Genomic DNA, 44243 nt, shown 5'->3' with positions numbered 1-44243 from the left:
CAGGTTTGGAATTTTGTCGGGTTGCCATGCAGGTTATAGTTTGGAAGGAAGTCTAATATTGTCTTCCATCAGGGGCATTTGACCGCCCATATGCCGACGCAAGGCACGGCGGAATATGTCGGCGATGTGGTGCACGTCAATCATGCCAATCATGAATACACGAATGGCATCCTCTTTGCGCACGCCAATTTTGCCGACAAGAAACTGAAGCTGGATTTCAGCAAGCCGAATGACGACAGCCCATTCGTGCCGCGCTCGCTCGATGCCACCATTGACGGCAACAAATTCACGGGCAAGACGAATGACACCACCGTCAATGGCGCATTCTATGGCGACAATGCCAAAGACATCGCCGGTCATTACGCCAACCCGACGGAAAACTTCCAGGGCGCGTTTGGCGGCTCACAGCGCTGACGCAGACCGGTATTCCGCTACAAAATGGCCTCTTGCGAGGCCATTTTTATTGCGGGCGGAAATCTGGCGCAACGCCGTATGAGGCTTTCGGTGGACAGCTATACATACAGGATAGCGGGGATGATGTATGTAAACGCCGCCACCGGGCGTTTCCGTCTGCCGGGCGGGCGCGGACGCGGTAAAATTGCCGTCATCTTTTCATGGAGTCCGAATATGACAAGCGAAACGCCGCCGCTGGCGGTGCATCTGGACGAAGCGGCGCAGCATGAGGTGACGCGGCTCTGCGTACTCTCGGCGCTGCTCCTCCTGCAATACGGCGCGGAGAGCAATCTGGTGGTCGGGGTTTCGACCCGGCTCGGTTATGCCCTCGGTGCCTCGCGGGTGGAATGTACGCTGACGGCCAATTCCATCGTGCTGACCACGGTGTTTGACGGCTATTGCATCACCACCGCGCGGCGCAATGTTGATCGCGGTGTCAATATGACGGTGGTGAGCGGGGTGCAGCGCATCATGCTCGCCGCCGAGGAAGGCAGGCTCGACCGCGTCGGCGTGCATGAGGCGCTGGAGCGGGTGCAACAGCAGACGCGGGTTTATCATCCGTGGCTGGTATTGCTGCTGGTCGCCGTTTCCTGCGCCTGTTTTGCCCGCCTTTCCGGCGGCAGTTGGGCGGTGTGCACGCTCACTTTTGCCGCCAGTGTCTGCGGGATGCGGGTGCGGCAATGGCTCGGCGGGCTGCATTTCAATGCGATGCTGGTGTTTATGGCGACCGCGTTCGTCACCAGCCTGGTCGCCGGGCTGGGCTTGCGCGTCCAGATGGGCAATGACGCCCATATTGCGATGGCGTCGGCCGTGTTGATGCTCGTCCCCGGTTTTCCGCTGATCAATTCGCTCTCCGATGTGCTCAAGGGCTTCATGAACATGGGCATTGGCCGCTGGGCGCTGGCGACGGTGCTGACGCTCGGCTCGTCGCTCGGCATTGTCATGGCGCTCGCCGTGCTGGGGATTGATTCGTGGACGAATGCGGCGGCAGCACCGTCCGCACCACCGCCGGACGCTTTGGCGCTGGTGTGGCTGCTCCTCAATGACGGGTTTTTCGCCGCCATTCCGGCGGTTGGCTTCGCGCTCTTGTTCAATGTGCCGCCGCGCGCGCTCAAGTTCTGCGCCGCCCTCGGCGCACTCGGCCACGGCACGGCGACGGTGCTGAAACTCGCCGGAATAACGCCGGTCTTCGCCACCTTTTTTGGTGCCGCCCTCATCGGTACGCTTGGCGTCTGGCTGGCGCAGCGCTATCACCGCGCGCACCCGAAGGTGTTTACCGTCGCCGCCGTCATCCCGATGTTCCCCGGCATTCCCGCGTACAAGGCGATGCTGTCGCTGGTGCTGATTGAAAAGGAAGGCTATTCGCCGGAACGCTTCGCGGTGATGGTCGATCAGTTCGTGCAAACCGGCTTCCTGCTGTCGGCGCTGGTCTTCGGCCTCGCCCTGCCGGGGCTGCTGTTCTACCGGCAGAAGCCGGTAGTGTGATTTTTTCCCTAACGACAAAGTGAGGCAATCATGCAAGAGACCCAACCCGACCACACCCCACGCTGGCGCGAATGCAGCAAAAAGGCCGCCCGCGCCGCGCAGGCATATATCGCCGCCACCTGGCGCGAACTCTCCCCGGAAAGCCGCAAGAAAAGCAAACAGGCCATCGCGGCGTTCATCATCTCCGTCATCCTCGCCGTGCTGGTCGCGGGCGAAGGCTTCAGCTACGCGCAATACTGCACCCTGTTCCTCCTCTTCTTCGCCATCCAGCTGTGGATTACCGAAGCCGCGCCGCCGTTCGCGGTCGGCATCTTCATCGTCGGCTTCCTCGTCTATGCGCTTGGCAACGCGGACGGCATCGACGTCGGCAAATACGTCAAAACCTGGTCGGACGGCATCATCATCCTCTTCCTCGGCGGCTTCTTCCTCGCCGAAGGGATGCAAAAAACCCGCCTTGACTACAAACTGCTGCAAAAACTCCTGCCTTATTTTGGCCAGCAAGCGCGCTACATCCTCCTCGGCCTGATGCTCACCACCGCCTGCATCTCGATGCTGATGAGCAACACCGCCACCACCGCGATGATGATCGCCACCGCCGCGCCGCTCTACACCAACAGCAAAAGCAACTTCGCCCGCGCGCTCCTGCTCGGCATCCCGGCGGCGGCCTCCATCGGCGGCATGGGCACCGTCATCGGCTCGCCGCCCAACGCCATCACCGTCGGCGCGCTGGCACAACGCGGCATCAACATCGGCTTCATCGACTGGATGATTGTCGGTATGCCGCTCGCCATCATCCTCACCCTCGTCTTCTGGCGCATCCTCGTCAGTGCCTACAAAATCGGCAAAGACCCGCTTGACACCAGCTTCCTCACCGCGCCGCAGGATGGCACGCCTGCGGTCAATCCGCTGCAAGAACAAATCATGATGGCCATCCTCGTCCTCACCCTGTTCTTCTGGATGGTGGGCAAGCCGCTGTTTGGCATCCCGACCGCCGCCGTCTCCGGCATCCCCATCGCCGGACTGACACTCACCGGCATCCTCACCGGCAAAGACGTGCGCGCCCTGCCGTGGGACACACTGATGCTGGTCGCAGGCGGCCTCGCCCTCGGCCTTGCCATCGAAGAGCAGCACCTCGCCGAATACTACGTCGAAAAACTCAAACACGTCCAAATCGACTACCACACGCTGATCATCCTTTTCGCGCTGATTACCGTGACGCTGTCGAACTTCATGAGCAACACCGCCGCCACCGCCATCCTCATCCCGGTCGCGCTCTCGGTGACGGCGCTCATCGGCGACCACAACCCGGCCATCCTGCCGCTGATTATCGGCTTCTCCGCCTCCTGCGCGCTGTTCCTGCCGGTCTCCACCCCGCCGAACGCCATCGCCTACAGCACCGGCCTGCTCAAACAGTCCGAATTCCGCCTGGGCGGCATCAGCGTTGGCCTGCTCGGCCCGGCACTCATCATCTTTTGGGTGCTGACCATCAGCCGCGTGATGGGCTAATTTTTCTGCGGCGAAAAACCCCGCCGCAGCGGGGTTTTTTATGGCTGCTACGCACAAAAAGCATCGCGCCAATTGTATAGCGATACACGCGAAATTCTGTATAAGGCGCGCCGTCGAAGACAGTACAGGGCTTGTGAGGATGCTATACCGCGTCCTTGTGATTTTACGCGGGCATGATTGGGACGAAAAAAAACCACCTTGAACAAGGTGGTTTTTTGGATGGTGGCGGAGAGAGGGGGATTCGAACCCCCGATAGGGCTATAAACCCTATACTCCCTTAGCAGGGGAGCGCCTTCAGCCTCTCGGCCATCTCTCCTTAAGGAAGTCGCGCATTATACGGATTTCCATCGTGCTGTAAAGCGTGGGCTTTACTCGTTGCCGGAGTGGTTTCCGGGGTTGTCTCCCATCAGTCGCTGGTAGATTTCTTCGCGGTGGACAGCGATGTGGTCGGGCGCCTTGATGCCCAATCGCACCTGGTTTCCCTTGACCGCCAATACTGTCACTTCGATGTCGTCATCAATAATGATGGTTTCTCCTACCCTGCGGGTAAGTATCAACATAACAATGCTCCTGGATTTTTCATAATTCTCTGTCTGCGCATGAAAATCATACATTTGTACGGCAAGCGCCCAAGATGCTGTTGTTTTCATACCAAGCGCGCCGTTTTGTAATGTGTGACCGCCTGCATTCGGCGTGGTGCGCTTGTACCTTCGAGGTTTTTCCGGTTCCTTGCCTCAGGGGGACCGGTTTCGGCTTGCGATGCCGCGGTCAGCGGCACGGGTCTTGTTCTTCCTGGGGGCTTCTGTCGCAATTTCTTGTTTTTGCAACGGAAATTTTTGACAAGCCGTTTTCCTCATTTTTTCACATTTATCCACATTTGTTTTGTTGTGGTTTTGATGTGTGTCAACCTGTTTTTGAGGCGCGGCTATTGTAAGCAAAAAATTTTTTTCTTCCAAACGGATTTGGTGTTTTATCCGTATGTTATGAATTTTTAATGTGGTTTCAACGGGTTGTTTTGTTTCTGTTTGCGCAGGCTTGTGAAATTTATGGGCGATATTTTTTGCTTCGCGAGTGCTTTTTAGGGGTGTGAAGTTTGTAACAGGCCACTAACAGCGCCGTTTTTGTCGCTGTTCGACGCCGTTGGCCGCCTGTTTGCACCGGTTTCAGTCGTCGTCGCGGTATTCGTCGTCGTAGCCGTAGTCGTCGAGGTTGTCGCGTTCGTCGCCTTCGTCGTCGTAGTACCAGCCGTCTTCGCTGCTGCGTTCGAGGTTGTCCCAGTCTTCTTCGTAGTCTTCGGCGTTTTCTTCGTCTTCCATTTGTTGCCACTCGCGTTCGAGCTCGGCTTCGCGGTCGTAGTTTTCGTCGTCGTAGTCGTCTTCAGGGTGCATGGTTGTCTCCGGGGTTGGGGGTGGGGTGCCAGTCGGGATGGGTGACGGGCTCGATGCCGGTGCTATCGCAGCGGGCGAGGTATTCGCGCACGGTGTGTTCGCCGAGCGGGAGTTCGGGGTCAAGGTCGGCCAGCGGGCGCAGGACGAAGGCGCGTTCGCGGATGCCGGGATGCGGCAGGGTGAGGCGCGGGTGGTCAAGGTGCAGGTCGTCGTAGCGGAGCAGGTCGAGGTCGAGGGTGCGCGGCGCGTTTTTGTAGGGGCGTTCGCGGCCTTGTTGGTGTTCAATGGTTTGCAGCAGGTCGAGCAGCGGCAGCGGTTCAAGGGCGGTGCGGTAGCGGACGACGGCGTTCAGGTAGTCGGGTTGGGCGGTGTCGCAGCCCCAGGGTGGGGTACGGTAGAGGCGGGAGGCGCCGGTTTCGGTGAGCTGCGCGGCGAGGGTGCGGCGGGCGCGGTTAAGTTGGGCGATGGGATTTTGCTGGTTGCTGCCGTAGGCGATCCAGATGGTGTGCATGGTTGTTAGGGGCGATTGGTCATTCTTTTGGATACGGTCGCTACGCGGTTTGTCTGCTGTTCCCACTCTAACCCTCCCCACGGGGGAGGGGAAATGTCCGGGCTGTCCGCTGTCCGGTCAGGTTTTTTTGCGACGGCTGCTGCGGTTGCGGCGTTTGCGCGGGGTGGTGGTGGGTTCGTCGTCGTCGGGCTCAGGGCTGTCGGGCTCTTGTTGCAGCGCGGTCCAAAGTGCGACGAGGTCGGTGAGGTCTTCGCCCGCCCCCTGGCGCACGAGGAGGAAGTCGTAGGCGGCGCGGAAGCGCGGATGGGCGAGGACGCTGTGCATTTTGCGGATGTTGCCGCGCGCGGCCTGTTCGAGGCGGGCTTGCAGCGCCCAGATTTCGCGGATCATGCCGCGCAGGCGCACCGGGATGGAGACGCGCTCGCTGGCAGCGATGTGGACGAGGTCGATGGCTTCGTGCATGGCGCTGTGCCAGTTGTCGCGCTCTTTGAGCAGGCCGCGGTACTGGAGCTGGTACACCGGCCAGAGGATGGCGGCCAGCAGGAAGGCGATGGTGACGGGTTTGTCGGCGTGGATGCGTGCGTCGGTGTTGGCGAGTGCGATGCGCACCATGTTTTGCGCGTATTGGGCGTAGGCGGCGTTGTCGTGGTGGTAGGTTTGTTCGGCGTCGGGGAAGAGTGCGGCGAAGAGGCCGTGTTGTTGCAGGACGTCGAAGCAGGTTTCGCCGTAACCGCTCATGAACAGTTTTTGGGTTTCGTCAAAGAGGCGGGCGGCAGGGACGGCGCGCAGGTTGTCGCGGCAGTCGGCAATGGCGGCTTCGGTCGCGGCTTCGAGCGGCATCCCCAGTTTGGCGGCGAAGCGGGCGGCGCGCAGCATCCGCACCGGGTCTTCGGTGTAGCGCGCGACCGGGTCGCCGATGATGCGGATGATGCGGCGTTCGATGTCATCCAGCGCACCGACGTAGTCGCGCAGCTGGTCGTTTTTGCTGTCGTAGTAGAGCGCGTTGATGGTGAAGTCGCGGCGGATGACGTCGTCTTCGAGGGTGCCGTAGTGGTTGTCTTCGAGGACGGAGCCGTAGCTGTCGGTGCGCGCTTCGCGTTCGGGCGGGGCGCGGAAGGTGGCGACTTCGATGATGTCGCGGCCAAAGTGGATGTGCGCGAGGCGGAAACGGCGGCCGATGAGGCGGCAGTTGCGGAAGATACCGGCGACTTGTTCGGGACGGGCGCTTGTCGCGATGTCGAAGTCTTTGGGCTGTTTGCCGAGGAGCAGGTCGCGGATGCAGCCGCCGACGAGGTAGGCCTCAAATCCGGCTTCGTCCAGTTGGCGCAGGATTTTCAGGGCGCGCGGGTCGATTTGTTGCGGATCAATCGGGTGCTCGCGAACGACGGGTGTTGTTGCGGCTAGGGTCATCAGGAAATTCCTTGTCAAAGCCCCGTACGGGCGGGGCGGTAGTATTCTGCGGGAAAGGCGCTTGCTTTCCGGTCTGGGTGTGCGAGTGGAATGTGGTTGCCACGGGATGCGGAATGGCGACGGGTTCCCTGTCGCAGGCGCGTGGCGGGCGCGCATTGTATCGTGTTACACAATGCTAAATCCAGCCGGGGGCGGGGGCGGCAAACCTTTTGTGAAGGGCGGCGGCAGCGGCGATATAGCCATCCACCGAAAGCCTCATACGGTGTTGCGTCGCCTCGCCGTACAAATGCGTACTGTCTTCGGCGACGCGCCTTGTCTGAAACTTTCGGTGGATGGCTATACAATGCGCGACTTTCCTCTCATTTTTTATAAATTTTAAAGGAGTCAAACATGGCCGGTAGTGTCCTTGAACCGAAGGATATTCTTGAATACAGCGCCCACAAGGGCACGATGAAAGCGGAAAACCGCGCCGACCGCCTCGCGGTGCTCGGTTTTCTCGGTGGCGCGTTCATCTCGGTCGGCTATCTCGCCTATGTGCGCATCGTCGCCGCCATGCCGCACGAGCTGGCGGGGCTGGGCAAACTGCTCGGCGCGGCGGTATTCCCGGTCGGCCTCGTCTGCATCCTGCTTGGCGGCGGCGAACTCATTACCGGCAACATGATGGCGCTGCCGGTCGCCTGGCTGAAGCGGCACATCACCCTGCGCCAGTGGGCGCGCAACTGGGCGATTGTGACCGCGACCAATGTCCTCGGCGCGTTTTTCATCGCCTGGTTTTTCGGCCACTACGTCGGCCTCACCGAAGGCGCGGTTTTTGCGGAAACGCTGGAAGTCGCACACGGCAAGGTTGATGCCAGCTTCGGCCAGGCGGTTGTCTCCGGCATCGGCTGCAACTGGCTGGTGTGCATGGGGCTGTGGCTCTGCTACGGCGCCGACACCTTCAGCGGCAAAATCCTCGGCACCTGGTTTCCGGTGATGGTGTTCGTCGCCATCGGCTTCCAGCACGTGGTCGCCAATATGTTCGTCATCCCGGCAGCCATTTGGGGCGGCGGCGACATCACCTGGGCGCAGTTCGGCGAAAACATGATTGCCGTCTATCTCGGCAACGTGCTGGGCGGCACGGTGATGGTCGGCGGGCTGTATTACGCGGCGTATCGCGACTGATTCTGCGGGAAACGCGGGTGCAAAAAAGCCGGGCATTGCCCGGTTTTTTTGTCGAGAGAACCGCCTGTTGGGGCGGCGGGGTAAGCCCCGGGGATGGCTATACATACACGATAGCGGGAATCGTGTATGTATATGCTTCAGGCCACTCAAGACTTCAGATAGTCAATAATGGCAGTGGTGGACGGGTCATGCGCGCCGGTTTTGCCCGCAAGGCTCGCCTCCGTGCCTTTTGCCAGCACTTTGCCCAGTTCGACGCCCCATTGGTCGTAGGCGTTCACATCGTAGAGGATGGCTTGCACCGTCACTTTGTGTTCGTAGAGGGCGATGAAGGCGCCGAGGCAGGCCGGGGTGAGCGCGTCCAGAATGATGGTGGTGCTGGGGCGGTTGCCGGGGCAGGTGCGCTGGTAGCGTTCGGCTTCGGGGATGTCTTGCAGGTCGCTTTCGTCACGGCCGCGCATTAAGGCTTCCGCCTGCGCGGTGCAGTGGCCGTGGATGATGCGTTGCGCGTCTTCGTAGCCTTTGGGCGGGGTTTTCACGGTGACGAAGTCTATCGGGATGTGGCGCTGTCCCTGGTGGATGAGCTGGAAGAAGGCGTGTTGCGCCTCGGTTCCCGTGCCGCCCCAGACGATGATGCCGCTCGGCTTGGTCAGCGGTTCGCCTGCGCGGTTGGCGCGCTTGCCGAGGCTTTCCATGTCGAGCTGTTGCAGGTATTGCGGGAACGGCTCCATCGGGTTGCAGTAGGTGATGACGGCGCGGTTGTTCCAGTTGAAGTAGTGGTTGTACCACGCTTCCAGCGTCGCCAGCCACACAGGCATATTCGCCATCAGCGGCGCGGTCTGGAAGTGTTTGTCCATTTCGTGCGCGCCAGCGAGCAGTTCGGCGTAAGCGTCGTAGCCGTTTTGCAGGATGAAGGGCAGACTGATGGCCGACCACAGCGAGAAGCGGCCACCGACCCAGTCCCAGAACGGCAGCACGCGCTCGGCGGCGATGCCAAAGGCGGCGGCTTTATCGACGTTGGCGGAGAGCGCAATCATTTGCCCGTCGGCCTTTTCGCCACCGGCGGCGCGCAGCCATTCGCGCATATAGCCCGCATTCGTCAGGGTTTCTTCGGTGCCGAAACTCTTGGAGGCGACAATCAGCAGCGTGGTTGCCGGGTTGAGGCGGCGTTTCAGCTCGCTGATTTTCACCGGGTCGGGCGTGGCGAGGAAGTGAACGCGGATGCGGTCGTCGGCGAGGTGTTTGAAGGCGGTGCAGAGCAGGCGCGGGCCGAGTTCGGAACCGCCGATGCCGATGTGGATGACGTCGGTAATGGCCTGGTCGTCGTAGCCTTTCCAGTCGCCGCCGCGCACGCGCTCGCTGATGGCTTTCATCCGTTCGCGCACGGCGCGGATGTGCGGGCTGACGTCTTCGCCATTGACGACGAAGGGCTGATCCGCTGGCGCGCGCAGGCGGTGGTGCAGCGCCGGGCGGTGTTCGCCGGTGTTCACGTTGTCGCCACGGGTGATGGCGGCGATGCCTTCGGCGACGCCCGCTTCATCCACCCATTGTTGCCACAGCGCCTTGGTTTGCGCGTTGATGTGGTTTTTCGAGAGGTCGAGATAAATGCCCGCCTGTTTCAGCGTCCAGTCGGCGACGCGGTTCGGCTCGGCGGCGAACCATTCGGTCATCCGTTTGCCGAGGACGGTTTCTTTGTGCGACTTCAGTTTGTCGTGGAGATTGCTCATCATGGGATTCCTCAAACGATATTGTCAGGCTGGCTGCGGCCAAAGAAATGTTCCAGATTCATCATGCCCTGCGCCATGGTTGCCAGGGTGGATGTGGTACCGGCGAGCGCGGGCGCGGCGTTAATATCCTGCTGCCAGTATTCGACATACATCCGCATGGTCGCGCCACGGGTATCGGTGCCGGAAAGGCGGCAAATAATGCGCGCCTGCGGGCCGAATTGCACCTGCAATCCCTGGTTCGGGCTGGTTTCACCATTGGTCGGGTCGGAATAATTGAATTGTCCGGCATCGGTAATCGGCAATCCGCTAATAGTCTGGCCAATCATTTTGACGAGTTGCGCCTCGAATTGTTTCAGCATATCCGTCGCCGTATCTTTGTCCAGCCCGGTGTAATCAAAGCGGTTGAAAATATGGCGGCCATAACGCTTCCAGTGTGCCTCAATAATTTCATCCGGGGTTTTGCCGGTCGCCGCCTGCAAATTGAGCCAGCACAGTACCGCCCAAATACCGTCTTTTTCGCGGATATGATTGCCGCCGGTACCAAAACTTTCCTCGCCGCAGAGGTGAATCATGTCGGCATCGAGCAAATTGGCAAAGAATTTCCAGCCGGTCGGCGTTTCATAATAATTCAGCCCGTGCGCAATGCAGACCGCATCGACCGCGCGGCTGGTCGGCATGGTGCGCCCCACACCCTTGAGCGATTTCAGGCAGGGAATCAGCGCGTGATTGTCGGCAATCACCGCCATGCTATCGCAGGGATTAATAAAATGCTTGCGCCCGGTAATCAAATTGCGGTCGCCGTCGCCATCGCTCGCCGCACCCATAACGACTGATTCATTGGCCGCAATCGCCGCCTTTAATTCATCAATATGTGCCGGGGATGGATCAGGATGACCGCCGCCAAAATCGGGAAGCGGTTTCGTATTGAGCAAGAATTGCTGCGGCAATCCCAAACGGCGGTGGAAAACCTCAATCGCATACGGGCCGGTGGCGGCGTGCATCGCATCAAAAACAAAAGGATGTTTAGCGATATGCGCTTTAATCGCCGGGAAATCAAACAGCGATTCCATCAAATCCGCATAATCGGCGGTGCTGCTAATCACGCGCAATTCCGTATCACCAAGGCGGTAACTGCCCAGCTTGTCGAGCGGCGGCAATTCCACCTCGGCAATCGAATATTCCGTCAGCGATTTGGAAACCGCATAAGCGGCTTCGGTGGCGTGCTCCGGTGCAGGTTGCCCGGCGGACAAATTGAACTTGATGCCAAAATCGCCATCCTTGCCGCCCGGATTGTGGCTGGCGGACAAAATAATGCCGAAATCGGCCTTGTAATGGCGGATGACGTGCGACGCGGCAGGCGTTGAAAGCAGGCCGTTTTCGCCGAGCAGAATCAGCTTCGCGCCCTGCGCCACCGCCATTTTCAGGACAATGGCGACCGCTTCGGCGCAGTAATAGCGGCCATCACCGCCGACGACAATCGTCTTGCCCGCGACCCCGCCGAGCGAGGTGAAAACGGACTGGATAAAACTCTCGGTGTAGTGCGGCTGCTGGTAATGCGGCACCGGCTTGCGCAGACCGGAGGTGCCGGGGCGTTGATCGGTGAACGCGGTGAACTTTATCGTCTTGATATTCATAAAATTACCTCATCGGTGGTTAGTGGGTTTACCGTATTTTAACGCTAACCCTGTGCATTTGGTATCACCAACTCCACACGTTAATGTGGATTGATGAGGATGATGAGGAAAGTTGCCGTAGGCGTGCCGCGCGTATAATGCGAACCCCTTTCAACAACCTGCAAGGAGCCCCGATGAACGGAAAAATCTCCCCCGAAACCAGCGCCCTCTCCACCACCATGCTCATCCCGCTGTGGGCAAAAGCGGTCGAACAGGAGCGCCCGGAAAATGAACGCCTGCTCACCGACGCGGAAGCGCCACGGATGCTGGCGCAGATTGACTACGATTTCAGCAAATTCAACAACATCGTCATGTCGCAGGTCGGCTGCTGCGGTCGCGCGCATATTTTTGACGAAGAAGCGCGCCGCTTCATCGCTGCCCATCCCGATGCCGTCGTTGTCCAGCTCGGCGCCGGGCTGGACGCGCGTTACGAACGCCTTGGCCGTCCCGCCATTACCGCCTGGTACGACCTTGACCTGCCGGAGGTGATTGCGCTGCGCCGCCAGCTTCTGCCGGAAAGCGGCAATCACTACCTCGGCTCCTCAATGTTGGACGAAAGCTGGATGCAGACCGCAGCCGCCCACGGCAAGCCGGTGCTGCTCTTGTGCGAAGGCGTGCTGATGTATTTCGATGCCGCCACGGTAAAAGATTACCTCGCCACCCTCGCCCGCCACCTGCCGCAGGCGACGTTTGTCTTTGACATCGTGCCGCCGTTCCTCGTCGGCAAGGCGAAAAAACACGACGCGCTCGGCAAAATGGGCGAAGACGTGCCGGAATTCAAATGGTCGCTCAAGGACAATCGCGAATTGGAACAATGGCTGCCGGGACTGAAGCTAGAAGCCGAAAGCGAGCTGAGCCGCTACTGCGGCAAACGCTATTACCGCATCGCCCGCCTGATTTATGCGACCAAATGGGGACGGCGCAACATGGATCAGCACATCGTGCGGGTGCGATTGCCCTGAAACAAAAACCGCGCCCCCTATGGCGGGCGCCCCTCCCTATCCCTGCCCCAAAAGGAACCCCATGCCACCCATCACCATCCTTCGCCTCGGCACCCCCGGCGCCGCCACCTGCGCCCGCCTCAGCGGCTACACCGACTGGATTGCGCGCCACCTCAGCGGCGAAATCCGCGTCGTTGACATCCTCGGCGGCGAAACCGCGCCCGCGCACGATGACTGCTGCGCCGTCATCCTCACTGGTTCGGCGCACATGGTGGACGAACGCCAGCCGTGGAGCGAGGCACTGCGCCCGTGGCTGCAAACGGCAGTCGCGCGCGAACTGCCCGTGTTCAGCATCTGCTACGGCCACCAACTGCTGGCCGATGCCCTCGGCGGCACGACCGGCAACAACCCGCGCGGCGCGGAAAACGGCAACATCACCCTGCGCCGTCTGCCTGCCTGCGACGACGACCCGCTGTTTGCGCCGCTACCGCCGACCTTCACCGCCAACGCCACCCACATCCAGAGCGTGCTGCGCCTGCCGCAAGACGCGGTCGCCCTCGTCGCCAATGATCACGACCCGCACCAGGCCTACCGCATCGGCAAATGCGCCTGGGGCGTGCAATTCCACCCGGAATTTGGCCAGGAGGCGATGCGCGACAACCTCGCACAAAAACGCGACCGCCTCGCCCATATCGACGCGATGATTGCCGCCGTCCCTGAGTCAACGCCGCACGCAACCGCGCTGCTGCAACGCTTTGCCGCTTACGCTGTGGCACACTAAACACATCAACATAAAAAAGCCCGCATCTGCGGGCTTTTTTGTGAGCTGGGAATGCTTAATTCGCGCTGCAATCTTTGTAAACCAGTTCGCCATTTGGCGCGGTAATCATGATGTCGTTTTGGCGGAAATTGTTAGCATCCATATTGGAGCTGGTCAGGCTGTATCCGGCGCCGTCCTTGAAGAAGGTATCGACGTTGTCGGAGCGGTTCAGGTCGTATTGCATGACGCGCTTACGCCCGTTGACCACCGCTTCCGCCTTGACCGGCACACCGGCGCCATTAAAGGCATAATTGACCTTGACGCGACGGTTATTGAGGCACATATAGGAAACGCTGCCGGTTTTGCTGATTTCGCCGGCATTATTCCGGGAATTGTCCGGCGCGGCAGATTTCGCCGCCGGGCTGCAATCTTTGTAAAGGATTTCGCTATTGGGCGACATAATCATGATGGAAGCGTCGCGGTAATTGCCGGAATTAAGTTCGGAGGCAGTCAGGTTATAGCCGTTTTTGTCCTTGAAAAAGGTATCGACGTTATCGGAGCGGTTCAAATCGTATTTCATCAGGCGTTTTTTGCCGTTCAGGGTGGCGGTTGCCTGGGTCGGCACGCCCTGTTCGTTGAAGGTGTAATTGACGCTGACTTTTTTGTCGTTCTGGCATTGGTAGGTGACGCTGCCACCGGCGGCGGAAGCGGTCGCGGAAACGGCAAGTGCCAGGGTGGCGGCAGCGGCGGGAATCCAAAGTTTCATAAATACTCCTGCGTAAGGATAAAGGAAGGGGAATGACAGCCCTGTGTGCGGCTGCGGCGCGCAGTATAAGGCATACAATTCGCACCGGGCTTGCCAAATGGAAAACTTGCCAAAGTGTATGCACGCGGCGCGGGAGCGTCTTTTATGATGCGCGCACCGCCGCCCGGTGCGGCTTTTTCCAACTGGAGTTTTCATGAAATCTGTATCTTTCATCCTGCCCGCACTCGCTGTTTTCGGTCTGGCTGCCTGTGGCGGCAATACTGGCGGCAACGGCAATATTGGCATTCCCGCCAATCCGGTGCCAAATCCGCCCGCGAACAATTATCCCGCGCCGCAACAGCCGCAAGCGGGCGGCGTCACCCATTTTGATTGCGACAATGGTCTCGGCGTCAATATCCGCATTTTGAACACCAGCCAGATTGAGCTGCGCCTCGACGACAAGTCAATGGTGATGCAAAACGCCGTCGCCGGTTCCGGCGCGCGCTATGTCAGCAACAGCGGCCTCTTTGGTCGTGGCGGCGAGTGGCACCAAAAAGGCATGAGCGAGGCCCTCTTCGCCTTCACCGACTCTTACGGCAACGCGGTGGAAACCACCTGCCGCAGCGGCGTGAACCGCATCTGAAGCAGCGTCTTGATGCACGCACGGGGCAGGACGTTATCGGCGCCCTGCCCCGTTTTTGTTTTACTTGAACGCAAGGGGCATTCCGCAAAACGGAATCGGGCGGTTACGCTACGCTAACCGCCCCTACGCGCTCCGGACTCCACGCAAAATGTGGGCGCATTTTGCGTGGGAGCCCGCCCGTAGGGGCGAGGGATTCTTCATTTGTAAACAGCCCTTCAGCCAATGCGGTTGCCGCAGCGACGATTTTGCGACCTGCACCACTGATTTGTAGGGTGTGTGCCGCAGGCACGCACGCGTCTCCCGCTGTCCCAATTCTCGCGTGCGTGTCGGCTGCGCCGCCACACACCCTACGCACGGAGTGCTTCATTAAGGTACTACTGGGAAACCGTCCGGGGTATGGCGACGTTATTTGGGCGGACTTGCGGCTATTATTCGCCGCCTGAAATGCAAAAAAACCGCCGGAGGGCGGTTTTTTTGTGGTGCGCAGCTTTCAGGTCAACAGCCGTCGTTGTCACGACTCTCGCACCGCCGCCGTCAGCCGGATTTCCACTTTCCAGCCGGGGTGCGCCAGTTTGGCCTGCACGCAGACGCGGGCAGGCGCGCGGCCGGGTGCGGTCCAGGCGTCCCAGACGGCATTCATCGCGTCGTAGTCGGCAAGGTCGGCGAGGTAGATGGTCGCTTCGAGGATGTGCGCCTTGTCCGAGCCGCAGCGGGCGAGCAGCGTGTCTGTTTGTGCCAGTACGCTGCGGGTTTGCGCGGCGGCATCGGCGCTGGCGTCTTCCGGCACTTGTCCGCCGAGGTGGATGATGCCGTGGTGGATGGTCGCGTCGCTGTAGCGTGCTTCGGGGTCGATGTAGGTAATCATGGTGTTTCCTGTGTGAACCGGCGGGGCGGGCGGGGACGGGTTTAGCCGAGCAGCCGCAGGTGGACGTTCCCGCCCTTCTCAATCTCCTGTTGCAGCAGGGGTTTGAGGGCGGCAATGTCGGCGAGGACAAGCTCCGGGGTGAGTTCGATGCTGTCTTCGTCGTCTTCATCTTCGACGTCGGCGCAACAGCCGCAGCCGTCGTCGCAATGGCAGCCGTCTTCGTCGTCGTCCGCAAAGTCGTCGTCATCATCATCATCATCGGCGGCGGCTTGATAGAGGCTGTCCGGGTCTTGTTGCAGTTGCCGCTCCAGCGCTTGCAGCACGGCGAGCAGCGCGGCCGGGTCGTGCCAGGCGGCGGGTTCGCGCAGCGCGTCCCGTTCGATGTCCGCGTCTTCCGGCAGGTTGTCTTCATCTGTCAGCCACTGCGCGCGCAGTTCGCTGTCGTCCACGTATTCGGAAAGCGGCGTGATGCCGAGTTTTTCGCAAAGCGCGTCGAGGTTGAGCTGGAAGTAGTAGAGGCCGTGCAGGTCTTCTTCGTAGAGCGCGGTGCCGTGTTCGTTCATCAGCCAGTAGGTCATGCTCATGGGGTTTCTTTGTGGTATTGGGGGCTGTATTTGTGCACGGCTTCAATCATCGCCGCCGCGTGTTCGGGCGGGATGTCCGGGGTGATGCCGTGGCCAAGGTTGAAGATGTGGCGGTGGCCGTGGCCGTAGTCGGCGAGCACGCGCCGTACTTCGTTTTCGATGGTTGGTGGTTCGGCGCGCAATATGGCAGGGTCAAGGTTGCCTTGCAGGGCGATGTTTTCGCCGAGGATGCGCCGTGCCTGCGCCAGTGGTGTCGTCCAGTCGAGGCCGATAGCAGCGGCGCCGCTGTCTTTCATCATGTCCAGCCAGTTGCCGCCACCTTTGGTGAAGAGGATGACCGGCGCTTTGCCGCCGATGCCGGTGATGATGCGCTGCATATAGGCGAGCGAGTTTTCGCGGTAGGCCTGCCAGGCAAGGCTGCCGCCCCAGCTGTCAAAGAGCATTACCGCCTGCGCCCCCGCTTCTATCTGCGCCAGCAGGTAGGCGGTGACGGCACGGGCGAGTTTGTCGAGCAGGGCGTGCAGGGTGCGTGGCTCCTGATAGAGCATCGCTTTGGCGCGGGCGAAATCGCGGCTGGCCTCGCCTTCTATCATGTAGGTGGCAAGCGTCCACGGGCTGCCGGCGAAGCCGATGAGCGGCACGCGCCCGTCCAGTTCGCGCTTGATGAGGCGTACCGCCTGCATGACGTAGCCGAGGTCGTCGTTCATGTCGGGAATGGGCAATGCCTGCACGTCGGCAGGGCTGCGCACCGGGCGGTCAAACGCCGGGCCTTCGCCGGGGACGAAGGAAAGCCCCAGCCCCATCGCGTCAGGGATGGTGAGGATGTCGGAGAAGAGGATGGCGGCGTCGAGCGGGAAGCGCGCCAGCGGTTGCAGCGTCACTTCGCAGGCGAGTTCCGGCGTTTGGCACAGCGTCATGAACTGTCCCGCCACTTCGCGGGTGGCGCGGTATTCGGGCAGGTAGCGCCCGGCCTGACGCATCATCCACACCGGGGTGCGTGGCACGGGTTCGCCGCGCAAAACGCGCAGCAGCAGGTCGTTTTTCATGAAATATCCTTGTGATAGCGTGGCGGTATTGTAACACTGCCCCTGCTTCAGCCCGCTATAGTGCGGGCGCTTTCAACACAAAAGGAGCAAATCATGACGATCACTATCCATTCTGGTCTCATCTACACCATCGTTATCGGCTTTCTCGTCGGCCTTGTCGCCCGCTTCTTCTATCCGGGGCGCGACCCGATGGGCTTCATCTTCACCACCCTGCTCGGCATCGGCGGCGCAGTGGTCGCGAGCTACATCGGCCAGGCGCTGCACTGGTACCGCATCGGCCAGCCCGCCGGATTCATCGGCGCGGTTCTCGGCGCCATCCTCATCCTGCTCTTGGTAAACACGATCTCGCGCCGATGAGCATCCGCCATTTCAGCAAAATGCACGGCCTCGGCAACGATTTCATCGTACTCAACGCCCTGCAACAAACCTTCGACTGGCCGCGCGCGCGCATCAGCGCGCTGGCCGACCGCCACAGCGGCATCGGCTTTGACCAGCTGCTCATCATCGAACCCGCGCCGGACGCCGCGCACGACTACGCCTACCGCATCTTCAACGCCGACGGCGGCGAAGTTGAACACTGCGGCAACGGCGCGCGCTGCTTCGGCAAGTACCTGCGCGACCACAGCCTGCACCCGCTGGACCGCCCGCTGCGCGTCGCCGTCAAACGCGGCAGCATCACCATTGCCTACGTCGGCGCGGGCGAAGACGGCAGCGAACAATACCGGGTGGACATGGGCGAGCCGGACTTTACCCCCTTCACCGCCGCGCAAACGGAGCGTCTCTACCAGCCGGTCAGCGCCGCCGGACACGAATTGCAGATGGGTATCGTCAGCATGGGCAACCCGCACACCGTCTGCGTGGTCGAAGACGTCGCCAGCGCGCCGGTCGCCGAAGTCGGCGCCGCGCTTCAACAACACCCGCTTTTCCCCGCCGCCGTCAATGCCGGCTTCATGCAAATCCGCGACCGCGCCCACATCCGCCTGCGCGTTTTTGAGCGCGGCGCGGGCGAGACGCAAGCCTGCGGCACCGGGGCGTGTGCGGCGGTAGCGGTCGGCATCGCACGCGGTCTGCTGGACGAAACCGTTACCGTTGAGCTGCCACGCGGCACGCTCATCATCAACTGGGCAGGCGCGGGCAAACCGCTCTACATGACCGGCCCCGCCGCCACCGTTTACCACGGCGAACTGGCGGCATAACCCGCCGCATCGTCTCCATGAACGACATCGACGACTACCTCGCCTGGTTGCGTTACGAAAGCGGCAAAAGCGCGCAAACCCTCGCCACCTACCGCCGCCTGCTGCGCCAGTTTGCCGACGCCCACGCCGGGCGCGACCTGAGCGCGCTCGATAGCCAGACCCTGCAAGACTACCTGCGCAAAACCTTGGGCGGTGGCAAATACAGCCCCGCCACGCTGAACCAGCACCGCGCCGCGCTACGCGGTTACTACGGCTGGCTGCACCGCCTGCGCGGCCTGCCGACCGACCCGGCCGCCACCCTCAAACTGCCGCGCAAACCGCGCCAGCCCCTGCCCGGCGTCCTCACCCCCGAACAAATCACCACCCTGCTGGCAGCGCCCGCGACCGACAACCCGAACCTCATCCGCGACCACGCCATTCTGGAGCTTTTCTACTCCGCCGGACTGCGCCTGGCCGAACTGGCCGCGCTCAACGCGCGCGACCTCAGCGCCGACAGCACCCATCACATCATTCGCGGCAAAGGCGGGGTGGAGCGCCTCATCTTCATCGGCAGCAAGGCGCGCGAAGCCCTCGCCCGCTGGCAGGCGGTGCGCGGCCAACTGCTGAAAAAAGCGGACGAGACAGCGCTGTTTCTCAACAAAAACGGCGGCCGCCTCACCGAGCGCGGCATCGCCCTGCGCCTCAAGGCCTATGCCGCCGAACGCCTGCCCGGCGTGAACGTGCATCCGCATATGCTGCGCCACAGCTTCGCCACCCACCTGCTGCAATCCTCCGGCGACCTGCGCAGCGTGCAGGAGCTGCTCGGCCACAAAAACCTCGCCACCACCCAAATCTACACCCACCTCGACTATCAGCATCTGGCACGCGAATACGACGCCAAACACCCGCGCGCGAAGAAAGCAAATCCCAAAACAGAAAACGAATAACGAAAAAAACCGCCACCAGGCGGTTTTTTTAATATCGACGGCAATTACGCCGCAAAGCGGGATTTTAGCTGCTGCAAAAACGCCTCACGTTGCTCTGCTTTGGAATTTGTAATATTGCCAAAATTCAGCCATTCGCGCTGCGCAATGCCAATCTGCTTCAAAACCAGATTGACGAAAACGCGCTTGATCGGATTGCGCAAGAAAAGTTTCAGCGCGAAATTCGGTGTGGTGGAAGTGGTAATGAGCGTTGCCTTGCCGATATGCGTCAGCAATCCTTTTGGCCCGGTCGTACCCGGCACATAGGCGAAATTCACCTTCATCACCTTGTCAAAAAAGCCCTTGGTCATGGCGGGCAGACTGCTCCACCATACCGGGCAGATAAAAATCAGCTCATCCGCTTCCTTGATTAACTGCCAATATTTCTCGACCAAAGGATCAACCGTTTCTCCCTTGCCATAAAGCGCCAATTCCTCCTTGCGGAAAACCGGGTCAAAACCGTCGGCGTGCAAATCAATCAGCGCGTGCGCTTTTCCTTTCTCCTGCAATGCGGCGATGACGGTTTCCATAATAGCGTGGTTGAAACTTTTTTCATAAGGGTGGTCGTAAATAATGAGGGTGTGTGCCATAAATACTCCGTGGATAAAAAAGAATGTCCGGCCAGACGGCACGCATTGTGGACGGATAACGTATGCATTGCAAGCTATGCAAAAGTCATTTTTTACATCCCGCTCATTTCACAACAGAAAATCTTGCAACCCCGCGCGACCATCGCGTAGCCTGCCCGCATTCCCCAACGGAGCGCATCATGCAACCTGTCCATACCCTGAACGATCCCAATCTTCGCCTCTATTACCGCGGCGCGCTGCCTGCCACCGCGCCACTGCTGCTGACCTTTCTGCAACCGCACGAGGCCGATGCCGTCGCCAGTTTGCTCAAGGCGGATGTCGTGCTGATGTCGCTGGATCGCACGGACTGGGAGCACGCTTTCAGCCCGTGGCCGGCACCGCGTGCCTTCAAAAAAGCGCCGGATTTCAGCGGCGGCGCGACTGAAACCCTCACCAGTCTCGCCGCGCGGCTGCCCGCTATCGAACAGCGCCTTGGCCTGCAACCGCGCTGGCGCGGCATCGCCGGATACTCGCTCGCCGGACTGTTCGCCGCCTGGAGCGCCTACCACGACAGCCCGTTCCAGCGCGTCGCCTGTGTTTCCGGCTCACTCTGGTTTGACGGCTGGGCGGACTTCGCCACCAGCCGCCTGCTGCAAACCCCGCCAGCGCGCGCGTACTTCTCGCTCGGCGACAGCGAAAAAAACAGCCGCAACCCGCGCTTGGCGACAGTCGAAAACATGACCCGCGCCACCGCCCAATACTGGCGGCAACAGGGCATCCATACCGTCTTTGGCCTGAACCCCGACGGCCATTTTGACGACATCGCCGCGCGCACCGCCGCCGCCATCAACCAACTCGCTGCCGCCGACTGAAGCGCCAATATTGCGAACTATTCCCAAAAAAACTATCATCGCGCCTCCATTCACCCACAGGAAAACCCATGAAAAAAACCCTCCTCACCGCAGCGCTCTTGCTGGCAACCACCACCCAGGCGGCTGACTTCAGCATTGAAGTCACCATCCCCGACATCAAAAGCAGCGAATACCACCGCCCCTACGTCGCCGTCTGGGTCGAAGACAGCGACAAAAAGCTGGTCGAACACCTGAGCCTCTGGTACTTCATCAAGGGCAAGGCGGACAACCCGCAGGAAGGCCTCAAATACCTGAAAGAATTGCGCAACTGGTGGCGCAAGGGCGGGCGCAGCCTGAAGCCGCTGCCCGATGCCATCACCGGTGCCACGCAAAAACCGGGCAAGCACACCATCGAAATCAAGTCCGACGACCCGCGTCTTGCCAAGCTGAAAGACGGCAGCTACACCCTGATGATTGAAGCCGTGCGCGAAGAAGGCGGCATCGAAGCGGTCAGCATTCCGTTCACCCTGCCGGTCAAGGAAAAAACCGAAGCCAAGGCCAGCGGCAAGAGCGAGCTCGGCGAAATCACCCTCACCATTACCCCGTAACCGGAGATTCCCATGAAACGCACCCACATCGCCGCCCTCGTCCTGCTGGTGAGCGGCTTCGCCAGCGCGCACAACGTCTGGATCCGCCCGAGCAGCACCCAGCTTTCCGGCGAAAAAGACTACGTCACCATTGACAGCGGCGCGTCCGATTTCCCCTTTGACGTCAACCACAATGGCCGCCCGACCGAAAACCTGCACGCCTACGCCCCGGACGGCAAGGAAATCGAAAAAGAAAACCTGACCAAGGGAAAACTGCGCACCAGCTACGACGCCAAGCTGACCCAGCAAGGCACGCACCGCTTCGTGGACCAGCAGGAATACATCCAGTTCAACTACGGCGAAGGCGACCCCAAACCGCGCTGGCGCGGCACGCCGGAGCAGTACCAGAAAGAAAAACCCATCCCCGACCAAAAACACGAAAACTACCGCCACCGCAGCCTGGAAGCGGAAACCTTCGCCACCCTCGGCGAGCCGACGGCGGAGGCCATCAAGCCTGCGGCCAAGGGGCTGGACATCGAATACCTGACCCACCCGAACGAACTCTACGCCGGGGAAAAGGCGCAGTTCCGCGTGGTCTTTGACGGCAAGCCGCTGGCGAATGCGCGGGTACGCCTCGCCAAAGACGGAATGCGCTACCGCAGCCACGAATTTACCGAGCTGAAAACCGACGCCGACGGCCTCGTCACCATCGACTGGCCGGAAGCCGGGCTGTACTGGCTCAACACCGAACACGAAGTGCCGAGCGACGTCGTCAAGGACACGCCGCACCTCTACGATTACAGCGTCGGCCTGGAAGTACTCCCGCTGTAATCCTCCGCGCTTCTCCCGATAAAAAGCCACCCGCAGGGGTGGCTTTTTTATGGCTGACGGGACGGGTCGCGCTATCACACGCGCTTTCCATTGATTTGTATAGCCATCCACCGAAAGTTTCAGACAAGGCGCGCCGCTGAAGACAGTACGCGGTTGTACGGCGAAGCGGCGCAACACAGTATGAGGCTTTCGGTGGATGGCTATAGTTTCGCGGCGGTGGGGCAAGCCCCACCCTACGCACGCTTTCCGCAGTATATGTAGGGTGGGTCTCGACCCACCACAGCATTGTCAGCGCGAGGGGGCGCTTTACTTTCTACACCTTCTGCCGCAGATAAACCAGCGCCTCATACGGCCGCAGCAGCACCTCTTCCTCCAGCGTTGCCGGGGAATCGGCGTAGTTGCCGAGGAGCAGGCGATAGCCCGCCGTGTCCGCGAGCGGCGCTTTTGCCACCTCGCCGTAGAAGTTCGCCAACACGACGAGCGACGCCTCATCATTCTCGCGGCGGTAGGCGAATATTTGCGGATGGCCGGCAAGCAGCGGCGTGTAGTCGCCGTCCTGGATGACGCGCTGCGTTTTGCGTAGGCGAATCAGTGCGCGGTAATGGGCGTAGATGCTGTGCGGCTCGCGCGTCTCCGCCTCGGCGTTGATTTCAACGTGGTTCGGGTTCACGCGCAACCACGGCGTGCCGCTGGTGAAGCCCGCCTGCGCGCCTGCCGTCCACTGCATCGGCGTGCGTGCGTTGTCGCGGCTGCGCGCGCGCAGCAGTTCGTGGATTGCCGCCGCGTCCCGCCCCGCTGCGGTTTCCAGTGCGTAAAGGTTGGTACTTTCCACGTCGCGGTAGTCGTCGATGTCGTCGAAGTAGGCGTTGGTCATGCCAATTTCTTCGCCCTGGTAGATGTAGGGCGTGCCGCGCAGCATGTGCAAGGCGCTGGCGAGCATAGTGGCGGACTGGGTGCGGTAGCGGCGGTCATCGCCGAAGCGGCTCAAGGCGCGCGGCTGGTCGTGGTTGTTCCAAAAGAGCGCGTTCCAGGCGTTGCCCGCCGCCATGCCAATCTGCCAGTCGCTGATGAGGGTTTTCAGCGCGGCGAAGTCAAAGGGTTGTAGCGCCCATTTTTGCTGGTCCTTGTAGTCCACCTTGAGGTGGTGGAAGGTGAAGACGCTCGATAGCTCACCGCTTTCCGCGCCGGCGTAATGCACGCATTCGGCGAGTTTGGTCGAGCTCATCTCGCCGACGGTAAAACTCTCCGGGTCGCGGCCAAAGCTGGCGCGGTTCAGCTCGCGCAGGTATGCGTGGACGTGCGGGCCGTCGGTGTAGAACTGGCGGCCGTCGGCGTGGTGCGGGTCGTCGGCAAATTCGCGTTTGCTGATGAGGTTGATGACGTCGAAGCGGAAGCCATGCACGCCTTTTTCTTGCCAGAAGCGGACGATGTCGGCGACCTCACGGCGTACTTCCGGGTTCGTCCAGTCAAGGTCGGCCTGGGTAACGTCGAACAGGTGCAGGTAATACTGGCCGACTTGCGGCGCGTATTCCCAGGCGCTGCCGCCGAATTTGGACTGCCAGTTGGTCGGTGCGCTGCCGTCGGGCTTGCCGGGGCGGAACAGGTAATAGGCGCGGTATTTGGCGTCGCCGGCGAGCGCTTTTTGGAACCACTCGTGCGCGGTTGAGGTGTGGTTGAAGACCATATCGAGCATGATGTCGATACCGCGCGCTTTCGCCTCGCGGCAGAGGCGCTCAAAATCGGCCATCGTGCCGTAAACCGGGTCAATGGCGCGGTAATCGGCGACGTCGTAGCCGTTGTCGCGCTGCGGCGAGGGATAAACCGGGTTGAGCCAAAGATAATCCACGCCGAGCGTTTGCAAATAATCGAGCTTGCTGATGATGCCCGGCAGGTCGCCGATGCCATCGCCGTTGCTGTCGCAGAAGGATTTGGGATAAATCTGGTAAACGACTTTATCTTTGAAATTCATGGGGATGCACCTCACAGCTCAAGAATACCGCTATCGCCGCGCGTCACGTCCACATCCCGCTTCAGCACACGCACCGCGCCGCCATCGGTAAACACCACCGGCGACACCAGCGACTTGCCCTGCCGCTTCACATAATCCACATCGACCTCTGCCAGCACATCGCCCTGGCGCACGCGGTCGCCCTGCCGGACGCGCGCAGTGAAGCCCTTGCCCTGCAACTCAACCGTATCCATGCCGAGATGAATCAATAGCTCGCGGCCATTGTCGCAGGCGATGCCGTAGGCGTGCCCGGTGGGGAAGGCGACCTCAATCGTGCCGCTAAACGGCGCGACTACCACGCCATCGCGCAGCTCAATCGCGATGCCGTCGCCCATACTTTTTGAAGCAAAGCCCTGGTCGTCAATCTCCTCAATGGCAAACAGACGCCCGCTCATCGGGGCGATGAACGCTTCCGTCGCCGCCGCCGCCGCAGGCGCGCTGCCCCGCTCCGCCGCATTCAGCCGCTTCTGCCCGACCAACCAGGTCAGCACAAACGGCACGACAATCGCCGCCGCCATCGCCAGCGCAAACGAACCCCAAAATTGCGGATTGATAGACAAAATGCCGGGAATGCCACCGACGCCAATACTGAGCGCCTGCACGCCGCTGCCGACAGAAATCACCGCGGCCACCGCCGAACCAATCATCCCGCAAATGAGCGGAAAACCATACTTCAAATTCACGCCGAATAATGCCGGTTCCGTCACCCCCAAATAAGCGGAAATACAGGCAGGCACATTGACCTGCGCCGCGCGCGGATTGTGGCGCTGCAAAACCCCCATCGCCAGCACACTCGAACCCTGGGCAATATTGGAAAGGGCAATCATCGGCCAGAGAATCGTGCCGCCGAATTTCGTCGTCAAAGTAATATCAATGGCATTGGTCATATGATGCAGCCCGGTCATCACTACCGGCGCATAAAGCAACCCAAAAACAGCCGCGAATAACACCGACCATGACGACGTCAAACCGCCATAAACCGCATCAGCAATGGCGGTGCCAATCTTCCAGCCAATCGGGCCAACCAGCGTATGCGCAATAATCACCGCCGGCACCAGCGAACAAAACGGCACCACAATCATTGAAATCACCGCGGGCGTAATGCGGCGGAAAAAACGCTCCAAATATACCAAAACAAAACCGGCGAGAATGGCAGAAATCACCTGCCCCTGATAGCCAATCATATTGACGCGGGTAAAGCCGAAATCCCAATGCGGAATATCCTCCGCCGCCGTACTGGCGACCGCAAACGCATTCAATAACTGCGGCGACACCAGCGTTGCGCCAAGCACAATGCCAAGAATCGGCGTCGTCCCCATCTTGCGGGTAATTGACCAGACAATGCCAATCGGCAACATATGAAAGACCGCCTCGCCAATCAGCCAAAGAAACTGATACATCCCCTGCCAGAACGGCGACGTTTGCGCCAAAGTCTTGCCATCAAACAGCGCAATCTCGCCAATAATATTGCGAAAGCCTAAAATCAGACCGCCGCATACCAGCGCGGGAATAATCGGCGCGAAAATCTCGCCGAGCGCGCTCATTATGCGCTGCAGCCAATTCTGCTGCGCCGTCGCCGCCGCTTTCACCGCATCCTTCGATACCCCTTCAATCCCGGCAAGGGTAGTGAATTCCTGATAAAACTCGCTCACCTCATTGCCAATAATCACCTGGAATTGTCCGGACTGGATAAACGTCCCCTTGACGCAGCCAATCGCCTCAATGCGGGCAATATCCGCCTTTTTCGGATCAACCAAGACAAAACGCATCCGCGTCACACAATGCGTGACCGCGCTAATATTCTCCCTGCTGCCAATCGCTGCCAAAAGCAGCGCGGCATCCTGCTGGAACTTCGACATAAAAACCTCCCCGGTTTGGTGAATAGAAAAAGAATCTCCAAAAAATCCTGATCAGGAAAACAAGCGCCATAATATGATCAATACATAGGGCATCATCCAGGCAGAAACCACAATAATGATGGCCGCAGCCAATAGGCTCACCAGCAATAACACACCATTATCAGCCGCAGAAGCCGTTCTGTCTTTCCTTGCAGGCAGTAAAACAAACGAAAGAATCAAAATGGCGAGCGCCAACCGTGCCGTCAAAATCATCGGCAAGCTGCGCAAATGCATACTGTAACTGAAAGAAGCGGCGGTAATACCCATAAAATAAAACATCGCCAGCGGCAAAGTGACTACCAAAATAAAAACCATATGCCTGAGCGAGCGTTGAAAACGCCGCCAGGCAAACCAGGCGCCAAATAAAAAGCCAGGCATAAAAAAGCGTCCCATATTATCCGGCAAATGCCACCAGGAAATACCCTTACCCAGTATCAGTAGCAGCAGCCAGAAGAGCAAGCCATTGAGCAAGCCGGTACCCAGGCCAAAACCGAGAATGACGCGCTGCCAAGGATAAAATTCTGCTTCGTCTTCATCATCTGCGGGTTCGGGCAGCAGCCAGCTTGCCAGCAAGGCAGCAAAAATACCTTGCAGCAAAACGAAACCCGTACAAGAAAAAACAAGAAACAAAATCTGCGCACCATCCCTGAATACACCCCAAAAAACCAAATAAATAATACTGAATACGGCATAAATGGTATTTAGTGCCAGCATGGATTTTACCGCTAGCATTACGCCGTGCCGATTGCGCCTTGCATTTCGCCAAACCAAAAACAATACGGTAGCAATACTGCTAAGCAATACAGGAAATAAAAACAACAACCCCCACAAGAGATATAAATGCATTTTGTCCGTTGCTGGCTGTGGTAGTAATAGCTGCCCCAGCAAAATGCCAGAAAGTTTTATACTTCCCAATAGATGGGCAACAAAATTAAACAACAACATCCCGCCAACGAAGCCAAAAAAGACTTTCGCCCACGGATATGCCACTGGCGTTTCGGCCGCCGGATTGCGGTTAAACATTTCTCTCTCCCTGAATCAAAATACGCTTAAAGAAAAAGCGATGCCTACCGGACAGAAGCGCCCGTCAACATCGCCATATAGCCATCCACCGAAAGCCTCATACGGTGTTGCGTCGCCTCGCCGTACAACCGCGTACTGTCTTCGGCGACGCGCCTTGTCTGAAACTTTCGGTGGATGGCTATGATTTCAGCTACCGCCCCGCAGCGGCACCACCCACGCGCGCCCGCCAGGTAGCGGGGCGGGGTGTTGGGGAAAATGTGATGCGTCATGCCGTAATTCCTCTGCGGGGGATGCGCCGATGATAACGCCAATCCCCCCGGCTGGCTATCGCCCCATCCCCGCCGGGATTGCAATTCCCCGGCAAAAGGCAACAATAGCGCGCGAATCTCTGCCCCGTCGCCGCCATGCCCCGCATCCAGCAACTGCCCAACCACCTCATCAACCAAATCGCCGCCGGTGAAGTCATCGAGCGCCCCGCCTCCGTCGTCAAAGAAATCGTGGAAAACGCCATCGACGCCGGGGCGACGCATATCGACATCGACATCGAAGACGGCGGCGGCAAACTCATCCGCGTGCGCGACAACGGCTGCGGCATCCACCCGGACGACCTCGCGCTTGCCTTCGCCACCCACGCCACCAGCAAAATCCGCAACCTCGACGACCTTGAGCACGTCACCACTCTCGGCTTTCGCGGCGAAGCGCTGCCGAGCATCGCCTCCGTCGCCAAGACCACCCTCACCAGCCGCGCGGCAGGTGAGGCGCAGGCGTGGCGCATCAGCCCGCATCTGGGCGACGCCATCAGCCCGGCGGCGCACCCGCCCGGCACCACCATCGAAATCCGCGACCTCTTTTACAACACCCCGGCGCGGAAAAAATTCCTGAAAAGCGAGCGCACCGAACGGCAGCACATCCAGCAACTGGTGCAAACCCTCGCGCTCAGCCACGACGGCATCACCATCCGCCTCAACAACCACGGCAAACTGCTCGGCGCATACGGCGGCGCCGACCTCGCCGCGCGCATTGCCAGCGTCCTCGGCGATGAGCTGCTGGAGCAGACGCTGCCCATCGACGCCCGCAGCGGCGAAATGCACCTCTATGGCCGGGTTGGCCTGCCGACCTGCGCCGGCAACCAGCCCGACCGCCAATACTTCTACATCAATGGCCGCATGATCCGCGACAAAATCATCGCGCACGCCATCCGCCAGGCCTATCAGGATATGCTCTACCACGGCCGCCATCCGGTGTACGTCCTCTACCTCGACATTGCGCCCAACCTCATCGACGTCAACGCGCACCCGGCGAAACACGAAGTGCGTTTCCGCGAAAGCCGCCTCGCGCACGACTTCCTCTACAGCAGTCTGCACCACGCCCTGCGCGGCAACATCCCCGCCGCGCAAACTGCACCGCCGCGCGAAACCCCGGCATCGCCGCCCGCCGCCGTGCGACAACAACCGCCGCTGCGCTACGACCACGACTACCGCCCCGCGCCACGCCGCAGCGTCGCCGAAAGCGCCGCCTATTACCAATGGGCGCAAAAAATTGCGCCGCCTGTTCCCCCCGCAACTGGCGGTTTGACAACCACAAACCCCACCCCCAGCCCCTCCCCCGGGCCCCAAGCAAAATGCAGTCGCATTTTGCTTGGGTACCCGCCCACAGGGGGAGGGGAGCAAGGCTTCGCCCCCACCCCCACAGCAAAAAACGATTACGCCGCCGCGTCCGTGAGCGACAACCCCGGCGAACACCCGCTCGGCTACGCCCTGGGACAAATTCACAACATCTTCATCCTCGCGCAAAACGCGCGCGGCCTCGTCATCGTTGATATGCACGCCGCGCACGAACGCATCCTTTACGAACGGCTGAAAGCGCAACTGCGCGCCAAACAGCCCGAAGTACAGCGGCTGCTGTTGCCGCAAAGCCTCGCTGCCACCCCGGCGCACCTTGACACGCTGGAGCAGCACCGCGACTGGCTGCACCGCCTCGGCTTCGACCTCGAAGCCAGCGCCGACGAAAGCCGCATCCACATCAACGCCGTGCCGTCGCTGTTAAAACACGCCGCCGTCGCCGAAATCGTCGGCGATCTTTTGCACGAACTGGGCGAATACCCGGCAAGCATCGCCATTGAGCGGATGCAGGACGAAATCCTCTCGCGCCTCTCCTGCCACAAGGCGGTGCGCGCGCATGACAGCCTGACCCTGACGGAGATGAACCAGCTCTTGCGCGACATTGAAACCACCCCGGCCAGCGGCCAATGCAATCATGGCCGCCCCACCTGGGTGCAGCTTTCGACCGACGACCTCGGCAAATATTTCATGCGCGGCGAGTGATGCCGTCGCCACACCCTACGCCCAAGACCGCCATAGACTGCTCCCGGCGCGGTTGTGCGGCGGTGGGGCAAGCCCCACCCTACGCACGCTGCCATATCGCATATGGATAGTTATGAAACTGTTGCTATTTTTGCAGCCAATGAGTTCCCTCCCCCTGTGGGGGAGGGTTAGGGTGGGGGCAGCAGACAACAGCCCAGCAGGTTTGGAATTTTGTCGGGTTCCGTGCAAGTTATGGTTTGGAAGGAAGTCTATTGATTTGTAGGATGTGTGCCGCAGGCACGCGCGCGGTTCCCGACGCAAAATTCCCCGCGTGCGTGTCGGCTGTGCACAGCCATCCGCCATAGGGTGCACCTCGGCGCACCATCCGGGTGATAGCGACGATTTTGCGGCTACAGCGACGCAACACCGTATGAGGCTTTCGGTGGATGGCTATAAAACCGCCTATGTCCCCCTCTCTCTGTGGGACTGGGACAGCTCGCGCAGCGACAAGCATTGCTTGCGAAGCAAGAGAGAGGGTCGGGGTGGGGGTAGAAAATCCATTGAAAAACAGTAATTTCAGTTCATGAGCAATATCGCCCACCCCCACCCTGTCCCTCCCCCGCTGCGGGCTTCGCCCTGCGGGGGAGGGGAAATTCCGCTTGTACCCGCAGACTCCAAACAGGTTCTAACATAGGCCGACATCAAAAAATCACTCACAAAAAACGCCGACGGTCGTCGGCGTTTTGCGTTGGCGTGGCTTACTGCACTTTCTTCGCCCCATAAGCGCCGCGGTAGGCTTCATTGCCAACGGCGCGGCTGAACTGGCCGCCCAGTTCCTCGCCGCCGCCGTAGAGGCGGGCGTTACCCGTTCCGCTTTCAAAGCGTCCGGTATTACCGTTCCAGTTAAGCGTGTCGCTGAAATCGAGGCGGGCATCGCGCGTCGCGTTGTTGCTGGTGACGTTCAGGCTGCTGCGCGTGGCGTTGTGAATATTGAGACTGAGCGTTTTGCTGCTTTGGCCGTAATCGAGGCGGGCGCTGACGTCGGCATTGACGCGGTCATGCTGGCCGAGGTCGCCGATGGCCGTGCCGCGGTAATTCGCGTGCAGCTCGGCGCCGTCGCCCGGCACGAACGGTTTGCCCACGTTGAGATAGGCTTCCGGCACGCCGCTGTTGTCGCTGATGGCGCCAAAGGTCTGGTACGACCAGCCGTGGTTGCGCGGCGGCAGCAGGTTGATGCGGTGCTCGCGACCGAGGCTGACGAGGTGGGTGTCGCCGCCGCCGAGGCGGTCCAGCGGTGCGTTAATCGTGAGGCGAGCGGCGCTGTCGTATTGCACCGCGTTGCGCACGGCGTCGCGGGCGGCGGCGGGGTCAATCGGGGCGATGAAGCGGTAAATGCTGTTGGTGCTGCCGCCGCTGAAGGTTTGCGCCCAGTAGTATTTCCAGACGCTGTTCGGGTCGTAGTAGTAGCCGATGCCGATGTTCTGGAAGTCTTTGCTGATGATGGTGTCGTAGTGGTGCGGGCTGTTGCGCCAAGCCTGAATGATGCTGGCGGCACTGCCGTTTTTGTCGGCGCCGATGTTTTCGGCAAGCGCGCCGCGCCCGCTGAAATTGGCGTCGTCGAGCGGGTTGGCGCCGTTGGCGCGTTTGTGCTCAATCTGTTGTCCCTGGGTGGCGAGCTCTTTGGCGCGGATGGTGGCGTAGGCGGCGAGGCTGTCGTTGTAAGTGAGGGGCGCGAGGCCTTTTTCCGCGCGCAACTGGTTGGTGGCGGCGAAGGCTTCGTCCAGCTTGGCACGGGTGGCGGCGTCCGGGCGGGCGACGCTGCGCGGCGGCAGCATGATGTCGCCGAGGCTGACGTCTTCCAGCACCGCCTGTGGTTTGTTGTCCGGCGTGGCGACCGGCGGCGCGGGTTTGGGGTCGGCGGGGGTGTTGTCGCCGCCACCGCCGCAGGCGGTGAACAGGAGCGGGATGAGGAGGCTGATGGGGGTGTGCAGTTTCATGGCGGGTTCCTTTGCGGGTGCAATAACAGGTTTGAAACTAATGTCAGGAAGGCATCGTTTGGCTCCCTCCCCTGCAGGGCGTGTTAGCGCCCGCAGCGGGGGAGGGTTGGGGAGGGGGTAGCGAACGTAATGACCACAAAAAATATGACTTGCTTCAATACAACATCATTTCCTGCGCCAACAGGACAATACAGTTCCATCGCCGCAGCGGATGCCAAAATGCCATATGGCGAAACTGGCATCAAACTTGTGGAGCGCCTTGATTTACCCCCACCCCGTCCCTCCCCCGCTGCGGGCTTCGCCCTGCGGGGGAGGGGGAATACTTTTTATAAGGCCTTGACGAGGTTTTCGACCATCTCGGCGGAGTGCGTCGCCGCCATTTGCAGGAAAGTCTCGAAGCTGTATTCCGCCTCGCCGTCGGCAAGGTCGGACAGCGCGCGGATGATGACGCAGGGGCGGGCGAATTGGTAGCAGGTCTGGGCGATGGCGGCGGCTTCCATTTCCACCGCGAGCGCATCGGGGAAATGCGCGCGGATGCGCGCGATTTTGTCGGGGTGATTGATGAACTGGTCGCCGCTGACAATCAGCCCGCGGTGGATGGCGGCACCGTCAAAGGCGATGGCGGCGCGGGCGGCGTGCTCAATCAGCCCGGCATCGCTGTCGTAGCGGGCGGGCATCTGCGGCAACTGGCCGATGGCGTAGCCGAAAGCGGTGGCGTCGGCGTCGTGGTGCGCGGTCTGAATGCCGACGACGACATCGCCCTGCTTCATCCCGCCTTGCAGGCCGCCGGCGCTGCCGGTGTTGATGACGCAGCCGGCGCCGAATTTCTCCAGCAGCACGGCGGTGGTGATGGCGGCGTTCACCTTGCCGATGCCGCTCTGCGCGAGCAGCACCGGTTTGCCCGCAAGCAGGCCGCGGGTGATGGCGATATGCGCGACTTTTTCCTGTTGCGCCTGGCTGATGCGACTGTGCAGCAGGGCGACTTCCTGCTCCATCGCGCCGATGATGGCGACGGGGGCGGTTTTTCGGGTCATGTCTGTGTTCTCCATATGGATTTTCGCGGCGCATTGTACGGGATTCGCGGCGGCAGATGCCACGCTTCCCTACCCGGGCGGCGCCGCTTAGCAAAATGCTTGCCAACCCGGTAAAAAACTTTTTCTTTCCGCCGGTAAGTTCACATTTATAATGCGCCGCGCCGTAAATCCGCGGCGTTTTCAAACCAGGAACTCACCATATGGAATTGACGAACCTCTCCGTGGCGATCATGGTCGCCCACTGACTAATATCGTCCTTGCCCGTCGCGACCTGGAGCGCGAGGAAGACCGGGGCGTACGCGCGCAATTCACCGGCGGACTGGAAGCCGAGCCGCTCGCCCGCGACGGCAAGCCGCAAACGACGCCAAGCCTGCAAGTCTCGAACTTTGAAAACGTCGATATTCTCGCCGGTTCATTCAAACAATTCGGCTCGGCCGATTTTAGCAAGGCGGACAGCCGCCTCGATCCGGTGACACACGACATTGACACCCATATCGAAAATAATCTCGACAAAAAAGGCGAATTTACCCGCGAACGGGTCGATCACGTCTATACCCTGCGCTATGAATACAAACAGCCGTATGTGGATTATCCCAATACCAATGTTGGCAATGATCCAGCTGTGCATCGGGCATTGATGGATAAAAAAGAAGGAACCGAATTTCTTAAACCAGACCAGCCAAAATATCCGCTGGCAGAAATGGAAGCCAATCTGAAAGTCGATTCCACGTATTACACCCAGGAAGGGCGTGATATTACCCGCCATGCACCCAACATTGGCGTCGGGCCGTGGCCGATTCCGTGGGGACAAAAATTTGATAACAGCATTACGCGCAATGGCAATATGGGAATTGCCGACGGTAATACGCGGGATCCCAATAATGATGCCAGCTATGCGCACAAATGGAAAAACAATTCTGCCGATGATTATGCGGTGGACTGGAGAGTACGCCAATATAGCGGCACCTGGCCCAATGGCGCCTATCCGCAATATATGGCAGAAACGCCGTATTATCCCAACTATGTCCCGGGACAGCCGCGTTATCCCAATGAGTCTTACCGCAAAGAAACTTAGGGCAGATTTGGCGGTGCGCTCAACGCCAATCCGAACTACACCCACGAACATATCTATCTGGATCGCGATGACTTCACCGCTATTCGCCAGCACAAATCATTGCGCCCGCTGAAAAATCCGGTGCCGAATGACTGGAAATGGACGCTGGTGCAAACCTGGAATTATCAGGAAAGTTACGATACCGGACGAAAAGACGCCAGTGGCAATGCCATCTATGACTGGCGGGCTGCCAGTCCCGTCAATGCGTATAACAAGACGAGCGACTGCGGCAACAATTGCGCCGCAACAGGCACCGGACAAACCCGCAACTGGAAACTGACTGTTGAGTGGAAAGATGCCGCCAACCAGGGGAACGGCAAACAAGGCGAATTTCGCGGCCCGCATTACGACGGCTGGCGCGAAGAATTGCAGAGCGGTTCCCCCTACGACGGCTACCCCATCCGCTATAGCGATGAACGCATCTGGAAACCCGGCACCCCCGGTTACAAACCCGAATACGAGAAAAAATTCGGCGCCAACCTCATCTGGTGGAGTACCCAAGACAGCGCCTTTGAAAACTGGGCGACGCTGGAAGGCTGGGACCCGCGCGCCCGCCGCGTCGATAACAACGTCGATGGCGAAGGCAAGGAAGCCCTCGTTTGGGGCGAAGACGGCAACAACCAGGGCGGTCCGAAAGTGCGCGACCGCGACCTCGAAATCCAGCCGACCGGCGACATCACCAACGGCCTCATTCGCGTTGGCGACAGCGACCCGTACCGCAACAGCAACAATCCCGGTCGCGCCACCCTCGGCGAAGAGCTGAAATGGGAAAACGGCAAATGGGTCGATCACCACAACACCAAGACGCGCATCTTCGGCCATTACCACCTCGCCTGGGCCGACCAGGAAAAAGGCCAAATCCAGCCGGTCAGCCTGAACAGCTACAGCGGTGCGCGTTCCTTCGTCGCCCAGGTCAAAAACAAGCTGGCGGTTTCCTCCAAACAGCAGCGGACCGTAGGCGGCAAAAGCTATATGCATGAATTTTGGTCGGATCTGGAAAGCCCGCCGAACGAATACAGCATCGGCGCCATCCCCACGACCCTCAAATATGTGCAGTACGGGCGGGTGACTACCAAACTGGACCTCGCCGACGGCGAAAACCTGCTGGATAACGGCTTCCTCCGCGCGCCGCTCACCTACAAAAACGACCCGAACGGCGTCGATCACTACTTCTTCCGTGGGGTGAACGCGACCAGCATCGAGCAGATGGCGGCGCTGCCGAGCGATGCCGTCTTCCAGTACAGCGGCCACGCGCTGATGTACGGCATCAACAACCGCTTCCACGGCATCACCGGCGATGCCAACAACGTCGGCGGCGGCCATTCACTGCCCAACGCCTTCGACTTTGACCAGGCCAAAATGGGGCTGGGTAACTTCGTCGATGCCACCTTTAACGTCGGCCAGAAAAAAGTCACCGGCGACGTCTATAACGCCTGGTTGCAAAGCCTGGACAAACCGACCGTGCTCAAGGACAAACTCGTCCACTTCCAGGGCGATGTCATCGGCAACACCATCATCGGCACGGCAGACCGCGCCTACATCCCCGGCAACGACGAAGCCGCCTTCCGTGGCGCCTTCTTCGGCGAGAATGCCGACGAAATGGGCGGCGCCTTCAACTCGGTCAAGCCCGACGACAAATACGGCTCCGCCTACGAATATGGTGACTGGGGCGGCGTCTTCGGCGCGGCCAAAACCGGCGGCAGTGGCGGCAATACCTTCCAGGGAGACGACAGCAACAACGTCTACGGCAACAACAATCCGTAACCGTCCGCAAAAACAAAACGGCCTCGCAAGAGGCCGTTTTTTATAGCCATCCACCGAAAGTTTCAGACAAGGCGCGCCGCTGTAGCCGCGAAATTGTCGCTATTACCTGGATGGTGCGCCGAGGCGCACCCTATGGCGGATTCCGTGCGTAGGGTGTGTGGCGGCGCAGCCGACACGCACGCGGGGAATTTTGCATCGGGAACCGCGTGCGTGCCTGCGGCACACACCCTACGCGCAGCATCCCCGGCGCATCGCTCAGATTATGGGCGACGGTGTTGCTATATCAGCGGCATTGTAGGGTGGGGCTTTCCCCACCACGGATGCGATTGCGGGAAACCCGACCGGACAAACCGTAATCCGGCTCAAAGGAGCGCACGCTCGCGTTCCCCGTTTTTATAGCCATCCACCGAAAGTTTAAGACAAGGCGCGCCGCTGTAGCTGCGAAATCGTCGCCATTACCTGGATGGTGCGCTGAGGCGCGCCCTACACGCACAGCATTCCCGGCGCATCGTCCGGATTATGGGCGACGGTGTTGCTATATCAGCGGCATTGTAGGGTGGGGCTTGCCCCACCACGGGTGCGATTGCGGGAAACCGACCGGGCAAGCTGTAATCCGGCTCGAAGGGGCACACGCACGCGTTTCCCGTCTTTCACCGCGTGCGCGTCGGCTGCGCCGCCACACGTCCTGCGCGCAGAACCAGCCTCCGGCGTGTTTATGCCGCCGCGGGTGGTGTTTGCCGGAAATGGCGGATGGCGCCAAGCAGCAGGCAGCACGGCAGCGAAACCGTCAGCAGCAGCGACAGCCAGGCGAAGCCTTGCTGTGGCGCGGTGGTGGTGGCCGGGCTGAGCATCAGCAGCAGGATGAAGAAGAACAGGGCAAGCACGCCCGCTTGGTCGCCGTACGGCAGCGGCAGTCTGGCGCGGGCGAGGTAGAGCCAGAGGAGGAAGGGCGCGAGCAGAAGCAGCAGCGCGGCGTGCGCGGTATTGGCCGCATGGATGTCGGTTTGCGCGGGCCAGATGTCGGCATGGATGAGCTGCGCCGGGATGCAGGTGAGGAAGGCGGCCAGCAGCAGCGCATGGCCGCAGACAAGCAGCAGGCGGTTGGTTTTTGCGCTGATGGGGTGCGCGGGCGGCGCAACCCGGACGGGTTCCCCCTGCCGGGACGCGGATGACTTGAGCGCGCGCAGGCAGCGATGGATGACGACGGCGTCAAAGGCGAGTTGCAGCGGCGCGAGCAGCAGGCGGTGAACGCCAAACCCGGCCAGCCATGAAGGAACGAAGCACAGCACCAGCGTGATGCCCAAATCCTCAAAGCGGGCGGGGCAGCGCTTCGCTTCGCCGCGGCGGACACGCCGGTCGTTCACCACGAGGAAACCGCTCACGATGGCGACAAGCGGCAGCAGCAGCACGTTGAGCGCGATGTCGGCGCCACGGGCGACGGTCGCCGATGGCAGCAGGAAGCCGGGCTGGGTCAGGTGGGCGATGGCGTTGCTGATGGCCATCGCCAACAGCAGCAGGTAGGCGGTGGTGATGAGGCGCAGGGCATTTTTTTCGGTCATGGTGGTACTCCTGTGGACTGATACCGAGTAAAAACCGTCCGCCGCAATATGCACGGACAGCGCTCCGGTCGGATTTCGTCCCGACCGTCCCGCTATTGTGCAGGTTATGGCCAGCCTGATAAAGCCCGCTTTCCGCATCGCCCCTGTGTTTTGCCGGTCATGGCGTGGAGGGGGCCTCTCTAAGGGGCTGAAAATTTGGGGAATCGCATTTTTCCGTGTGCTTGTGTAGGGAACTAAAAACCGGGAAAACAGCCAATACACCCCCTCTCCCTGTGGGACTGGGACAGCTCGCGCAGCGAGATAGGGTTGGGGTGAGGGTGGCAAGTAGTTGAAAAAGCAGAATTTCAGTTCATGAGCTATATCGCTCACCCCCACCCTGGCCCTCCCCCGCTGCGGGCTTCGCCCTGCGGGGGAGGGGAATTTCGCTTTTACCCGCAGCTCCAAACAGGCTCTCAAAGAAACGCATCCAGCACGTTGTTGAGCAGGGCGAAGCCGCGTTCGGTCGTTTTCAGCCGCTGCTCGATGGCGGACTCAAGCAAGCCCTGCGCGACGAGGCGGTCGAGCGTCGGGCGCACATCGTCCAGCGTCAGCGCGCTGCGCTCTGCTAAATACTGCGTCGGCACGCCGTCCTTGAGGCGCAGCGCGTTCATCATAAATTCAAAGGCTTGTTCGTCGCGCGGCACGGTGAAGCGCTGGTCGCGGTAGGGGTTGCCGTCCGCGCCCGCCGCCTTTTGGTATGCCCCCGGCGCGCGGTATTTACTGCTGCGGCTGATGACGCCGTCGCGCGTCTGTTTGCCGTGCGCGCCCGCACCGATGCCGAGATAGTCGCCGTATTGCCAGTAGTTGAGGTTGTGGCGGCAGGGCTCGCCCGCGCGCCAGGCGGAGGTTTCGTACTGGCGGTAGCCGTGCGCGGCGAGATGCGCGCTGCCCGCCTCAAAAATGTCGATTTGCGTGTCCGTGTCCGGCAGGGCGGGCGGGTTGGCGTAAAAGGCGGTGTTCGGCTCCAGCGTGAGCTGGTACCAGCTCAGATGCTCCGGCGCGAGTGCAGTCGCCTGTTTGAGGTCGGCCAGCGCACCGGCGACATCTTGCCCCGGCAGGGCGAACATCAGGTCGAGGTTGATGCGGGTAAACCCCGCTTTTTCGGCGATGGCGACGGCGCGCAAGGCCTCGTCGCGGTTGTGGATGCGCCCCAGCGCCTGCAACTGTGCCGCGTCAAAACTCTGCACGCCGATGGAAAGGCGGTTCACCCCGGCGGCGCGGTAGTCGGCGAATTTGGCTTGCTCAAAAGTGCCGGGGTTGGCTTCCAGCGTGATTTCGCAGTCATCCGGCAAGGGCGTCAGGCGGTTGATGCCGTCAAGCAGCACGGCGATGGACGCGGCGCTGAACAGGCTCGGCGTGCCGCCGCCGATGAAGATGGTCTCAATCGGGCGCGGGTCGAGGTCGTGGGCGAGGTCGGCGAGCAGATGCCTGACGTAGGCGGCTTCGTCAACGGGGGCGCGCAGCGCGTGCGAGTTGAAGTCGCAGTACGGACATTTGCGCACGCACCAGGGGATGTGGATGTAGAGACTTTGCGGGATGGGCATGAAACGGGGCTCAGGGCGGGAAAAACAACCGCCGCTATAATACGCGCCCCTCGCACCACCCCCATTCCAAAAATGCACCTCACCGCCATCCGCCTCGCCGGCTTCAAATCCTTCGCCGACAACACCACCTTCCCCGTTGACGCGCCGCTGACCGGCATCATCGGCCCGAACGGCTGCGGCAAATCCAACATCATCGACGCCGTGCGCTGGGTACTTGGCGAAACGGCCGCCAAACAGTTGCGCGGCCAGGCGATGACCGACGTCATCTTTGCCGGTTCCAAAAACCGCCGCGCTGGCGCACAGGCGAGCGTCACCCTCAACTTCGACAACAGCGACGGCAAAGCGGGCGGGGCATTTGCCGAATACGCCGAACTCAACATCACGCGCAAAGTGCAGAGCGACGGCCAGTCGCAATACAGCATCAACGGCAAGCGCGTCCGCCGCCGCGACATCGTCGAACTCCTACAAGGCACCGGCGTCGGCGCGCGCAGCTACGCCGTCATCGAACAAGGCATGATCAGCCGCATCATCGAAGCCAAGCCCGAAGAACTGCGCGTCTTCATCGAAGAAGCGGCGGGCATCGCCCTCTACAAAACGCGGCGCAAAGAAAGCGAAGCGCGCATGAGTGACGTGCGCGACCACCTCACCCGCCACGACGACCGCCTGCACCAACTGGGCAAACAGCGCGACAAACTCGCGCAAGAAGCCGAAACCGCCAAAACCTGGCGGGCGCTGCAAGCCCAAGTCCAAGCCGCCAGCCACCAACTGCAAAGCTGGCAATACCACCAACTGCACCGCCAGCACGAAGCCGCACAAGAACAATACAGCCGCGACCGCGCCGCACTGAACGACCTCTTTGCCCACAGCGGCATCGACGAAGCCCACCTCGCCGCGCTCGAAGAGAACCTCGCCGCCGCCAAAGCCGCGCACCACGCCGCCGAAAACGAAGCACTACAAAGCGCCGCCCGCCTTGCCCAACTGCGACGCGAACTCGAACAAGGCCGCCAACAACAACAACACCTCGCGCAAAACGCGCGCGAACAACAAACCCGCCTCGCCCGCCTTGCCCAACAACACGACGAAGACCACGAACAGGCGGCGCAGCACCAGGCCGAAATCAGCCGCCTGCAAGCCGAACTCGCCGAGAGCGCCGCCGCGCTGGACGCCGCCCGCCTTGCCGCCGAAGAAACGCGCGCCGCCGCCGAAAGCCAGCGGCACCAACTGGACGCGCAGCGCGAACACCGCCACCACGCCGAAAACCGCCACTACAGCGCCGCGCACCGCCTCAGCGAAGCCCAAACCCAACTCGACCGCCTCGAACAACGCCTTGCCGCCACCGCAGCGCCTGCCGACGACAGCGACGACCTCGAACAAGAGACCCTGCAAGCCCAACACGACACCCTCGCCGAAACCCTGCTTGCCTGCGAAGACAGCGTCGCGCAAACCGCCGCCGCCCTCGCCGCCGCGCAACAACAACACGACCACCTCCAAACCCAAACCCGCGCCGCGCAAACCCGCGCCGCCGGACAACAAGCCGCCCTTGCCGCCCTACAAAAACACCAAAACGCGCCGCCCGAACAACCGCCCGAACTCGCCGCCGCGCCGCAACTGCTTGACCATTTGCACGTCGCGCCAGAGTGGCAAACCGCCCTCAGCCGCTACCTCGGCGCACGCCTGCACGCCGCCCTCGGCGAAGAACACTGGCAAACCGCGCTCGCCCACCAAAGCGCGCAACTGGCGCGCGGCAGCGTCCCCGCCGCCTGGCAGGTGCACATCCAGAGCGACGCCGACCTCCACCCCTGGCTCGGCGCACTCCAGCCACTTGCCGCACACGACGCCGACATCGCCCGCGACCAACTCGCCCCCGGCGTGCAGTACCTCACCCTCGACGGCAGCGTCATCAGCGACAACAGCGTGCAACCAGCGGCAAGCGGCGACGACCAACTGGCGCGACAACAACAAATCCACGACCTCGAAGCCGAATTACAAGAAAGCGAAACCACGCTACAAACCCTCGAAACCGCCCTCGAAAGCGCTGCCGACAACCTCGCCCGCGCGCGCGCGGCAGACGAGGCGACCCGCCGCCAACAACAACAAAGCGCACAACAACAACGCGACCTCGCACACCGCCTCGCCCTGCTTGCGCAACAAACCGCGCACCGCGCGCAACTGCGCGCACAACAACAGCGCGCCGCCGAAGCGCTTGCCGAAGACATCGCCGCCGCCCGCCGCCAACAACAACAGGCGCAAGAAGAAGCAACACAGGCCGCCGCCGCCCTTGCCGCCTTGCCGCCGGTGAGCGCCTTAGAAAGCGCCTTCCGCGCCGCGCACGACGCCTACCAACAGGCAGACGCCGCTTGGCAACAACAACAAAACGCACAGCGCGCTAGTGAAGCGGCGCTTGAGCAGCACCGCGCCCACCTCGTTGTCGGCGACAAACAGGCGCAGCGCCTCGCCGCCGAACGCCTTGAAGCGGAAGAAACCCTCGCCGCCCTACAAGAACAAAGCGAAACCCTCGCGCTTGAGCTTGAAGAAAAACACTTAAGCCACGAAACGCGCGAAGAAGAACACCAACAATACGAACAGCGGCGGGCGCAGGCGGCGCGTGCGGTTGAAGAACAGGCGCACCACCTGCACCGTGAACAAGAAGCGCTGCGCGAACGCCAGCACCAGCGCGCCCTTGCCGAAGCGCGCCTTAACCACCACCAAGAAAACCTCGCGCAAATCCAGCAGCAGTTGCAGCGCATCACCGCCGAACTCCTCAGCGAAGGGCGCGAACCGCTTGCCATTGACGACGACAACCCGCCGGACGAAGCGGCGCTTACCGCCGACATCCGCGCATACAAACAGCGCATGGAAGCGCTGGGCGCGGTCAACCTCGCTGCCATTGCCGACTACGACAGCGCCGTCGCCGAATACCAGCACCTCGACGAACAATGCCGCGACCTGCGCCAAACCCTCGAACTGCTCGAAGAAGCCATCGCCAAACTGGACAACGAAACGCGCAGCCGCCTGCAAGACACCCTCGAAATCGTCAACCGCCACTTCGCCAGCCTCTTTCCGCTCCTGTTCCGGGGCGGCGAAGCCGCACTCGCCTGGACCGAAGGCGACATCCTGGAGGCGGGCATCACCATCGCCGTGCGCCCGCCGGGGAAAAAAGTCAAAAACCTGAGCGTCCTCTCCGGCGGCGAAAAAGCGCTGACCGCCCTCGCGCTCGTCTTCGCCCTGTTCCGCCTCAATCCCGCGCCGTTTTGCCTCTTGGACGAAGTCGATGCGCCGCTGGACGACGCCAATGTCGGCCGCCTAAGCGCGCTCCTGCGGGAAATGGCGGGGCAGACCCAATTCATCGTCATCACCCACCGCAAACGCACCATGCAAACCTGCGACCAACTGATTGGCGTCACCATGAGCGAACCGGGCGTCTCCCGCCTCGTCGCGGTGCAATTCGGTGATTAAGCAGGGTGGGCTTGCCCCACCGCCGCAACACCATCGCCATAACCCGGATGCTGCGCGTAGTCATAGGGGCGACCCGGCGCACTATTAATGAAAAACCGGGCGCGATGCCCGGTCTATTTTTTGCTGAAAAACCGCCGCGTCAGCCAGTCGCCGAGGCGTGGGGCGAGCGGATAGAGGCGGGCGGCGGTTTCCATCAGCCGCGGGCGGTTGATGTCGCGCACGCGGCGATTGAAGGCGGCACAGATGGTCGCGGCGAGCGCGTCGGCATCGGTCAGCCAGAAGCGGCCCAGCGCCTGCTGGTAGGCGCCATCCGGATCGGCGTGGTCGAAGAAGGCAGTCAGCATCGGCCCGGGATTGACGCTGGTGACAAAGACGCCGCTGCCCGCCAGCTCCAGGCGCAGGGCGTTGCTGTAGCCGAGCAGGGCGTGTTTGCTCGCGGCGTAGGCGGCAGTCTTCGGCGTGGCGATTTTGCCCGCCTGCGAGATGATGTTGATAATGTGGCCGTGGCCGCGCGCCACCATCGCCGGTGCCAGCGCGTGGATGAGCTGGATGGGGGCGAGGGTGTTGAGGCGCAGCATCGCCGCCGTTTCGCCGTCGGTCGTCTCCAGCGCGGGTTTGAACAGACCACTGCCCGCGTTGTTAATCAGAATGTCGGGCGGCGGCAGGGTCGGCAGCCATTGGGCAACGGCGTCGGCATCGGCGAGGTCCAGCGGGTGCAGGGTGATGCTTGCGGCGCGGTCGCAGGTAGCGGCAGTTTGCGCGAGGGCGTCGCGGCGGCGGGCGACGAGGTGGAGGTGATGGCCGCAGGCGGCGGCATGGCGGGCGATGGCGCCGCCGAGGCCGGAGCTGGCGCCGGTGATGAGTAGGGTTTGCGGGTTCATGGGGCGGTCTGGTGGGGGTTCGGCGCGAGTGTGCCGACGGCGCTGCGGGCTGTCAAGCGAGGCGCAGGCTGGTTGGGCGCGTCTTGCCGCTCGTGCTGCGGTGGATTTCGCGGAAGCCCAGCGCTTGCCAGAAGGCGGCCAGCTCCTCGCTGTGGCCGTAGCTGACGCCGAGTGGTTCGGCGAGGTCGGCGCGGGCGCGGGCAATCAGCGCGGCGGCGATGCCCTGGCGGCGGTGCGCAGCGTGGACGGCGATGCGGCTGACGCGGGCGAGCGGGCGGTTGTACGCCGGGTTTTGCGTGCGGACGAGCAGTTGTTGCAGCAGCAGGCGGCCTTGCGGGCGGCGTTCGCCGCGCATGACGGCGTTAGCGAGGTCGGGCGGCAGCGGCGTTTCGTGGCGGATGTGCAGCACGCCCGCGACTTGCGCGCCGGTTGTCGCGATGTAGAGGCTTTGCCCGGGCAGGTCGAGCAGTTGTTTGAGATCGTCCGGGCTAGTGCGGTAATGCGCTTGGTGCAGCAGGCTGTAGATGGCGCGCAGGAGCGTTTCGTCAGCGGCGCGTTCGTCGCGGCTGACGCGGCGGAGGGTCGCGGGCGCGGGCGGCGTTGCCGTTTCCGGGTGGAGGAGGAAGGCGTTTTCCAGGATTTGTTCGAGCGGGTCGTGGTGCGCGTGGCGCAGCGCTTGCTGGTGGCGATAGACGCGGGCGGCGTCGCGCGCGGTGAGCGCGGGCAGGACGTGCAGGCTGAAGGCGCGACCATGGCCTTCGTAGCCGTCTTCGGTGGCGGCCACGGTGTAGGCGGGGTAATGCGCGGTGAGGGCAAGCAGTTGCGCGGGCGGGATGCTGGCGGCTTCGTCAATGACCAGATGCGCAGCAGGCGGCAGGCGGTTCAAGGCATCGTCCGGCGGCAGAAAAATGCAGTTCGTGCAATCGGGCAGGAGCGCACGCAGGCGTTCGAGGTTGCTGCGAAAGGGGGTGACAACCAGCACGCGCACGCCGCCGAGCCAGCGGATTTTTGCCGCCAGCCGCGTGGTTTTGCCACGGCCACGGCGGCCAAGGATGATTTGCGGCTGGTGGCGGTGTTCGATGGTATCCGGCGGCGGCGCGGTTTCCGCTGCGCCGGTTTCCGCAATCAGGCGGCGCAGGCGGGTATTGAAATGGTCGCGGCAGGCGGCGAGCGGTTCGCCGTAGTCGAGCAGGCGGCGGTGGTCGGGGTCGCCGTAGGGATAGTGTTCGGGCAGATAGAGGCGAGCATCGTGGCCGTCGCCGAGGGTGGCAGCGAGGGCGGCGAAGGCGTTGGGCTGGAGGCCGCCGCTGGCGTCCCAGTCGAGACGGTCGCGCGTCTGGCCGAGGTAACGGCGGTAGTCGCGCGAGGCGAGGTCGCGGCCAAAGACATGGCTGGCGGGCAGGGCGGCGGGGGGAACAAGGAGGAGGCGGCGCATGGTGCGGTTCGGCTGGCGGGGCATTGGTGGTCGCCGTCATATTGGATTGTTGTTGGCGATGGGGCAAGCCCCGCCCCGCGTTTATGAAGCAAGGTCGGTGCAATAGCCGACCTTTGGGAGTGGGCAGGTTGGGTTAGGGGGCTCTAGGCGCTGTTTACAATTGGCCATAACATGATGATTTCATTCGCAGGTTTGGTTAAGGCCTGTTTACCATTCAGCCGTAAACACGCCCAAGCCAATGCGGTTGCGTGGCGACGATTTTGTGAGCTACATCATTAGTTTGTAGGGTGTGTGCCG

The 44243-nt window shown here is 61.3% G+C and carries 37 protein-coding genes and 1 tRNA gene; 17 read left to right on the top strand and 21 right to left on the bottom strand.

Features of this window, described 5'->3' with window-relative positions; genetic code table 11:
• The first annotated feature begins 78 nt into the window (after positions 1 to 78).
• The 3 genes from ACO54Z_RS10635 to ACO54Z_RS10625 all read left to right on the top strand — a co-directional run bounded on the left by ACO54Z_RS10635 (position 79) and on the right by ACO54Z_RS10625 (position 3444).
• The gene (locus ACO54Z_RS10635) at positions 79 to 414 is read left to right on the top strand and encodes a transferrin-binding protein-like solute binding protein (RefSeq protein WP_485996987.1); all 336 of its coding nucleotides are present in this window, start codon (positions 79 to 81) and stop codon (positions 412 to 414) included.
• Positions 415 to 534: 120 nt separating this feature from the next.
• A complete protein-coding gene (locus ACO54Z_RS10630; RefSeq protein WP_485996986.1) occupies positions 535 to 1938 on the top strand; it encodes a threonine/serine exporter family protein in 1404 nt (467 codons plus the stop codon).
• 30 nt (positions 1939 to 1968) lie between these two features.
• Positions 1969 to 3444 carry an SLC13 family permease gene (locus ACO54Z_RS10625; protein ID WP_485996985.1) on the top strand — a complete coding sequence of 492 codons (1476 nt, stop codon included), beginning with the start codon at positions 1969 to 1971 and terminating at the stop codon, positions 3442 to 3444.
• Positions 3445 to 3667: 223 nt separating this feature from the next.
• Here ACO54Z_RS10625 and ACO54Z_RS10620 read toward each other — a convergent pair.
• From ACO54Z_RS10620 to pcnB, 5 genes are all read right to left on the bottom strand, one after another.
• A tRNA-Ser gene (locus tag ACO54Z_RS10620) sits at positions 3668 to 3760 on the bottom strand.
• Positions 3761 to 3812: 52 nt separating this feature from the next.
• Positions 3813 to 4004, bottom strand: coding sequence for a carbon storage regulator CsrA (gene csrA / locus ACO54Z_RS10615; RefSeq protein WP_004141086.1), 192 nt, complete (start codon positions 4002 to 4004; stop codon positions 3813 to 3815).
• Between the two features lie 603 nt (positions 4005 to 4607).
• Entirely contained in the window at positions 4608 to 4832 is a 225-nt protein-coding gene (locus ACO54Z_RS10610) for a hypothetical protein (protein WP_298080917.1), read from the bottom strand.
• Positions 4822 to 5343 (bottom strand): 2-amino-4-hydroxy-6-hydroxymethyldihydropteridine diphosphokinase, encoded by a 522-nt coding sequence (gene folK / locus ACO54Z_RS10605; protein ID WP_485996984.1) that lies wholly within the window; start codon positions 5341 to 5343, stop codon positions 4822 to 4824. The genes ACO54Z_RS10610 and folK overlap by 11 nt, the downstream gene beginning before the upstream one ends.
• 117 nt (positions 5344 to 5460) lie before the next feature.
• The gene (pcnB, locus tag ACO54Z_RS10600) at positions 5461 to 6753 is read right to left on the bottom strand and encodes a polynucleotide adenylyltransferase PcnB (RefSeq protein ID WP_485996983.1); all 1293 of its coding nucleotides are present in this window, start codon (positions 6751 to 6753) and stop codon (positions 5461 to 5463) included.
• A gap of 390 nt (positions 6754 to 7143) precedes the next feature.
• On the opposite strand from pcnB, the gene ACO54Z_RS10595 reads away from it, so the two are divergent.
• The gene (locus ACO54Z_RS10595) at positions 7144 to 7914 is read left to right on the top strand and encodes a formate/nitrite transporter family protein (protein ID WP_485996982.1); all 771 of its coding nucleotides are present in this window, start codon (positions 7144 to 7146) and stop codon (positions 7912 to 7914) included.
• 146 nt (positions 7915 to 8060) lie between these two features.
• Here the strand turns inward: ACO54Z_RS10595 and pgi are convergent, their stop codons facing one another.
• Positions 8061 to 9641, bottom strand: a complete 1581-nt coding sequence (gene pgi, locus ACO54Z_RS10590) for a glucose-6-phosphate isomerase (protein WP_485996981.1) — start codon at positions 9639 to 9641, stop codon at positions 8061 to 8063.
• An 8-nt stretch (positions 9642 to 9649) separates the two neighbouring features.
• Positions 9650 to 11272 (bottom strand): alpha-D-glucose phosphate-specific phosphoglucomutase, encoded by a 1623-nt coding sequence (locus ACO54Z_RS10585; RefSeq protein WP_485996980.1) that lies wholly within the window; start codon positions 11270 to 11272, stop codon positions 9650 to 9652.
• A 173-nt stretch (positions 11273 to 11445) separates the two neighbouring features.
• Between ACO54Z_RS10585 and ACO54Z_RS10580 the strand changes: the two genes are divergently transcribed.
• Both ACO54Z_RS10580 and ACO54Z_RS10575 read left to right on the top strand, forming a co-directional pair.
• Positions 11446 to 12273 carry a class I SAM-dependent methyltransferase gene (locus tag ACO54Z_RS10580; protein ID WP_485996979.1) on the top strand — a complete coding sequence of 276 codons (828 nt, stop codon included), beginning with the start codon at positions 11446 to 11448 and terminating at the stop codon, positions 12271 to 12273.
• A gap of 61 nt (positions 12274 to 12334) precedes the next feature.
• Positions 12335 to 13033, top strand: coding sequence for a glutamine amidotransferase (locus tag ACO54Z_RS10575; RefSeq protein WP_485996978.1), 699 nt, complete (start codon positions 12335 to 12337; stop codon positions 13031 to 13033).
• A 55-nt stretch (positions 13034 to 13088) separates the two neighbouring features.
• Here ACO54Z_RS10575 and ACO54Z_RS10570 read toward each other — a convergent pair whose 3' ends face one another.
• Positions 13089 to 13778 (bottom strand): ACP-like domain-containing protein, encoded by a 690-nt coding sequence (locus tag ACO54Z_RS10570; RefSeq protein ID WP_485996977.1) that lies wholly within the window; start codon positions 13776 to 13778, stop codon positions 13089 to 13091.
• Between the two features lie 193 nt (positions 13779 to 13971).
• Here ACO54Z_RS10570 and ACO54Z_RS10565 point away from each other — a divergent pair, with 193 nt between their 5' ends.
• On the top strand, positions 13972 to 14400 hold the full coding sequence (locus ACO54Z_RS10565; RefSeq protein ID WP_485996976.1) for an MliC family protein: 429 nt from the start codon (positions 13972 to 13974) through the stop codon (positions 14398 to 14400).
• A gap of 511 nt (positions 14401 to 14911) precedes the next feature.
• On the opposite strand, the gene ACO54Z_RS10560 is transcribed toward ACO54Z_RS10565, so the two are convergent.
• The 3 genes from ACO54Z_RS10560 to hemE are packed head-to-tail and all read right to left on the bottom strand — an operon-like array spanning position 14912 to position 16895.
• Complete coding sequence (locus tag ACO54Z_RS10560; RefSeq protein ID WP_485996975.1) at positions 14912 to 15265, bottom strand: RidA family protein; 354 nt, start codon at positions 15263 to 15265, stop codon at positions 14912 to 14914.
• A gap of 41 nt (positions 15266 to 15306) precedes the next feature.
• Positions 15307 to 15849, bottom strand: a complete 543-nt coding sequence (locus tag ACO54Z_RS10555; RefSeq protein ID WP_485996974.1) for a hypothetical protein — start codon at positions 15847 to 15849, stop codon at positions 15307 to 15309.
• Positions 15846 to 16895, bottom strand: coding sequence for a uroporphyrinogen decarboxylase (gene hemE / locus ACO54Z_RS10550; protein ID WP_485996973.1), 1050 nt, complete (start codon positions 16893 to 16895; stop codon positions 15846 to 15848). The genes ACO54Z_RS10555 and hemE overlap by 4 nt, the downstream gene beginning before the upstream one ends.
• A 93-nt stretch (positions 16896 to 16988) precedes the next feature.
• On the opposite strand from hemE, the gene ACO54Z_RS10545 reads away from it, so the two are divergent.
• Genes ACO54Z_RS10545 through ACO54Z_RS10535 form a run of 3 tightly spaced genes read left to right on the top strand, consistent with a single transcriptional unit; the run spans position 16989 to position 19017 of the window.
• Positions 16989 to 17252 (top strand): GlsB/YeaQ/YmgE family stress response membrane protein, encoded by a 264-nt coding sequence (locus ACO54Z_RS10545; protein ID WP_485996972.1) that lies wholly within the window; start codon positions 16989 to 16991, stop codon positions 17250 to 17252.
• Positions 17249 to 18091, top strand: coding sequence for a diaminopimelate epimerase (dapF, locus tag ACO54Z_RS10540; RefSeq protein ID WP_485996971.1), 843 nt, complete (start codon positions 17249 to 17251; stop codon positions 18089 to 18091). Before ACO54Z_RS10545 ends, dapF begins: the two co-directional genes overlap by 4 nt.
• Before the next feature lie 17 nt (positions 18092 to 18108).
• Complete coding sequence (locus ACO54Z_RS10535; protein ID WP_485996970.1) at positions 18109 to 19017, top strand: tyrosine recombinase XerC; 909 nt, start codon at positions 18109 to 18111, stop codon at positions 19015 to 19017.
• A 44-nt stretch (positions 19018 to 19061) separates the two neighbouring features.
• Here the strand turns inward: ACO54Z_RS10535 and ACO54Z_RS10530 are convergent, their stop codons facing one another.
• On the bottom strand, positions 19062 to 19643 hold the full coding sequence (locus ACO54Z_RS10530) for an NAD(P)H-dependent oxidoreductase (RefSeq protein WP_485996969.1): 582 nt from the start codon (positions 19641 to 19643) through the stop codon (positions 19062 to 19064).
• A 179-nt stretch (positions 19644 to 19822) separates the two neighbouring features.
• Here ACO54Z_RS10530 and ACO54Z_RS10525 point away from each other — a divergent pair, with 179 nt between their 5' ends.
• The 3 genes from ACO54Z_RS10525 to ACO54Z_RS10515 all read left to right on the top strand — a co-directional run bounded on the left by ACO54Z_RS10525 (position 19823) and on the right by ACO54Z_RS10515 (position 21891).
• A complete protein-coding gene (locus tag ACO54Z_RS10525) occupies positions 19823 to 20494 on the top strand; it encodes an alpha/beta hydrolase-fold protein (RefSeq protein ID WP_485996968.1) in 672 nt (223 codons plus the stop codon).
• Positions 20495 to 20562: 68 nt separating this feature from the next.
• Positions 20563 to 21081 (top strand): DUF2271 domain-containing protein, encoded by a 519-nt coding sequence (locus ACO54Z_RS10520; protein WP_485996967.1) that lies wholly within the window; start codon positions 20563 to 20565, stop codon positions 21079 to 21081.
• Positions 21082 to 21093: 12 nt separating this feature from the next.
• Positions 21094 to 21891: a DUF4198 domain-containing protein gene (locus tag ACO54Z_RS10515; protein ID WP_485996966.1), complete on the top strand. Its 798-nt coding sequence runs from the start codon at positions 21094 to 21096 to the stop codon at positions 21889 to 21891.
• Between the two features lie 313 nt (positions 21892 to 22204).
• On the opposite strand, the gene treC is transcribed toward ACO54Z_RS10515, so the two are convergent.
• Genes treC through ACO54Z_RS10500 form a run of 3 tightly spaced genes read right to left on the bottom strand, consistent with a single transcriptional unit; the run spans position 22205 to position 26820 of the window.
• Positions 22205 to 23860, bottom strand: a complete 1656-nt coding sequence (gene treC, locus ACO54Z_RS10510; RefSeq protein WP_485996965.1) for an alpha,alpha-phosphotrehalase — start codon at positions 23858 to 23860, stop codon at positions 22205 to 22207.
• 11 nt (positions 23861 to 23871) lie between these two features.
• A complete protein-coding gene (gene treP, locus ACO54Z_RS10505; RefSeq protein WP_485996964.1) occupies positions 23872 to 25758 on the bottom strand; it encodes a PTS system trehalose-specific EIIBC component in 1887 nt (628 codons plus the stop codon).
• A gap of 51 nt (positions 25759 to 25809) precedes the next feature.
• Entirely contained in the window at positions 25810 to 26820 is a 1011-nt protein-coding gene (locus ACO54Z_RS10500; RefSeq protein WP_485996963.1) for a hypothetical protein, read from the bottom strand.
• Between the two features lie 404 nt (positions 26821 to 27224).
• Here ACO54Z_RS10500 and mutL point away from each other — a divergent pair, with 404 nt between their 5' ends.
• Positions 27225 to 29144 (top strand): DNA mismatch repair endonuclease MutL, encoded by a 1920-nt coding sequence (gene mutL, locus ACO54Z_RS10495; RefSeq protein ID WP_485996962.1) that lies wholly within the window; start codon positions 27225 to 27227, stop codon positions 29142 to 29144.
• Positions 29145 to 29881: 737 nt separating this feature from the next.
• Here the strand turns inward: mutL and ACO54Z_RS10490 are convergent.
• Both ACO54Z_RS10490 and ACO54Z_RS10485 read right to left on the bottom strand, forming a co-directional pair.
• Complete coding sequence (locus tag ACO54Z_RS10490; RefSeq protein ID WP_485996961.1) at positions 29882 to 31120, bottom strand: CAP domain-containing protein; 1239 nt, start codon at positions 31118 to 31120, stop codon at positions 29882 to 29884.
• A gap of 326 nt (positions 31121 to 31446) precedes the next feature.
• Positions 31447 to 32154 carry a 5'-methylthioadenosine/adenosylhomocysteine nucleosidase gene (locus tag ACO54Z_RS10485; protein ID WP_485996960.1) on the bottom strand — a complete coding sequence of 236 codons (708 nt, stop codon included), beginning with the start codon at positions 32152 to 32154 and terminating at the stop codon, positions 31447 to 31449.
• A gap of 151 nt (positions 32155 to 32305) precedes the next feature.
• Here ACO54Z_RS10485 and ACO54Z_RS10480 point away from each other — a divergent pair, with 151 nt between their 5' ends.
• Positions 32306 to 33229 carry a hypothetical protein gene (locus ACO54Z_RS10480; protein WP_485996959.1) on the top strand — a complete coding sequence of 308 codons (924 nt, stop codon included), beginning with the start codon at positions 32306 to 32308 and terminating at the stop codon, positions 33227 to 33229.
• A gap of 99 nt (positions 33230 to 33328) precedes the next feature.
• The gene (locus ACO54Z_RS10475) at positions 33329 to 35032 is read left to right on the top strand and encodes a transferrin-binding protein-like solute binding protein (protein WP_485996958.1); all 1704 of its coding nucleotides are present in this window, start codon (positions 33329 to 33331) and stop codon (positions 35030 to 35032) included.
• Positions 35033 to 35745: 713 nt separating this feature from the next.
• Here ACO54Z_RS10475 and ACO54Z_RS10470 read toward each other — a convergent pair.
• Positions 35746 to 36591 carry a hypothetical protein gene (locus ACO54Z_RS10470; protein ID WP_485996957.1) on the bottom strand — a complete coding sequence of 282 codons (846 nt, stop codon included), beginning with the start codon at positions 36589 to 36591 and terminating at the stop codon, positions 35746 to 35748.
• Positions 36592 to 37043: 452 nt separating this feature from the next.
• Positions 37044 to 38174 carry a radical SAM family heme chaperone HemW gene (gene hemW / locus ACO54Z_RS10465; RefSeq protein WP_485996956.1) on the bottom strand — a complete coding sequence of 377 codons (1131 nt, stop codon included), beginning with the start codon at positions 38172 to 38174 and terminating at the stop codon, positions 37044 to 37046.
• Between the two features lie 72 nt (positions 38175 to 38246).
• Here hemW and smc point away from each other — a divergent pair, with 72 nt between their 5' ends.
• Positions 38247 to 41630 (top strand): chromosome segregation protein SMC, encoded by a 3384-nt coding sequence (smc, locus tag ACO54Z_RS10460; RefSeq protein WP_485996955.1) that lies wholly within the window; start codon positions 38247 to 38249, stop codon positions 41628 to 41630.
• A gap of 113 nt (positions 41631 to 41743) precedes the next feature.
• On the opposite strand, the gene ACO54Z_RS10455 is transcribed toward smc, so the two are convergent.
• Positions 41744 to 42511: an SDR family NAD(P)-dependent oxidoreductase gene (locus ACO54Z_RS10455; protein WP_485996954.1), complete on the bottom strand. Its 768-nt coding sequence runs from the start codon at positions 42509 to 42511 to the stop codon at positions 41744 to 41746.
• A 52-nt stretch (positions 42512 to 42563) separates the two neighbouring features.
• Positions 42564 to 43946, bottom strand: a complete 1383-nt coding sequence (locus ACO54Z_RS10450) for a GNAT family N-acetyltransferase (RefSeq protein WP_485996953.1) — start codon at positions 43944 to 43946, stop codon at positions 42564 to 42566.
• Positions 43947 to 44243 lie beyond the last annotated feature (297 nt).

This window comes from Cardiobacterium sp. (assembly GCF_057314735.1).
This window is presented reverse-complemented; position numbering and strand designations above follow the sequence as displayed.

Coding starts and splice junctions, on each gene's coding strand:
- ACO54Z_RS10570 (WP_485996977.1), bottom strand. CDS start 13,778: ATGAAACTTTGGATTCCCGCCGCTGCCGCCACCCTGGCACTTGCCGTT.
- ACO54Z_RS10500 (WP_485996963.1), bottom strand. CDS start 26,820: ATGTTTAACCGCAATCCGGCGGCCGAAACGCCAGTGGCATATCCGTGG.
- ACO54Z_RS10535 (WP_485996970.1), top strand. CDS start 18,109: ATGAACGACATCGACGACTACCTCGCCTGGTTGCGTTACGAAAGCGGC.
- pcnB (WP_485996983.1), bottom strand. CDS start 6,753: ATGACCCTAGCCGCAACAACACCCGTCGTTCGCGAGCACCCGATTGAT.
- ACO54Z_RS10525 (WP_485996968.1), top strand. CDS start 19,823: ATGCAACCTGTCCATACCCTGAACGATCCCAATCTTCGCCTCTATTAC.
- smc (WP_485996955.1), top strand. CDS start 38,247: ATGCACCTCACCGCCATCCGCCTCGCCGGCTTCAAATCCTTCGCCGAC.
- pgi (WP_485996981.1), bottom strand. CDS start 9,641: ATGATGAGCAATCTCCACGACAAACTGAAGTCGCACAAAGAAACCGTC.
- ACO54Z_RS10480 (WP_485996959.1), top strand. CDS start 32,306: ATGCGCCGCGCCGTAAATCCGCGGCGTTTTCAAACCAGGAACTCACCA.
- ACO54Z_RS10515 (WP_485996966.1), top strand. CDS start 21,094: ATGAAACGCACCCACATCGCCGCCCTCGTCCTGCTGGTGAGCGGCTTC.
- ACO54Z_RS10455 (WP_485996954.1), bottom strand. CDS start 42,511: ATGAACCCGCAAACCCTACTCATCACCGGCGCCAGCTCCGGCCTCGGC.
- ACO54Z_RS10625 (WP_485996985.1), top strand. CDS start 1,969: ATGCAAGAGACCCAACCCGACCACACCCCACGCTGGCGCGAATGCAGC.
- dapF (WP_485996971.1), top strand. CDS start 17,249: ATGAGCATCCGCCATTTCAGCAAAATGCACGGCCTCGGCAACGATTTC.
- ACO54Z_RS10490 (WP_485996961.1), bottom strand. CDS start 31,120: ATGAAACTGCACACCCCCATCAGCCTCCTCATCCCGCTCCTGTTCACC.
- ACO54Z_RS10585 (WP_485996980.1), bottom strand. CDS start 11,272: ATGAATATCAAGACGATAAAGTTCACCGCGTTCACCGATCAACGCCCC.
- csrA (WP_004141086.1), bottom strand. CDS start 4,004: ATGTTGATACTTACCCGCAGGGTAGGAGAAACCATCATTATTGATGAC.
- ACO54Z_RS10575 (WP_485996978.1), top strand. CDS start 12,335: ATGCCACCCATCACCATCCTTCGCCTCGGCACCCCCGGCGCCGCCACC.
- treP (WP_485996964.1), bottom strand. CDS start 25,758: ATGTCGAAGTTCCAGCAGGATGCCGCGCTGCTTTTGGCAGCGATTGGC.
- mutL (WP_485996962.1), top strand. CDS start 27,225: ATGCCCCGCATCCAGCAACTGCCCAACCACCTCATCAACCAAATCGCC.
- ACO54Z_RS10545 (WP_485996972.1), top strand. CDS start 16,989: ATGACGATCACTATCCATTCTGGTCTCATCTACACCATCGTTATCGGC.
- ACO54Z_RS10610 (WP_298080917.1), bottom strand. CDS start 4,832: ATGCACCCTGAAGACGACTACGACGACGAAAACTACGACCGCGAAGCC.
- ACO54Z_RS10580 (WP_485996979.1), top strand. CDS start 11,446: ATGAACGGAAAAATCTCCCCCGAAACCAGCGCCCTCTCCACCACCATG.
- folK (WP_485996984.1), bottom strand. CDS start 5,343: ATGCACACCATCTGGATCGCCTACGGCAGCAACCAGCAAAATCCCATC.
- ACO54Z_RS10555 (WP_485996974.1), bottom strand. CDS start 15,849: ATGAGCATGACCTACTGGCTGATGAACGAACACGGCACCGCGCTCTAC.
- ACO54Z_RS10565 (WP_485996976.1), top strand. CDS start 13,972: ATGAAATCTGTATCTTTCATCCTGCCCGCACTCGCTGTTTTCGGTCTG.
- ACO54Z_RS10520 (WP_485996967.1), top strand. CDS start 20,563: ATGAAAAAAACCCTCCTCACCGCAGCGCTCTTGCTGGCAACCACCACC.
- ACO54Z_RS10530 (WP_485996969.1), bottom strand. CDS start 19,643: ATGGCACACACCCTCATTATTTACGACCACCCTTATGAAAAAAGTTTC.
- ACO54Z_RS10470 (WP_485996957.1), bottom strand. CDS start 36,591: ATGACCGAAAAAAATGCCCTGCGCCTCATCACCACCGCCTACCTGCTG.
- ACO54Z_RS10450 (WP_485996953.1), bottom strand. CDS start 43,946: ATGCGCCGCCTCCTCCTTGTTCCCCCCGCCGCCCTGCCCGCCAGCCAT.
- ACO54Z_RS10595 (WP_485996982.1), top strand. CDS start 7,144: ATGGCCGGTAGTGTCCTTGAACCGAAGGATATTCTTGAATACAGCGCC.
- ACO54Z_RS10560 (WP_485996975.1), bottom strand. CDS start 15,265: ATGATTACCTACATCGACCCCGAAGCACGCTACAGCGACGCGACCATC.
- ACO54Z_RS10630 (WP_485996986.1), top strand. CDS start 535: ATGATGTATGTAAACGCCGCCACCGGGCGTTTCCGTCTGCCGGGCGGG.
- hemW (WP_485996956.1), bottom strand. CDS start 38,174: ATGCCCATCCCGCAAAGTCTCTACATCCACATCCCCTGGTGCGTGCGC.
- hemE (WP_485996973.1), bottom strand. CDS start 16,895: ATGAAAAACGACCTGCTGCTGCGCGTTTTGCGCGGCGAACCCGTGCCA.
- ACO54Z_RS10485 (WP_485996960.1), bottom strand. CDS start 32,154: ATGACCCGAAAAACCGCCCCCGTCGCCATCATCGGCGCGATGGAGCAG.
- treC (WP_485996965.1), bottom strand. CDS start 23,860: ATGAATTTCAAAGATAAAGTCGTTTACCAGATTTATCCCAAATCCTTC.